Source organism: Bradyrhizobium vignae (assembly GCF_004114425.1).
Classification (GTDB): domain Bacteria; phylum Pseudomonadota; class Alphaproteobacteria; order Rhizobiales; family Xanthobacteraceae; genus Bradyrhizobium; species Bradyrhizobium vignae.
Genome location: NZ_RDQF01000060.1, coordinates 1 through 47,029, shown reverse-complemented (window position 1 = coordinate 47,029; position 47,029 = coordinate 1). Strand labels below are relative to the sequence as shown.

At 63.6% G+C, this 47,029-nt stretch carries 35 protein-coding genes and 4 pseudogenes; 24 read left to right on the top strand and 15 right to left on the bottom strand.

Annotated elements, in window-relative coordinates; genetic code table 11:
- Window positions 1-248 precede the first annotated feature (248 nt).
- Window positions 249-890, bottom strand: coding sequence for a helix-turn-helix domain-containing protein (locus EAV90_RS32965; RefSeq protein ID WP_162500144.1), 642 nt, complete (start codon window positions 888-890; stop codon window positions 249-251).
- Between the two features lie 178 nt (window positions 891-1,068).
- Here EAV90_RS32965 and EAV90_RS32960 point away from each other — a divergent pair, with 178 nt between their 5' ends.
- From EAV90_RS32960 to EAV90_RS32945, 4 genes are read left to right on the top strand one after another with little or no spacing between them, the layout of a single operon-like run.
- The gene (locus EAV90_RS32960) at window positions 1,069-1,827 is read left to right on the top strand and encodes an ABC transporter substrate-binding protein (protein WP_122401204.1); all 759 of its coding nucleotides are present in this window, start codon (window positions 1,069-1,071) and stop codon (window positions 1,825-1,827) included.
- Window positions 1,828-1,858: 31 nt separating this feature from the next.
- Window positions 1,859-2,512: an amino acid ABC transporter permease gene (locus EAV90_RS32955; RefSeq protein WP_122401205.1), complete on the top strand. Its 654-nt coding sequence runs from the start codon at window positions 1,859-1,861 to the stop codon at window positions 2,510-2,512.
- Window positions 2,509-3,240 (top strand): amino acid ABC transporter ATP-binding protein, encoded by a 732-nt coding sequence (locus EAV90_RS32950; protein ID WP_122401206.1) that lies wholly within the window; start codon window positions 2,509-2,511, stop codon window positions 3,238-3,240. The genes EAV90_RS32955 and EAV90_RS32950 overlap by 4 nt, the downstream gene beginning before the upstream one ends.
- A gap of 12 nt (window positions 3,241-3,252) precedes the next feature.
- Complete coding sequence (locus EAV90_RS32945; protein ID WP_122401207.1) at window positions 3,253-4,536, top strand: NAD(P)/FAD-dependent oxidoreductase; 1,284 nt, start codon at window positions 3,253-3,255, stop codon at window positions 4,534-4,536.
- 52 nt (window positions 4,537-4,588) lie between these two features.
- On the opposite strand, the gene EAV90_RS39845 is transcribed toward EAV90_RS32945, so the two are convergent.
- The 4 genes from EAV90_RS39845 to EAV90_RS32930 all read right to left on the bottom strand — a co-directional run bounded on the left by EAV90_RS39845 (window position 4,589) and on the right by EAV90_RS32930 (window position 7,227).
- Window positions 4,589-4,813, bottom strand: a complete 225-nt coding sequence (locus EAV90_RS39845; protein ID WP_162500145.1) for a hypothetical protein — start codon at window positions 4,811-4,813, stop codon at window positions 4,589-4,591.
- Between the two features lie 158 nt (window positions 4,814-4,971).
- Window positions 4,972-6,564 (bottom strand): gamma-glutamyltransferase family protein, encoded by a 1,593-nt coding sequence (locus tag EAV90_RS32935; RefSeq protein ID WP_122401209.1) that lies wholly within the window; start codon window positions 6,562-6,564, stop codon window positions 4,972-4,974.
- Between the two features lie 243 nt (window positions 6,565-6,807).
- On the bottom strand, window positions 6,808-6,984 hold the full coding sequence (locus tag EAV90_RS39840) for a hypothetical protein (RefSeq protein ID WP_164937212.1): 177 nt from the start codon (window positions 6,982-6,984) through the stop codon (window positions 6,808-6,810).
- A 9-nt stretch (window positions 6,985-6,993) separates the two neighbouring features.
- Window positions 6,994-7,227, bottom strand: a complete 234-nt coding sequence (locus EAV90_RS32930) for a DUF6894 family protein (protein WP_122401210.1) — start codon at window positions 7,225-7,227, stop codon at window positions 6,994-6,996.
- 201 nt (window positions 7,228-7,428) lie between these two features.
- Here EAV90_RS32930 and EAV90_RS32925 point away from each other — a divergent pair.
- Both EAV90_RS32925 and EAV90_RS32920 read left to right on the top strand, forming a co-directional pair.
- A pseudogene (locus EAV90_RS32925) lies at window positions 7,429-9,490 on the top strand (PQQ-dependent sugar dehydrogenase).
- The gene (locus EAV90_RS32920) at window positions 9,447-10,388 is read left to right on the top strand and encodes an SMP-30/gluconolactonase/LRE family protein (protein ID WP_162500146.1); all 942 of its coding nucleotides are present in this window, start codon (window positions 9,447-9,449) and stop codon (window positions 10,386-10,388) included. Before EAV90_RS32925 ends, EAV90_RS32920 begins: the two are co-directional and overlap by 44 nt.
- A 266-nt stretch (window positions 10,389-10,654) precedes the next feature.
- Here EAV90_RS32920 and EAV90_RS32910 read toward each other — a convergent pair whose 3' ends face one another.
- A complete protein-coding gene (locus tag EAV90_RS32910; RefSeq protein WP_122401213.1) occupies window positions 10,655-11,488 on the bottom strand; it encodes a Crp/Fnr family transcriptional regulator in 834 nt (277 codons plus the stop codon).
- Window positions 11,489-11,647: 159 nt separating this feature from the next.
- The gene (locus tag EAV90_RS32905; protein ID WP_122401214.1) at window positions 11,648-11,827 is read right to left on the bottom strand and encodes a hypothetical protein; all 180 of its coding nucleotides are present in this window, start codon (window positions 11,825-11,827) and stop codon (window positions 11,648-11,650) included.
- On the opposite strand from EAV90_RS32905, the gene EAV90_RS32900 reads away from it, so the two are divergent.
- From EAV90_RS32900 to EAV90_RS32890, 3 genes are read left to right on the top strand one after another with little or no spacing between them, the layout of a single operon-like run.
- Window positions 11,814-13,211 (top strand): ABC transporter substrate-binding protein, encoded by a 1,398-nt coding sequence (locus EAV90_RS32900; RefSeq protein WP_430644759.1) that lies wholly within the window; start codon window positions 11,814-11,816, stop codon window positions 13,209-13,211. The genes EAV90_RS32905 and EAV90_RS32900 overlap by 14 nt on opposite strands.
- Window positions 13,212-13,215: 4 nt before the next feature.
- Complete coding sequence (locus tag EAV90_RS32895; protein WP_245509673.1) at window positions 13,216-14,016, top strand: ABC transporter permease; 801 nt, start codon at window positions 13,216-13,218, stop codon at window positions 14,014-14,016.
- Window positions 14,013-14,852: an ABC transporter ATP-binding protein gene (locus EAV90_RS32890; RefSeq protein ID WP_122401217.1), complete on the top strand. Its 840-nt coding sequence runs from the start codon at window positions 14,013-14,015 to the stop codon at window positions 14,850-14,852. Before EAV90_RS32895 ends, EAV90_RS32890 begins: the two co-directional genes overlap by 4 nt.
- A 97-nt stretch (window positions 14,853-14,949) precedes the next feature.
- Here the strand turns inward: EAV90_RS32890 and EAV90_RS32885 are convergent, their stop codons facing one another.
- From EAV90_RS32885 to EAV90_RS32875, 4 genes are all read right to left on the bottom strand, one after another.
- On the bottom strand, window positions 14,950-15,930 hold the full coding sequence (locus tag EAV90_RS32885; protein ID WP_122401218.1) for an LLM class flavin-dependent oxidoreductase: 981 nt from the start codon (window positions 15,928-15,930) through the stop codon (window positions 14,950-14,952).
- Window positions 15,927-16,658, bottom strand: a complete 732-nt coding sequence (locus EAV90_RS32880; RefSeq protein WP_122401219.1) for a 4'-phosphopantetheinyl transferase family protein — start codon at window positions 16,656-16,658, stop codon at window positions 15,927-15,929. Before EAV90_RS32880 ends, EAV90_RS32885 begins: the two co-directional genes overlap by 4 nt.
- Window positions 16,659-16,903: 245 nt before the next feature.
- The gene (locus EAV90_RS39835) at window positions 16,904-17,074 is read right to left on the bottom strand and encodes a hypothetical protein (RefSeq protein WP_164937211.1); all 171 of its coding nucleotides are present in this window, start codon (window positions 17,072-17,074) and stop codon (window positions 16,904-16,906) included.
- Window positions 17,075-17,163: 89 nt separating this feature from the next.
- Window positions 17,164-23,658, bottom strand: coding sequence for a non-ribosomal peptide synthetase (locus EAV90_RS32875; RefSeq protein ID WP_129145804.1), 6,495 nt, complete (start codon window positions 23,656-23,658; stop codon window positions 17,164-17,166).
- A 135-nt stretch (window positions 23,659-23,793) separates the two neighbouring features.
- On the opposite strand from EAV90_RS32875, the gene EAV90_RS32870 reads away from it, so the two are divergent.
- The 3 genes from EAV90_RS32870 to EAV90_RS32860 all read left to right on the top strand — a co-directional run bounded on the left by EAV90_RS32870 (window position 23,794) and on the right by EAV90_RS32860 (window position 29,101).
- Window positions 23,794-27,258 carry an ATP-binding protein gene (locus EAV90_RS32870; RefSeq protein WP_129145803.1) on the top strand — a complete coding sequence of 1,155 codons (3,465 nt, stop codon included), beginning with the start codon at window positions 23,794-23,796 and terminating at the stop codon, window positions 27,256-27,258.
- Between the two features lies 1 nt (window position 27,259).
- Entirely contained in the window at window positions 27,260-28,051 is a 792-nt protein-coding gene (locus EAV90_RS32865; RefSeq protein ID WP_122401222.1) for a protein-L-isoaspartate O-methyltransferase family protein, read from the top strand.
- Between the two features lie 99 nt (window positions 28,052-28,150).
- The gene (locus EAV90_RS32860) at window positions 28,151-29,101 is read left to right on the top strand and encodes a DUF6492 family protein (protein WP_162500147.1); all 951 of its coding nucleotides are present in this window, start codon (window positions 28,151-28,153) and stop codon (window positions 29,099-29,101) included.
- Between the two features lie 104 nt (window positions 29,102-29,205).
- Here the strand turns inward: EAV90_RS32860 and EAV90_RS32855 are convergent, their stop codons facing one another.
- On the bottom strand, window positions 29,206-30,273 hold the full coding sequence (locus EAV90_RS32855; RefSeq protein WP_122406409.1) for an endo-1,4-beta-xylanase: 1,068 nt from the start codon (window positions 30,271-30,273) through the stop codon (window positions 29,206-29,208).
- Window positions 30,274-30,573: 300 nt separating this feature from the next.
- Between EAV90_RS32855 and EAV90_RS32850 the strand changes: the two genes are divergently transcribed.
- The 4 genes from EAV90_RS32850 (at window position 30,574) to EAV90_RS32835 (ending at window position 35,909) form a co-directional block, all read left to right on the top strand.
- Window positions 30,574-32,010: a lipopolysaccharide biosynthesis protein gene (locus EAV90_RS32850; protein WP_122401224.1), complete on the top strand. Its 1,437-nt coding sequence runs from the start codon at window positions 30,574-30,576 to the stop codon at window positions 32,008-32,010.
- Window positions 32,011-32,276: 266 nt separating this feature from the next.
- On the top strand, window positions 32,277-33,833 hold the full coding sequence (locus EAV90_RS32845) for a L,D-transpeptidase (protein ID WP_122401225.1): 1,557 nt from the start codon (window positions 32,277-32,279) through the stop codon (window positions 33,831-33,833).
- A 199-nt stretch (window positions 33,834-34,032) separates the two neighbouring features.
- Window positions 34,033-34,617, top strand: coding sequence for a HutD/Ves family protein (locus tag EAV90_RS32840; protein WP_129145802.1), 585 nt, complete (start codon window positions 34,033-34,035; stop codon window positions 34,615-34,617).
- A gap of 101 nt (window positions 34,618-34,718) precedes the next feature.
- On the top strand, window positions 34,719-35,909 hold the full coding sequence (locus tag EAV90_RS32835) for an adenylate/guanylate cyclase domain-containing protein (protein ID WP_122401227.1): 1,191 nt from the start codon (window positions 34,719-34,721) through the stop codon (window positions 35,907-35,909).
- Window positions 35,910-36,080: 171 nt separating this feature from the next.
- Here the strand turns inward: EAV90_RS32835 and EAV90_RS32830 are convergent, their stop codons facing one another.
- The gene (locus EAV90_RS32830; protein WP_122406410.1) at window positions 36,081-36,293 is read right to left on the bottom strand and encodes a hypothetical protein; all 213 of its coding nucleotides are present in this window, start codon (window positions 36,291-36,293) and stop codon (window positions 36,081-36,083) included.
- A gap of 117 nt (window positions 36,294-36,410) precedes the next feature.
- Here EAV90_RS32830 and EAV90_RS41545 point away from each other — a divergent pair.
- The 3 genes and pseudogenes from EAV90_RS41545 to EAV90_RS41885 all read left to right on the top strand — a co-directional run.
- A pseudogene (locus EAV90_RS41545) lies at window positions 36,411-36,608 on the top strand (hypothetical protein); the annotation flags it as partial.
- 132 nt (window positions 36,609-36,740) lie between these two features.
- Window positions 36,741-37,538 carry an adenylate/guanylate cyclase domain-containing protein gene (locus tag EAV90_RS32820; protein ID WP_122406411.1) on the top strand — a complete coding sequence of 266 codons (798 nt, stop codon included), beginning with the start codon at window positions 36,741-36,743 and terminating at the stop codon, window positions 37,536-37,538.
- Between the two features lie 111 nt (window positions 37,539-37,649).
- Window positions 37,650-37,745, top strand: a pseudogene (locus EAV90_RS41885) (dihydroxyacetone kinase subunit DhaK); the annotation flags it as partial.
- Window positions 37,746-37,951: 206 nt separating this feature from the next.
- Here EAV90_RS41885 and EAV90_RS32815 read toward each other — a convergent pair.
- Window positions 37,952-39,058 (bottom strand): annotated as a pseudogene (locus EAV90_RS32815) (OpgC domain-containing protein); the annotation flags it as partial.
- Between the two features lie 544 nt (window positions 39,059-39,602).
- Here EAV90_RS32815 and EAV90_RS32810 point away from each other — a divergent pair.
- On the top strand, window positions 39,603-40,265 hold the full coding sequence (locus EAV90_RS32810; RefSeq protein WP_122401229.1) for a response regulator transcription factor: 663 nt from the start codon (window positions 39,603-39,605) through the stop codon (window positions 40,263-40,265).
- Here the strand turns inward: EAV90_RS32810 and EAV90_RS32805 are convergent.
- Entirely contained in the window at window positions 40,260-42,350 is a 2,091-nt protein-coding gene (locus EAV90_RS32805) for an MASE1 domain-containing protein (RefSeq protein ID WP_245509672.1), read from the bottom strand. The two genes, EAV90_RS32810 and EAV90_RS32805, sit on opposite strands and share 6 nt — an antisense overlap.
- A gap of 1,516 nt (window positions 42,351-43,866) precedes the next feature.
- Here EAV90_RS32805 and EAV90_RS32800 point away from each other — a divergent pair.
- The 4 genes from EAV90_RS32800 to EAV90_RS32785 form a co-directional block, all read left to right on the top strand.
- A complete protein-coding gene (locus EAV90_RS32800; protein ID WP_164937210.1) occupies window positions 43,867-44,505 on the top strand; it encodes a J domain-containing protein in 639 nt (212 codons plus the stop codon).
- An 89-nt stretch (window positions 44,506-44,594) separates the two neighbouring features.
- Window positions 44,595-45,623, top strand: a complete 1,029-nt coding sequence (locus EAV90_RS32795) for an agmatine deiminase family protein (RefSeq protein ID WP_122401234.1) — start codon at window positions 44,595-44,597, stop codon at window positions 45,621-45,623.
- Between the two features lie 16 nt (window positions 45,624-45,639).
- A complete protein-coding gene (locus tag EAV90_RS32790) occupies window positions 45,640-46,209 on the top strand; it encodes a uracil-DNA glycosylase family protein (RefSeq protein WP_129145799.1) in 570 nt (189 codons plus the stop codon).
- 603 nt (window positions 46,210-46,812) lie between these two features.
- Window positions 46,813-47,029: helix-turn-helix domain-containing protein (locus tag EAV90_RS32785; protein WP_164937209.1), on the top strand; the 217-nt coding region annotated here is incomplete at its 3' end.

Here is a 47,029-nt window from a genome sequence, read left to right as displayed (position 1 = left end):
CGACCTTGACTCGATCTGCGCGCGCCATCCTACGTGCTCCACGGTCGGGACGAAGAGCTGGCCTGCAATCGAACAAAGAGCTGAACAAACCGCCTTGACACACCAAATCCCCATGTGAGCAATCCAGTATCCCTCCGCGGAGACAGTCTGGATTGCTTCGTCGCAAGGGCTCCTCGCAATGACGATGTGGAGGTAGCGGAGCGCCAACCTATCACGGGCTGAGGGTGTGCGCGCGAAAGGAGGGAGGCTTACGCCCCCGTCACGCAATTCACCCAGAGCACCACGGCCTTCGCATCCTGCGCCGGGTTGGAGAACCGATGCGGCCGGCGGCTGGCGAAACGAAAGCTGTCACCCGTCTTCAGCGACCACGTCCGGCTGTCCACCGTCAGCATCATCTCGCCCTCGAGCACGAGCCCGGCCTCTTCACCATCATGGGTGTAGAGCTCGTCGCCGGTGGAGCCGCCGGGCTCCAGATGCACCAGGAACAGGTTGAGCTTGTTATCGGCGCTGGCCGGGCTCAGCAATTGTTTCGAGACGCCGGTGCGCCAGAGTTTCAGCTCTGGCCGCTGCAGGCCGCGGGTTACCACCTGATCGGAGGAGCCATCGCTGCTCGGGCTTGCGCCGAACAGCGCGGCGATGCCGACGCCGAGCACGTCGGCGAGCGTTGCCAGCACGCGCAGCGACGGCGACGACAGGCCGCGCTCGATCTGGCTGAGAAAACCGATCGACAGATCCGTGCGCGCCGCGACCGTCTCCAGCGAGAATTGCCTGACCCGCCTGAGATCGCGGATGCGACGGCCGACCGCGACGTCCATCGCGGGTTCGGCCGGCTTGGCGACGGCTTTGGCTCTCGCCTTCCTGGCCGGCTTTGCGGCGACCGGTTTGCGCATTCTTTTGCCACCGCTCACGTCAGACAGCCTCCTTCATGTGCATGAAAACCACTTGCATCGTTCGCGAAACTGTGACCAATTTTCATATTGGTGAAACTAGGCCGAAACGGCTGAGCCCGCAACGTCTGGTCACGACATGCGCGAGCGCCGTCACCGGCCAGACCCAAAGGGGGATGCGATGAAGCGTTTTGTCCAGGCCGCGATCGCGGCGCTCGCCATTGCCACAGCCGTGCCGGCGTCGGCGCAACAAGTGCTGAAGGTCGGTTCGACGCCGACGGGCATTCCCTTCACCTTCCTCGACACCAAGACCAACACCATCCAGGGCATCATGGTCGATCTCATCACCGAGGTCGGCAAGGACGCCGGCTTCAACGTTCAGATCGAGCCGATGCAGTTCTCGGCGCTGATCCCCTCGCTGACCTCGAGCAAGATCGACATCATCGCGGCTGCGATGTTCATAACGCCGCCGCGCAAGGAGGTCGTCGACTTCTCCGACCCGATCTACACCTACGGCGAGGGCCTCGTGGTGCCGAAGACCGACACCAAGGCTTACGCCACGCAGGACGACCTGAAGGGCGAGACGGTCGGCGCCCAGGTCGGCACCGCCTTCGTCGACGCGCTGAAGAAGACTGGTCTGTTCGCCGAGGTGAAGGCCTACGACACCATCCCCGACATCCTGCGCGACGTGAACACCGGCCGCCTCAAGGCGGGCTATGCCGACTATCCGATCCTCGCCTACAATCTGAAGCAGGGCGGCTTCCCCGAGGTGCGTCTCGTCGACGGCTATAAGCCGGTCACGGTCGGCTCGGTCGGCATCGGCGTCCGCAAGGGCGAAACTGCGCTGCTCGGCAAGATCAATGCTTCGCTGGCGAAGCTGAAAGCCAACGGCACCATCGACAAGATTCTGGATAAATGGGGCCTGAAGGCACAAGGTTGATCGTGAGCGTCTGACCGATGAAGGCTTCCCGATGAAAGGCTTCTGGCGCGACGCCGTCGAGTTCTTCCCGATCCTGTTGAACGGCGTCGCGTTGACGATCGTCGTCACGGTCGGCTCGCTGCTGCTCTCGACCGTGCTAGGGCTCGTCTGGGCGATGATGCGGGTCTCCGGCATCAAGGCGCTGTCGATGCTCAGCGCCAGCCTGATCAACGTGATCCGCGGCATCCCGATCATCGTGCTGCTGTTCTACCTCTACTTCGTGATGCCCGATCTCGGCGTCACGCTGACGGCCTTGCAGGCTGCGATCCTCGGGCTCGGCATCGCCTATTCGGCCTATCAGGCTGAGAACTTTCGCGCCGGCATCGAGGCGATCGACAAGGGCCAGATCGAGGCGGCGCAGTCGATCGGCATGGGCTGGTGGCTCACCATGCGTCGCGTGGTGCTGCCGCAGGCGGTACGTATCGTGCTGCCGCCCTACGGCAACGTCATGATCATGATGCTGAAGGATTCCTCGCAGGCCTCGACCATCACGGTCGCAGAGCTTGCGTTGCAAGGCAAGCTGATCGCCTCCTCGACCTTCAAGAACACCAGCGTGTTCACCCTGGTGGCGCTGATGTACCTCACCATGAGCATCCCCCTGATCCTGCTGGTCCGTCACTTCGAGAAGCGGGCCCGCAAGCGATGATCGAACTCAACGACGTCCACAAGAGCTTTGGCAAGGTCGAGGTGCTCAAGGGCATCACGGCGAGCGTCGAGAAGGGCGAGGTGGTCTGCATCATCGGGCCATCAGGCTCGGGCAAGTCGACCATCCTGCGCTGCATCAACGGGCTCGAAAGCTACGATCGTGGCGAGATCAGCGTCGAAGGCCTGAAGGTCGATCGCGATGCTCCGTCGATCGTGAACATCCGCACCCAGGTCTCGATGGTGTTCCAGCGCTTCAACCTATTTCCGCATCGGACGGTGCTGGAGAACGTGATTGAGGGGCCGCTCTTCGTGAAGAAGGAGCCGCGCGCCCAGGTGCTCGAGCGCGGCCGCGCTCTGCTCGCCCAGGTCGGGCTTGCCGAGAAGGCCGATGCCCATCCACCGCAACTCTCCGGCGGCCAGCAGCAGCGCGTCGCGATCGCGCGGGCGCTCGCCATGCAACCCAAGGCGATCCTGTTCGACGAGCCGACCTCGGCGCTCGATCCCGAGCTGGTCGGCGAGGTCCTCGGCGTCATGCGCAAGCTCGCCGACGACGGCATGACCATGGTCGTCGTTACCCACGAGATGGGCTTTGCCCGCGATGTCGCCGATCGCGTGCTGTTCATCGACGGCGGAGTCATCGTCGAGCAGGGCCCGGCCAAGGCGCTGCTCAACCAGCCGCAGCATTCGCGCACGCAGGACTTTTTGCGCCGCGTGCTGCATCCGCTCTGACCGGACTTCGCCATGACGCGCCTGCCTCTGCCGCCCTCGCTCTATGCCGACACCGCCGTCGCGCCGGTCGCCACGCCGCCGCTCGACGTCGACAGAAGCGTCTCCGTCGCGATCGTCGGCGGCGGCTACACCGGCCTGTCCACAGCGCTGCATCTGGCCGAGCAAGGCGTCGAGGCGCTGGTGCTTGAGGCGCAGGAACCCGGTTGGGGCGCGTCCGGCAACAATGGCGGCCACACCAATCCCGGACTGAAGCACGATCCCGATCAGATCGAAGCCGATTTCGGCGCAGATCTCGGCCGCCGCATGATCGAGTTCTCCTACGGCACGACGAACTTCACCCACGACCTGATCCGCCGCTACCAGATTCCCTGCGAGGCGCGGCAGAACGGCACGCTGCGCGCGGCTTACAATGAGGCCAGCGCCGCCGCGATCGAGAAGACCGCGCAACAATGTATCCGCCGCGGCATGCCGGTGACCTATCTGAACCGCGAGCAGCTGCGCGAGATGACCGGCACCGACCGTTACATCGGCGCGATGCTGGATACCCGCGGCGGCGATCTGCATCCCCTGAGCTACGCCCGTGGCCTCGCGCGCGCCGCGATCTCCGCGGGCGCGAAGATCCATGGCGAGACGCCGGCATTGTCACTGCGCCGCGACGGCAGGCGCTGGCGCATCGAGACGCCGCGCGCAGTGGTTCATGCCGATAAGGTCCTGCTCGCCACCAACGGCTTCACCGACGATCTCTGGCCGGCGCTCCGCCGCACCATCGTGCCGGTGTTTTCCTCGATCGCCGCGACCGCGCCGCTCTCCGACGCGGTCGCCCGTTCGATCATGCCGACGCGTCCGGTCCTCTACGAGAGCGGCCACATCACGGTCTATTACCGCATCGATCAGCAGAACCGTCTCTTGATGGGCGGCCGCGGCCCGATGCGCTGGATCAAGTCGCCGTATGACGTGGCCTATCTCATCCGTTATGCCGAGCGGCTATGGCCCCAGCTCAAAGGCGCCGCCTGGACCCATGGCTGGAACAGCCGGCTCGCCATCACCAAGGACCATTATCCCCACGTGCATGAGCCCGCGGAGAACATCCTGATCTCGCTCGGCTGCAACGGCCGCGGCGTCGCGCTCTCGACCGCGATGGGCGCGCAACTCGCGCGCCGCCTGATCGGCGGCGCCAAGGCCGAAATCGACATGCCGATCACGGGCATCAAGCCGATCCCGATGCACGCGTTCTGGCCGGTCGGCGTGACGACCGCGGTGATCGCGGGCCGGGTGCGGGACCGGCTTGGCATATGAAAAAGGCGCCGCCCGGATTCGGGCGGCGCCGTGTTGGGAGTTGCAGATTGCGTCAGCAGCGGCCCTGCTTCCACAGCCCGGGCGGGCATCCCATGCCGCGCCAGCCGACCTTGCGTCCATGCGACCAGCCGGGCGGTGTGCCATAGTGATAATGGCCCATCGCGTGACCATGGCCGTGACCGCGACCATGTCCATGTCCGCCCTTTGCAACCGCGGGGCCGGCAAACGTAACGCCGGCCGCGATGATCAGGGACGCGGCGAGCGCAAGTTTCTTCATCTTGTCCTCCACTGGGGCGAGCGCATTTGTCCATTCAATGAACGAACTGTGCGCAGGTAAGTTCCCTGCGAATGTGGAGGAGTCGTGACGCTCGTGCAGATGCGCGATCCCGTATCGGCTCAACGAGCGCTCGCATGATCTCGCGTCGATTTCTGCGCTCAGCCTTCCGCGACCGCCGCGGCCCATGGCTGAAAAATCTCGACCGCCCCATAATTCGTGTCGCCCTCGCGCATCACCACGCTCGGGCAGGCGAATTTCTGCGGCAACGTTTGCACCCGGCCTTCTTCGTAGTCGAAGCGTGCGGCCAGCGCCTTGCGTGCTTCCTCCGGAAGTCGGGCGTCTCCGATCACGATCGCGCCTTCGCTGGCGTCGATGCGCGGCTGATGGATGGCGGCGTCCAGATCCATCCTGAAATCCATCGCGAAGGAGACGAGTTGCATCACGGCGGGCAAAATGCGACGTCCGCCGGAGGCGCCGGCGGCGAGGCGTTTGCCGTCCTTCGTCTCGGCGATAACGGGCGTGTAGTTGCAAAGGCAGCGCTTGCCGGGTGCAAGCGAGTTGGTGGTACCCGGCGTCGGATCGAACCACATGATGCCGTTGTTCATGGTGATACCGGTGTGGGGTGTCACATATTTCGAGCCGAAGGACGAGAGCAGCGTCTGCGTCACCGCCGCGATGTTGCCGTGACGGTCGACGACGGAGAAATGCGTGGTGCAGGCGGGCGCCAGATATTCTGCGCCAAGCGAGCGCTTGCCGTCGGCATCGCCCATGTCCCTGAGCCGCTCGCGGAAGGCCGCCTGCAGGGCGAGCGCATATTCGACATAGGCGGCGGCATCCGGCGCGCCTGCGGGCGTCAAGCTCTGCTGCAACAGGCGCAGCGCATGCGCCATCGTCGGTCCCGCCGTGAGCTCCGGCGTCGCAAGCACCTTGCCCTCGCGATAGGGGATCGCCAGTGGCTCGCGCAGGTGGGCGTGGAATGCGGCGAGATCCTCCACCGACAGCGAGCCGCCGTCGGCCTTGATATCGGAGGCAATGCTCCTGGCGAGATCGCCCTGGTAGAAATCGCGAGGGCCGGCCTCGGCGAGATGTGACAAAGTCGCCTTCATGGTGTCCTGGGGCAGCCGTGTCTCGGATTTGATGCCCCATGGCGCGCTCGGCGGCAGACCGTCTTTCAGGTATGCGGCCGCGCTTGCGGGATAGCGCCTGAGATCCGCCGCAGAGCCAGCGATCGTCACGGTCGTCCACCAATCGACCAGCAGGCCTTCGCCGGCGAGCGCGGCAGCCGGCGCGACCAGATCCTTCCACGGCATCTTTGCGTAGCGGCGATGCGCCTCTTCCATGCCGGCGACGACGCCGGGTACCGCAATCGAGCCGGGACCATGGATGTTGCGGTCATCCTTCACCCGGGGCCAGGGAAACAGGTCGGAGGCCGCCGCGCCTTCGCCACTGAGCGGATAGTCGGCAGTGCGCAGGCTCTGCGGCGCGCACATGCCGTAGTCGATCACCTCGTAGCGATTTTCCTTCGCGCGGTAGAGCACCATCGCACCGCCGCCGCCGATACCACTATTCCAGGGCTCCAGGACGTTCAGGGCAAAGGTGGTTGCGACGATCGCGTCCACGCAGTCGCCACCCGCGGCCAGCACCTGCGCCCCGACTTCAGCAGCCCGCCGCGATTGCGAGGCGACGATGCCGCCCTTCGATTTGACTGCAGGTTTGCGGACGGTCTGGTTGAGGCTGAACTGGTGAGGCATGATCTCGTCTTGTTCTGTGTCTTGTTGGTCTGTGTCTTGGCTTCATTGCGCGACCGCGCAAACGGCGGAGCGAGCGCAGAATGACACATTGCCGCCAACGAGAACAAAGGGAGGCGCGACATGGCTGGTGTGAAATAGGCGGTATGGCGGGGCGCTGCCGTCTCCCAAACGCATCATGGCCGGGTTGAACCCGGCCATGATGGGAAAGAGACGGAAATCAGCTCGAACGCAGCGAAGGAGCGCCTAGAGCGAGCGGTCCAGCCGGCTGGCCTGATATTTGGCGCGCCATTTCGGGCCAGGCCCGCGCATGTAATGCAGCTCGGGGCGATAGGGGTTGCCCGCGACGCGGATCAGCGTCTGCCATTTGGTGGCGACGAAGCTCAGGGGCTGGCGGAACAGGCTCAAGGAAGCGAGCAACATGGTATCACCTCAATGCGGCTTGCCGAGCATGGCGGTGAAGGGGAGATCGAAAATCTCCTCACCGTCGTCATCGCTGACATGGATCACCCAATCGCGCCAGTCCTCGGCACCGGGCGTCTGGATCATCGAGTTCATGATCTGGGTGGCGCGGTCGCGCGCCTCGGTCAGATTGGCGACGGCGGCCCCGTAGTGGTCGATCAGCGTGCCCTCGGTGTTGGAGCAGTGAAAATAGACCTGGACCATGAGCGCCTCCTGTAGAAAGCGATTGGGACGGCAAATCGATACCACCCCAAGCCTTCGCGAAACATTCGGGTCGAGCCCGGTAAGGGAATTTACGGAGATTGGTCGGCACCAAGGTCGTTACAGGTTTAATCACAGGCGAGTGATGACTGGACGGCGCCGAGGCGGCATGGAACAACGTCCGCGGGAAGGTCGGGGGCGACCGTGAATCAGTTCACATTCGAGATCGGACGGCGAAATCTGCGCTTGCTTGCAGGGGTCTTGACCGCCGCGCTGCTCGGCTTAGCGCCGGCATCGTCCGAGCCGGTCAGGAAAAGTGGCTATGCGATCGGCACCGACTCCTGCGGCAGCGGCGATCTCGCCTTCCCCAGAATCGAGATCGACATGAAGGCGGGATTCTGCGCCGGCCTCGTCGCCAGCGAACAGGACCGCCTCAAATTCCCGCGCTCGATCGTCCAGGGACCTGTTCGTCGTCGCCGACATGGGCGGCTGGGGTCATGCCGACGGGCGGCTGCTGCTGCTCGATCCGCATGCGCCCCACGGGCAACGCTTCAAAGAGCTGCTGACGGGGCTCGAATATCCGTTCGGCCTCGTGATCGGTCCCGACAAAAAGCTCTATGCCTCGACCGCGGAGACGATCTTCCGTTTCGATCCGCTCGCCGACAATCCACGGAGCACGGTCGAGACCATCATCCGTCACATGCCCGGCCGCCGAATCACTTTGCCGGACGGCACGAGGCTGGACGAGAGCGCGCATCCGCTGAAGCAATTCGTGCTCGATCGGAATGGACGGCTGTTCGTCAATGTCGGCGCGCACAGCGACGACTGCATCACGCCGGCGCCGATCACCAGGCCCTGCGCTGCGGCCGAAGGCGGCTCCGCGATGGCTGCGATCTGGCTGTTCACGCCGCCACCAGGCGGCGTCTTCCCGGCATTGAAGCCTGGCGATCCCGACCCGCCGCACACCGTCTATGCGCGCGGTCTGCGCAACTCGATGGCGCTGGCGCTGCATCCGAACTTTCCGGATGCCGGCTACGCCTTCCTGCAGGGCGAGAACGGGCGCGATCTGCCCGACATCTTCAAGCCGAACGAGGAGATCAACGCGATCGAGCAGGGCAGGCACTACGGCTGGCCGTATTGCTACGATCTGTCGACGCCGAGTCCCGAATTCAGGCTCGTGCTGCAATCCGGGGTCTACAAGTCGCTCTGGACGGCCAACGCGCTCTATAAGCCGCCGCTCTCGCTGCTGCCGCCGCATGGTGCACCGCTCGCGATGCTCTACTACCACGGCGGCAAATTTCCGGAGCTTGAGGGCAAGCTGCTGGTGGGCCTGCACGGCTATCGCCCGACCGGCAGCCGCTTGCTCGTCTATGATGTCGACGATCACGGCTTCCCCAAACCTGCCCCGGCACCGGTGCGCTATCACGTCAGTTGCGCGGCTGACCCGACCCGCAGTTTCCAAACCGAGGCCGGCGAGGTCGCCGCCGCGCCGTTCGAGGAGCTGATCGCCGGCTGGCACCGCGTCAACGGCGCGCGGCCGCAAGGTGCGCCCGTCGGCATGACGGTTGCGGAGGACGGCGCGATCTGGCTGGTGGAGGACAAGAACCGGACCGTGATCCGCGTCGATCGCGCCGCGGGTGAAGCGCCGGCGCCGCTGCCCTGCGACAGCCGCAGCCCGGCGATGATCGATCAGCTCGCGGCCTTGGTCGCCAGGGATGCACGGAACAGCGCCCGGCTGACCACGCTGCGCAAGGGCCTCGTCGAGAAGCATTGCGTCGGCTGCCACTCGGATTTCGGTCTGAAGGCGGGCCAATCGGAGGCAGAGCAGGACGGCGCCGTGCTCCGTTTCATGCTGTCGCAGGATGGCTGGATCTATCCCGGCGATCCCGACGCCGGCAAGCTGCGCACGCGCCTGCGCGGCCTTGGCGCGGAGAAGCTGATGCCGCCGGGTGGCGAGAGCCTGCCGAAGACCGAGCCTGGCTACAAGCGTCTGCTGGATGCGGCGGATCTGCTCGTCGCGAAGATGGTTCCGGGCACGCGGATGCGGATCAAAGCCGGTCCGCCGCAGCGCAAGTTCTATGACAAGTCCGACAAGGAATGCGGCGAAATACCGGCCGCCAAGGTCGTTGTCGTGACACAAAGGAGCGCTGTAGACAGACCCGGCTTCAGCCGATTCTTTCGGCCGGCCGATCCCTATCTGAATGGCGAGTGCTCCGACGGCGATGGCTATTACATCCGGCAGGAATTTCTGGTGCCTGTGCAGTAGCATCCTCTTCGTCGTCGCCACGGCCCCCGCCCAGGCCGAGACCAGGCTGTTCGAAAGCGTGCAGGTGACGCCCGCCGGCGAATATACGTTCGGCATCGAAGGGCCCGCCGCCGACCTCGACGGCAACCTCTTCGTGGTCAATCTCGGCAAGCCCGGCACCATCGGCAGGCTGCCGGCGGGCGGCGCGGCGTCGGAGCCATTCACGGTGCTTCCCGAAGGCAGTGTCGGCAATGCCATCCGCTTTGCACGCGACGGCACCATGTTCATTGCCGATTACAAGAAGCACAACATCTTCGCGATCCCGAAGGGCGCGACCGAGCCCACCGTCTGGTTTCATTCCGACGAGATGAATCAGCCCAACGACATCACCATCGCGCGCGACGGCACGATCTATGCGAGCGATCCGAACTGGAAAGGCAGGGAAGGTCATATTTGGCGCATCGCGAAGCGAGCCGACGGGACGGTGCGGGGGCAGGTGATGCCGGCGCCGCGCGCGATGGGCACCACCAACGGCATCGATCTCAGCCCGGACGGCAAGACGCTCTATGTGGGCGAATCCAGCAGCGGCCAGATCTGGTCCTATGCGATCAGCGGCAACGAGCTCACTGGCGCAAGGCTCGTGAAGTCGTTTCAGCCCGACACCGTCGACGGCCTGCGCACCGACGTCGCCGGCCGCCTCTATGTCGCGCGCATTCTCAAAGGCACGATCGCGCTGATGAAGCCCAATGGCGCGGTCGAGCGGGAGATCGCGCTTCGGGCCAAGGAGCCGACCAACCTCGCCTTCGGCGGCGGTGACGGCAAGACTGTCTTCGTCACCCAGCGCCAGGGTGGCTTCATCGAATCCTTCCGCACCGACCAGCCGGGGCGCGAGCACTGCCTCCAGCGCGGGCGCTGCTAGAGCATGATCTGCTTCCGATGCAGAGCCGCGCGCACGGATGCGGCATTCTTGCTTGCATCTCGCGGCCGCGGAGATCAAGACTTTCGTGGCACGTCAAGCGAACCTGCGACCACGGAAGGCGGTTATCTCTCGAATATCCTCGGCGCGAATTTGACTTCCGTGCTGGCCGGATTCGAAGAGGCGCGGTGATGCGCGTTCTTCGTTTCTCCCCGTAAGAACGGGGAGAGGGAGGAGAAATGCGGCCCCGGAGCGTCGATCGGCCCACCTCAATGCTTGAACAAGATCTGCTCCAGCAGATCGATCCGCCTGATCCGGATGGAGCTGCCGTCGATGGCGATGATGCGGCGGTTTTGGAAGCGCTTCATCATCATCGTCACCCATTGCCGGGTCGAGCCGACCATGGCCGCGATCTGGTCATGAGTGATCTTGCGGTTGATGACGATGGTGTCGCCGTCGGCCACACCGTGCAGCTCTGACAGCGTGAGCAGGAACTGCGCCAGCCGCTCGATCACCGAGCGCGTGCCGAGGATCTGCGCCATCGAGGAATAGCACTTGCCCTTGGCGATGAGGCCGTCGATCAGCGCCAGCGCGAAGCTCGGCATGCCCTTGAGCAGCTTCTCGAGCGCGGGACCGGAGAGTGCCGTCATCTCGCACGCCTCGATGGCGATGCCGGACCACATGTGAATGCCGCCACCGGAAATCTCCGGACCGCCGATGAAATGTCCCGGCGTCCAGTAGGCGAGCGTGATCTCGCGGCCCGACGGCGCCGTGTAGTAGACCCGAACCTGCCCGCGGCGAATGATGAAGATGCCTTCGTGGCCGTCGCCCTGGCTGAACACCATCTCGCCCTGCGGCACAGTGACGGTGCGCCCGGCCGCATGCACGCGGGCCTGCTCGAATGTGGACAGGCGATCGAGGAAATGCGCCCCCGCGTTGAGCCCGTCGATCGTCTCGCTCATGAACAGTGCCGAGCTCGCGGTCTTCGCGCGCGTGTCGCGGGTTCGACGCGCGGTCTCGCGGGCGGGCCAGTCGAACGTAACGCCCGGCCGATCAACAAAAGCGCCAGGCTCTGTCGCGGCAGCTTCCTTGAGAATGGTCATCGCAATCCGTCAGCTCTCAGATGTCTCGCGAATAGGTAAGAGCGGCGGTGGTGCGATGTCCATCTCTTTGCGATCGTTCCAAATCACTTAGCAAAGCTTGATATGTGCGGCGATCGACGGCGGAATGATTCCTCTGTCGGGAACGCGGTCCTGAGAAAATCATTCACGCCATCGCGCGCGGGATTCACGATGCGCGCAGTTCACGATGGCGATGCAAGTAATTGCTTCAAGCGGTTCGCCGCGACTTCGATAGTGCAGGCTGGCATTGTCGCCGGCATCGCCGGTCTCCGAGGACAGTTCGATGATCGATTTCAGCTCTTTGAGAATGAGTGCGGCCATCTTGGCTTTGACAATCGCGATGTTCGGACCGTCACAGGCGGAGACCATCCGCGTGGCGATCGGAACGCAGGATACGACCATCAACTGCGCGACCGGCGGGCTGCTTATCCGCGAGCTCAAACTGCTGGAGCAGTTCCTGCCTCGCGACGGCAAGTACAAGGACGTCACCTACGACATCCAGTGGAAGAACTTTACCAGCGGCGCACCGCTCACCAACGAGATGGTCGCGGGCAAGCTCGACTTCGGAGCGATGGCGGATTTTCCGGGTTCGCTCAACGGCGTTGCGTTCCAGAAGGCAGGACGCCGCAGCCTGTTCATCAGCGTCTTGTCCGGTAGCACCAAGGGCAGCGGTAACGGCATCGTGGTGCCCTCGAATTCGCCGGTGCAGTCGCTCAGCGAGCTCAAGGGCAAGACAATCTCCGTTCCCTTTGCCTCGACCTCGCACGGCATGCTGCTCCGTGCCATCGAGGCCAAGGGCTGGAACCCCGAGACCGACGTCAATATCATCACGCAGGCGCCCGAGATTGCGGGACCTGCCTTGCAGGCCGGCAAGATCGAGGCGCATGCGGACTTCGTCCCGTTCGCGGAGCTGTTCCCGTGGCGCGGCTTTGCGCGCAAGATCTTCGACGGTGCACAGGCAAATGCTCCGACATTCCACGGTGGGCTGGTCGATGCCGAGTATGCCGAAAAATATCCGGAAATCGTCGTCGCCTATTTGCGCGCCGCGCTCGAAGCGGATCGCCTGATCGCGGAGGAGCCCGAGAAATACAGCGAGCTGATCGCGAAGGTGACGGGCATCGAGGCCGAGGTCGACTACCTCTTTCACGGCCCGCTCGGCCTTCAGACCCGCGACGTGACTTGGAAGGCGGAATACCGGCAGGCGGTCGCGACCTCGATCAAGACGCTGAAGCTGCTCAAGCGCGCCGACAGCGATCTCGACATCAACCAGTTCGTCACAGACAAGTTCATCCGCATCGCGGCCGCGCAGGCGGGCCGTGACTATGACGCGGAGCTGAAGAACTATGCGCAGCTCCCGCTCAGGGCCAAAGATGCAGTGACGGGAGCCGAAATCACCGACTTCAGTCGTGTCGCGCAGATCTGGGTCCGGGACGAGGCTCATGTGCGTCACTACGCCTCGCCCGAGAACGCGCTCAAGGCGCTGGCCGGCATCGAGAAGGACGGCAAGACCATCCGCGTCGTCTATGCCCAGGACCGCGAGAGCGGCATCAAGCTGTTCGCAAACCAAGCCTGGTTCGTGCGGTCGTGGAGCGGCGAGCTGAGCGCGTTCCTGCTCAAGGATGCGGCCGAGCGCTGGTCGAAGCAACATGGCGGTGCGGTGCTCGACTTCGCGGCCGCGCGCGAGTCGCTCGTTGCGAGCCGGTGAGGCCATGACCGCCGCTATCCAGGCGCGGCCTGCGGCCATCCGCTGGGTGGTCCGCGGCCTTTCGATTCTCGCCTGCATCGCGCTGTGGCAGGTCGCGTCCGCGACGCATCTCAATCTCGGGATCGTCACCTTCCGCAACGTGCCGCCGCCGCTCGAGGTCGTGCAATCCGCACTCGCTTTGTTTCGGTCGCCGAAACTGGTGCCCCATATCACCAGCAGCCTCTGGCGCGTGTTCGCAGGTTACGGAGCGGCGGTGGTGCTCGGTGTGATCTTCGGTTTCGCGATCGGCCGGTCGCGCGCCACGAGCGACCTCTTGCTGCCGCCGCTCGAATTGCTGCGGCCGATTCCGGCGGTGGCGTGGATTCCGCTGTCGATCCTGATCTTCCCGTCGTCCGAACTGTCGATGATCTACATCACCTTCATCGGCGCCTTGTTTCCGATCGTGCTGAACACCGTCCATGGCGTTGCGAATGTCGACCGTCGGCTTCTCGCCGCCGCCCGCAGCCTCGGTGCGGGGGAGCTCGCGATCCTGCGAGAGGTCGTGCTGCCGGACGCCGCGCCCAGCATCGTCACGGGCCTTGCGATCGGTATGGGTACCTCGTGGTTCTGTCTCGTCACCGCGGAGATGATCTCGGGTCAGTTCGGCATCGGCTACTACACCTGGGAAGCCTACACGCTCCAGAACTACGCCGACATCATCGTCGGTATGCTGGTCATCGGCCTGCTCGGCATGGGCTCCAGCTGGCTGCTGACGACCGCCGGCCGGCTTCTGATGCCCTGGCGCAGCCCGAAGGTGGCGCGATGAACATCCGGGTGGCGGATATCGGCACCAAGAGCGTCGGTCGCATCGACATCGCCGGCGTCTCGATTGCGCTCGGCTTCGGCGCCGAGGCAATCGAGGCCGTGAGCGGCCTCGATTTCTCCATTGCGCCGGGCGAGTTCGTCTGCATTCTCGGTCCCTCCGGCTGCGGCAAGTCCACGCTGCTCGGCGCGCTGGCCGGGCATCTGCCGGTCACGGCGGGGCAGCTGACCGTCGACGGGCAGCCGATCCAGGGGCCGAGCCCGGACCGGGGTATGGTGTTCCAGCAGCACACGCTGTTTCCCTGGAAGCGGGTGCGCGACAATGTCGCCTTCGGCCCGAAGATGCGTGGCCTTTCGAAGAAGGAACGCGACCGTGCCGCCGACGCCATCATCAAGCTGGTCGGCCTTTCCGGCTTCGAGACGTTTTACCCTGCGCAATTGTCGGGCGGCATGCAGCAACGCGTCGAGATCGCGCGGGTCCTGATCAACCAGCCGCGGGTGCTGCTGATGGACGAACCCTTCAGCGCGCTCGATGCGCAGACGCGCGGCATGATGCAGGCGGTGCTGCTCGACATCTGGAGCAAAATCCCGACGACCACGGTCTTCGTCACCCACGACATCGACGAGGCCCTCTTCCTCGCCGATCGCATCGTCGTGATGAGCGCAAGACCCGGCCGTGTCATCGAGGACGTCGTCCTGACCTTCGCACGGCCGCGCAGCCACGATCTCGTGACCGAACCCGAGTTCGTGCGGCTGAAGCGGCATGTCATGCAGCTGCTGCGCCGGCCGGAAGGCTCCGAGCCGCTGGCGCGACTGAGCCCGCTCGGCGTGCGGTCCTAAAGCGCGATGAGATTTGGATGAATCGTCATCGCGCTTTAGCTTGTTGTTTGCGCATGATCTTTCCGGAAAACCGCTTCGCACTTTTCCGGATCATGCTTTAGAGCATCCCGCTCGCAGCGAGCGCCTTGCAAACGTGCTGCATCTCGGCTTCGTCCGCTACCATGTCGAGCATAACAGTGGTCAGGCCCTTCGCCGCAAATTCCTTCAGCTTTGCACCGATCTCCTCGTAGCTGCCGACGAGATAGGGGCAGTCGGCCTGGAAGGTGAGGAACGGCAGCAGCCAATAGCCGTTATCGTGAAGCTCACCACTTTGCTCCTCGTAGAGCCGCCGCTTCCACACGGAATCGCTGCTCTCCACGGTGAGCGCGAGCAGTTCGCGATCATCGACACTGTCGCGAAAGCGCGCCCTTGCCGCCTGTCGTGCCTCCTCGCGTCCCGCGCGCGCGAAAATGCCGAAGTTCATCCCAGCCGCGTCGAGGCCGCGATCGAGATCGGGCGGCAGCATCTGCATCTTGATGCAGCCGGTCTCCTTGGCCACGCGCTGCGCCGCGTCCGACTGGCCGGCGATCAAGAATTCCGGCATAAGCTCCGCGGGCAGGCGCGGGCGAAGTTGCAGATTGCGGGCGCGATAGAATTGCCCATCGAAATTCACCGGCCGCGGGCTTGCCAGCAACTGGCGCATCAGCGCGACGAATTCACCGAGCCGAACGTAGCGATCGGCATGCGACTGGTCGTCGCCGAGGCCCTGCAGGTCGCTGACCGCCGTCCCCGTGATCATGTTGAGATAGACCTTGCGGCGGTAGAGCTGTGCGAAGGACGAGACGAATTTCGCCGCCGTGAACGGGTGCATGTAGACCGGATTGACGGCGATCAACGGCGAAGATCGCGTCGTCTCTGCCATGATGTGCTGGGCCATCGCCCAGGGTTCGACGAACACGTCGTTGCCTTCGAACAGCAGGATGCCTTCGAAGCCGTTGCGGCCGGCGAACTGCGCCACCCGCATCAGCTCGCCGACATGGGTCTTGGGATCGCGGTTGCGTGAAATCGCGGCAAAGACGCGCAGCCGCGACGGCGTCATTCGGCCGTTTCCTGGAGCGGCCAGGCATGGCGGCTGATGGGAAGGCCGCCATCAGCACGGGAGCCATCGGCGATCGCGAGGCGGTGCGAGGGCGATGGCGAGCACAGCGAGAAGCGCCAGCCGTCCGGATCGTCGGCAATGCCGGGCTTGAAGCTGATCTCGATGGCCTCGCGCGACACCTGCATCGCGAAGGCATCGAGCGGCAAATTGAGCCCGAAGCCTCTGGCCTTCAGATAGGCCTCCTTGAGCGTCCAATAGTCGAAGAAGCGCTCGATCGCCGCCGGCTCCGGCAGTCCGAGCAGCGTTTCGACCTCCTCCGGTGCAAAGAAGCGATGCGCGGTAGAAAGCGGCGCGACACGCCGCGACACGGTTTCGACGTCGATCCCGACGGCCTCATGCCGCGACACCACGCAGGCGACGCAGCCGTCGGCATGTGACAGGCTGAAATGCAGCGCTGTCGAGGTGACGGGCGCTGCGACGAAGGGGCGCCCATAACGGCCCGCGCCAAACGACCAGTCGGAGGGCGCGACGTTGGAGGCGACCTGCGACAGCGCCAGGCGCAGCATGGCATGCGCGAAGATGTATTGCCGCCGATGCCGCTCGAACATGAAGCGATCGGCCCGGGCCCGTTCGTCGATCGAGAGCAGGCGTCGGCACGCCTCGACTGCGCCCGGCGCGTCAATGGTCTCGATCAGCCCGACAAAGAGTTCGATTCTGTCGTCTGCCATCAATTGGGCCCATGGCGTCAGGCGAGGTCAAGGCCCCGGTCCTGACGGAAGAGTCAGCTGAGCAAGAATCCACGAAGAGGACCTTTCCTAACGGCCCACCCAGGCGAATTCTTGTCGATTTGCAGACCGGTTTACAGGCGCAAGCTTGTCCGAGACCCCAACTCGATAAGCGAGCGGCCCAATTTGAAAACCGGAGGCCGAAAAATGAAGCCTGAAGATTCGTGCGGCGTCCCTGCCGACTAGTCTTACTTTTTCTTCTTCTTGGCCTTCTTCGCCGCGCCCAGCATCGAAAGGCTGGCGTCGACGTCCTTCAGCGCGGACTGGAGCCTCTTCTTCTCTTCAGTCAGCAACTTCTGCAGGGCCTTGCGATCCTTGTCGCTCAGCGAGGTGCCCTTGGTAAATTTGATGAAACCCATAAACACTCCCCCGGTTGAAAATAATCGTCCAAATCAAAACGCGGGAATAATCTTGCGCGGTGACGCCAAATAATCAAGACGCAACTTGATCATTCGCAGCTTTGGCGCGTGAATCCGTACTCGTCCGGATGTAACGCGCTTAAGGCCGCCCTGCGCGCGAGTAACCGGCCGAGCGGCGCATTGGGTTGGGCGACCGCCGCCGTCAGCAGCGCGACGAGATCCTCCATCCACTCGCCGACCATTCGGCCCTCGAGCAACTCGCGCTTGTAATTGCACGAGCCTGTGATGCCGGTCGGGCGCTCCTTGAGCATCAGCGACAGCCAGGTCTGGTCGATCGGCAGCACCGGCTGGCCCTCGCGCGCGACGTTGCCGATCGATGCTGTCGCGAGATCCGGAAGATCGAGCGGCTGGCGCAGCGGATTCTGCAGCGTGAAATAGACCTGGAGCAGCGAGGCCGGATCGATCCCCTCGCGCTCCAGATGATCGGCCAGGATATTGAACGGCAGCTCCTGCCGCGCATGCGCGTCGAGCACGCTCTGGCGAATCCGCGCCAAGGCCTGCGCGAACGACAGATCCGGCGTGATCGTCGTGCGGACGATCACCGTGTTCTCGAACGGGCCGATGATTCGGTCGGTGTCCGGCTGGGCACGATTGGCCATGGCGGTCGCGACCACGATGTCGGTGCGGCCGGTCCGGGCCAGCAGCAGGACCTTGAGACCTGTGAGCAGGCACATGAACAGCGTGCAATTGTGCCGGCCGGCGAACGCCGTGAGCCGGCCGATCAGCTCACGCTCGAGGTTGATCGGATGGTGCCCTGTGGATGGGCCCGGCCTTGATTCGCGGTCAAAAAGGAGACCCGCTCCGCGTAAATTCTCCGTCCAGTCGGCAGCCTGGCGGCGTGCGGCGTCGGTGTCGCACCACCAGCGCTGCCAGCGTGCGACGGCCGAAAAGGCCGGCGGGGGGCTCTTTAGCGGCACCGACGGATATCCGGCCAGCGCCGCATAGCGGCTCGACAATTCCTCGAACAGCACGCCGATGGACCAGCCGTCGACAACGGCGTGATGCAGCGTCAGCAGCAGCACGTGATCGTCGTCGTGGAGCCGCAACAAGCGGGCGCGCAACAGCGGCGCACGCGTGATGTCGATCGGGACGTAGGTCTCCCGCTGGATCAGGAGATTGATCTTCCTGAGCTCCAGGGCCTTGCGCCGCTTGTTGTTATGAGGATGACCGTCGCCGATCGTCTCGACCGTCATGATTCGGCCGAGGGTGCGCAGCGCGGCGATGCGGCTTTCGGGCGCCTCGCCGTTCCAGCCGAACGCCGTCCGCAGCGATTCGTGCCGGCGCACGACGTCATCGATCGCCTGCGCCAGGGCGGCCGGATCGAGCGGGCCCTGGAGACGGAAGGCGAAGGGCAGGTTGAACAGCGGTAGCCCCGGCAGATTCCGCTCGATCCGCAGCATCTGGTCCTGCGCGATGGAAAGAACGGGAGGCCCGCTTGCAGCTAATCGCGGCACGCTTGCGGCAGGCTTGTGCGGCTTCGCCGCCACGGCCTCGTCGACCCGCCGAGCCAGCTCTTCGATCGTCGGCGCCTCGAAGATGGTCTTGATCGGCAGCGACGCGCCGAGCGCGCGGGCAATGCGCGCCATCGCCTGGCCAGCCAGCAGCGAATGGCCACCGAGGTCGAAGAAATTGTCGGTGACACCGAGGTCTTCGACCTTCAGCAAGTCGATCCAGATGTCGGAGAGCACCTTTTCGGTGAACCGCCGCGCCGGCACGGCCAAGCCTGGCCCGGACGTTTCCGGCTGAGCGGGCGCCAGCAGCGCGGAGCGGTCGATTTTGCCATGGGCGTTGAGCGGCACCCGATCCAGGAACAGGAAGGCGGACGGGATGGCGTGGGCCGGCAGCCTGCCTTTCAGGAACTCGCGCAGCTCGCTGGCGCTGCTCCGGCTACCGGGCTCGGCGACGATATGGGCGATCAGCCTGATATCGCCGCTCGCCTCCCGGCGCGGCTCGACGATGCCGGCGCGCACGTTTGGATGCTCGGCCAGCGCGTTCTCGATCTCCTTGAGCTCGATACGGTAGCCGCGGACCTTGACCTGATGGTCGGCGCGGCCGAGGCATTCGATCGTCCCGTCGGCGCGGCGGCGGGCAAGATCACCCGTCCGGTAGAGCCGGCCGCCGGCCTGGCGCGCGAACGGATCCGGCAGAAAGCGCTGCCGGCTTTGCGCGGGGTCATTGACGTAGCCGCGGCCGACTCCGGCGCCGCCGATGCAGAGCTCGCCGGTCACGCCGATCGGTTGCGGCTGAAGGCTTGCGTCGAGCACGTAGAGCTGGGTGTTCGGCAGCGGCGCGCCGATCGGAACGTTGGTCGCCGCGATCGCCGGCGCCTTGGTCAGGCGATGCAGGGAGACGTCGTCGGAGCATTCCGATGCACCATAGGCATTGATCAGCGGCACTCTCGGACAGCGCGCGAACCAGGCGCGGCAGAGATCAACGGGCAACGGCTCTCCGGTCGAGATCAGCAGCCGCAACCTTGCGAAGGCGCGCTGCACCTGCACCTCGTCCATGCGATCGAGAATGATGCGCAGCAGCGAAGGCACGATCTCGAGCACCGTGATGCCCTCGCGCTCGATCTCCCGCGCCAGCAGGATCGCGTCCTGCACGATCGCGTTGCCGCAGACATGGACGCGCGCGCCCACCATGGGCCCGGCGAGGAACTGCCAGACCGAGATGACGAAGCTCTGCGGTGCGGTCTGCGCGATCACGTCCCTGGCGGAGAGGCCGAGCTCGGAGATGAGTGAGGCCAGATGGTTCGACAGGCCGTGCTGCTCGACCATGACGCCCTTCGGCGCACCGGAGGAGCCGGACGTATAGACGAGATAGGCGAGGCTGGAGGCGGCGCGCCGCAGCGTGCGCGCCGGCTTGCTTGTCCCTGGTGCGATCACGTCTTCGAGCTCGGCCACCTGGATGCGCTCGACCAGCGGCTCGAGCAGGGTCTCGACCATGGCGGACTGGGCCCGCCGCGTCAGCAGCACGCGGGCGCAGCTCGATCCGAGGATCGTCGTGAGCCTTGCCGGCGGCTGGTCAGGATCGAGATTGAGGAACGCCGCGCCGACGCGCTGCACTGCGATCATTGCGGCCAGCAGGTCGGGCCCGCGCTCCGCGAGCAAGGCGACGACGCTCTCGGCGCCGACCCCCTCGCGGGCGAGCCAGCGTGCGGCCGCCTGGCTGCGGCGCGCGAGTTCGCGATAGCTCACCGACGCGCGGCCGTCCGACACCGCAACGGCGTTCGGTGTCTTCTTCGCCTGGCGGTCGAAGCATTCGCTCAAATTGCCGCGTGTGGTGAAATTGACCGGCATGCCCCGGCCTTTCGCCAGCAGCCGACGGCGTTCGGCCTCGGTCAGGAGCGGCAGGCGCGAGATCCGCTGCTCCGGATTGGCGACGACGGCTTTGAGCAGGGTCTTGAACTGGGCGGCCATGCCTTCGATCGTCGCGGTGTCGAACAGATCGGTGGCGTATTCGAAGAAGCCGGCGAAACGGCCGTCGGCCTCGACCAGCTCGAGCGTGATGTCGAAACGCGCCACCTTCGGGTCCACCTCCAGCCGCCGGGTCGACAGCCCCCGGAAGCGTGCCGCCTCGATCGAGGCGTTCTGGAGGATGAACATGATCCGGAACAGCGGATTGCCGTCGCTCCTCCGTGCGATCTGCAGCGCGCGCAGCACCTCCTCGATCGGGAGGTCCTGGTTGCGGTAGGCGTCCAGCGTGACCTGCCGCACCCGCCGCAATATCTCGCCGAAGCTCGGATCGCCGCTAAAATCGTTGCGCAGGACCAGAGTGTTGGCGAACAGCCCGATCAGGCGCTCGCTCTCGATCTGGTTGCGGTTGGCGATCAGCGAGCCGGTGGCGACATCCTCATGCGAGGTATGGCGGAACAACAGGCACTGGAAGACGGCGAGCAGCGCCATGAACGGCGTGACGCCCTGGTTCTGGCTCAGCGCGCGCAGCTGGCTCGACAGCGTTTTGGAGAATTCGAGATAGTGGCGCGCGCCGTGACCGCTCCAGACCTGCGGCCGTGGTCGGTCCGTCCGTAGCGGTAGCGTGGTGACGCCGTCGAGCTGCGCCCTCCAATACTCGAGCTGCTCCTTCGCCGCCGGCGTCCGCGCCCAGCTCTGCTGCCAGAGCGCGAAGTCGCGATACTGGAAGGCAGGCGCAGATAGTGCGGCGGGGTGCTTCTTGCGCGCCGCTGCGTAATGGATGGCGAGCTCTTCCCAGAACAGCCGCTGTGACCAGCCGTCGGTGACGAGGTGATGGACATTGACCACCAGCGCATGGCTGTTCTTGTCGAACGACAGCAGTGCGAGTTTCAGCGGTGGCTCGCGGGCAAGGTCGAACGGATGTTGCGCGAGCTTGAAGGCCTCGCGCCGAACAATTGCGGGCCGCTTCTCTGCAGGGCAGGGCTTCAGCTTGATGCGCTCGACCCGCGGCGGTGATGACAGCACAAGCTGTACCGGCTCGCCCTGGCGTTCGACGAAGACCGAGCGCAGCGCCTCATGGCGCGAGCAGACCGCAGCGAGGCTCGCAGAAAGCGCGGCGACGTCGACCGCGCCGTCGAGGAGTGCGACTTCGACGACATTGTAATTGTAGCGGGTCGGGTCGAGCCGCGAGAGCAGATACATCCGCTGCTGCTGGAACGACAGCGGCGCATCCGGATCCTCGTCGTGGCGCCAGGCGGGCAGCGCCGTCGCGCGCCGGCTTGCGGCGGTCTCGATCCGGTTCGCAAGCGCCGTGACCGTGGAGCAATCGAAGATGTCCTCGAACGAGAAGTCGACATGGTAGCGTTCGCGCAGGCGCGAGCGCATCTGAGTCACCGCGAGCGAGTCCGCACCGAGCGCGAAGACGTCCTGGTCGACGCCGACCTGCGGCAGCTCCAGGAGGCCGGCCCAGATCTCCGCGAGCTGCGTCTCCAGCGCGTTGCGCGGCAGTCGCGTCTCGCCGGCATCCGCCGTCTCCGCGATCAAGCCGGCTAGCGCATTGCGCTTGACCTTGCCGCTGGCACCTTTCGGCAGTGCCGGCACGCTGCGGATCAGGCTGGGTATCTTGTAGGCGGCAAGCCGTTTTCGTGCGAACTGGCGCAACTGGTCGGAGGTTGCCTCGGAATTCGGCCGCAACACCACGACGGCGGCGACGTTCTCGCCGAGCTTTTCGTGTGGAACGGCGAACACCCCGGCCTCCAGCACCGCGGGATGGCTGAGCAGGACCTCTTCCACCTCCAGCGGCGAGATCTTCTGACCGCCGCGGTTGATGACGTCCTTGATGCGGCCGACGATGAAGAGATAGCCATCGGCATCGAGATAACCGAGATCGCCGGTCCGGAACCAGCCGTTGCGGAACGCCGCCTGCGTCGCCGCATCGTCATTGTAGTAGCCGCGGCTCATGTTCGGACCGCGCAGCATGATCTCGCCGTGCGCGCCGCTCGCGAGCGTGCGGCCCCTCTCGTCCATGATCGCGATCTCCGGGCCGGCGGCGCGGCCGACCGATCCGACCTTGCGCAGCTCGAACGGGTTGGCCGCGATCTGCGAGGCAGCTTCCGTCATTCCGTAGGTCTCGAGTACGGGAACGCCGAACGTCGCCTCCAGCCCTTGGAGAATCGGAGGCGCGAGGGAGGCCGAGGCCGAGCGGATCACGCGCAGCGACGACGGTCGGGCGCGGTCCGGGTTCGCTTCCGCCGCGGTCAAGAGGGCGCGGTGAATGGTCGGCACCGCCGTGTACCAGGTCGGCTGCAGCTCCCGCATCCAGCCAAAGAAGGAGGATGCGTCGAAACCGTCGGTGCAGATCACGCTGGAGCCCGCGGCCAGCGCCGTGAGGAGACCGGAAATCAGGCCATGGGCATGAAACAAAGGGAGGACGTTGAGCAGGCGATCATGCGACGTGAGCGACAGCACATGGCCGGCATTGTAAGCGGACAGGCAGACATTGCGATGGGTCAGCGGCACCATCTTCGGCCGCGCCGCCGTGCCCGACGTCAACAGGATGAACGCATCGTCGTCGCCGCGCGCGGCACCGCTGGCATTCGCCGGCCCGATCGTCGGCGCGATGAACGCGCAGCCACCGAGATCGTCGATCGGCCCCGCCACGAAATCGATCACGGCGATATCGAGCGCCCTGGCGACGTCGCGGCTCGCAGAGTTCATGTCGGCCCGGGTCACGAGCGCCGTCAATTTCAATTCGCTGAAATAGCGCTGCAGCTCGTCCGCGGTCAGGTCGGGATTGACCGGGACGCAGGCGCAGGTCGAGGCGACCGCGATCAACGCCAGTGCACTGTCGGCGCCGCGCGGCAGTGCAACCGCGATGCGGCCTGCGGGGCCGATGCCGAGCTCACGCAAGCTACGGACCAGTTGCCGGACTGATCCGTCCAGCGCGCCATAGCTGAGGACCGGCCGGCCGGGGGCGAGGAGTGCGGGCGCCGCCGGTGTCTTGCGGGCGTAAAATTCGAGAAGGCCGCTGATATGCGCGAATATCTGCGTTTCGGCCGTCGTACCGGCTGATCCTTCTTCCGCTCCGGATGCAATGTCCGACAACGCCATTCCCTTTTGATCCGATTAGGCTATTCTTCCAACAAGCTAGGGAACGCGTCCAGTCCGAGGTGAAGTTTGGGTCCAAAATCTGTGGTTGAGGGACCCTGAAGCCCTTCGACGGAGTGATGGTCGGGCAGAATCACCATGCTGGAGAATGAGCCGGACACGGGATCGGAAAGCGGGCTGAAGCGCTGGCTCGAGGGTATCGGCCTCGGGCACTACACCGATCTTTTCGCGCAGCACCGTCTCGATCTCGACGTCATGCGGGACCTGACCGAATCCGATCTGGTCGAGCTTGGATTGCCGCTCGGCGATCGCAAGCGGCTCCAGCGGGCGATGGCGGCGCTGTTTCATGCGGAAACGGCGAAGGCGCCAACCGCGGCGGTCCGTCCGCAAACACGCGCGGAGGTCGGTGCCGAACGCCGCCAGCTCACCACCATGTTCTGCGACATGGTGGATTCCACCTCGCTTTCCGCGCAGTTCGATCCGGAAGACGTCCGCGACATGATCGCGGGCTTTCGCGAAACCTGCGTCCGTGTGGTCAAACATTACGAGGGCTTTGCGGCCCGTTTCGTCGGCGACGGTATCCTGGTCTATTTCGGCTATCCGACCGCACATGAGGACGATGCTGAGCGTGCGGTGCGCGCCGGGCTCGAGATCGTGCGGGCGCTGTCGACGGCTCGCGCGGTCGAGCCGCGGGGCGCGCTCAGCCATTCACCCGCTGTCCGCATCGGGATTGCGACCGGCCTCGTCGTGGTCGGCGACCTCGTCGGGCAGGGCACCGAGGAGCGCGACTCCGCGGTCGGCGAAACCGTCAATCTCGCGGCGCGGCTGCAAGCACTGGCGCCGCCCAATGGCGTCGTGATCTCCGCCTCGACGCAGTCGCTGCTGAAGGGGAAATTCGACTACCGCAATCTCGGTATCCATGCGCTCAAGGGCATCTCGGAGAAGGCGCAGGCCTGGCACGTGGTGCGCGCCACGCGGGTGGAGACCCGCTTCGCCGCCGCGATGGGCGCGCGGCTGACGCCGCTCGTCAACCGCGAGGAGGAGATTGCGCTGTTGATGGGCCGCTGGCAGCAGGCCAAGGACGGCGACGGCCAGGTCGTCGTCAAGTTCGGCGAGCCCGGCATCGGCAAGTCGCGCATCATCCAGGAAATCTTCGAGCGGATATCAGGCGACCGGCATGCGCAGGTCTCGTTCCAGTGCTCGCCCTACTACACCTCGACCGCATTCTATCCGTTCGTCGAGCAGCTCAAATTCTCCCTCGGCCTCGACCGCGAGGACGCTTCCGCGCTGTCGCTGGCGAGCCTGGAGAACGCGATCGCCGCCGCGCATGGCGACATCGAGCAGGTCGCGCCGCTGTTTGCCGCGCTGCTGTCTATACCGACCGGAGACCGGTATCCACCGCTCGACCTATCGCCGCAGCAGCAGAAGGATGCGACCGTCGCGGCGCTGGTGAACCATTTCCTCGGTCTCGCGCGCGAGATGCCGCTGGTGATCGCGTTCGAGGATCTGCACTGGATCGACCCGACCTCCCGCGAGGTGATCGACCTCCTGGCCGATCGGGTGCAGAACCGGGCGATCCTGGTCATCATCACCGCGCGCTCGGAATTCCAGCCGAGCTGGAATGCGCATTCGCACATCACCACCCTGGTCCTGAATCGACTCAGCCGGCAGCTCCGCACGACGCTGGTCGAGCGTGTTGCGGGACGCGAACTGCCCAAGGAGGTCGTCGAGGAGATCATCGTCAAGACCGACGGCGTGCCGCTGTTCCTGGAAGAGCTGACCAAGACGGTTCTCGAATCCAACCTCCTGACCGAGCGGCACGGGCGCTATGTGTTGTCGGGACAGTGGCGGCAGCTCGCAATTCCGGCGACCCTGACTGATTCGCTGATGGCGCGGCTCGACCGGATGGGACCGTTCAAGCGGATCGCGCAGATCGGCGCCACGATCGGCCGCGAATTTTCCTATGAAACCCTGCACGCCGTCGCCAATACGCCGGCCGAGCAGATCGAGGCGGCGCTCAATCATCTGGAGGAGGCGGGACTGATCATGCGCCGCGGCCATCCGCCGGACGCGATCTACTCCTTCAAGCACGTGATGATCCAGAACGCCGCGCATGCGAGCCTGCTGCACAGCGAGCGGCGCAAGCTGCATTCCCGCATCGCCCAGGTGCTCGCCGAGATGTATCCGGAGAAGACCGAACGCGAACCGGAGCTGCTCGCCTATCACCTGACCGAATCCGGCCAGAGCGAGGGCGCCGCCAGCTTTTGGCTCAAGGCCGGCAAACAGGCGGCCAAGAGTGGCGCCAATCTGGAGGCGATCGGCCATCTGCGCCGCGGCCTCAGCGTCGTTCAGGCCAACGCGCGCATGCAGGGCGCGGACGAGATGGAGCTCGAGCTGCGGATCGCGCTCGGCAACGCGCTGATTGCCGCCAAAGGCTATGCGGTGCAGGAAGTCGAGGAAAACTACATCCGTGCGCTCGAGCTGGGTCGGCAGCTCGAGGACGACGAAAAGGCCTTTGCTGCGACCCGCGGGCTCTGGGTGTGCCATTTCATCCGTGCCGATCTCACGCGCGCGCACGATCTCAGCGTCGAGCTGATGAAGTTCGCCAAGCGCGCGCGGCTGAACGAGCGAGCGCAGCCGGCACAGCAGACCGGCTATCTGATCGAGGCTCACCGCGCGATCGCGATGACCATGCTCTATCGCGGCCGCTTCGCCGCCTCGCAGCATCATCTGCATCGCTGCATCAACCTCTACAGCCCCGATCTGCATTCCGATCTGATCGAGCGGCACGGCACCGATCCCGGCGTCGTTTCGCTGTCCTATCTCGGCTACCTCCTGTGGTTCCTCGGCCGGCCCGACGCGGCGCGCCAGCACAGCGAGCAGGCGATCGCGAATGCGGAGAAGATCCGTCACCCCTTCACCCTCGCCTTCGCACTCGTATTCGGCGCGTATCTTTGCCAGCATTTGCGCGACGTCGAGGGCACGCGCGACCATGCCAACCGCGCCATGATCATTGCTACCGAGCACAATTTCCTGCACTGGAAGCAGCAGGCGGCGATCCTGCGCGGCTGGGCGCTGACGCAGCTTGGCGAGGCCGACGAAGGTCTCAGCCAGATGCGCTTCGGCCTCGACGAATACGAGGCGATGGATTCCTGGCTCGCCGGATGCTGGTTCCGCTGTCTGCTGGCGGAGGCCTATGCCAAGATCGGGATGCGCGATGCCGCCTTGCGCGCGCTCGATGGTGCGCTCGCGACGGCGAAACGGACCGGCGATCACTCCTACCTTGCCGAGGTCTATCGCCTGCAAGGCGAGATCACGCTGTCGGCTCACGACCCGGCCTCGGTACAGGAGGCCGAGGACCTGTTCGGCCTGTCGTTGGAGATCGCACGCAAGCAGGGTGCGCTGTCCTGGGAGCTTCGCACCGCCGTCAGTCTCGCGCGCCTGTCGCATGAAGCCGGCAAACGCGAGCACGCAAGTCTCCTGCTGGTGCCGATCGTGAACAAGTTCAGCGAGGGCTTTTACACCCCGGACCTGAAGAAGGCGATGCAGCTCGTCAACGAGCTCGGGGCGGGCGCGCCCATTCGCGAGCAGGCCGATCTGTGACATGAGCGATCTTGTCGCCGAGCGTGCCCGCTATGTGGAGTTGATTGCCAGGCGCGAGCGGATTTCCTCAAAGCGCCTGCTCGACGCGCTTGCCGCCGTTCCGCGAGAGGAGTTTCTGCCGAGGGGACCCTGGCGCATCAAGAGCGAGGCGGCGCGCAGCTATCGGCTGACGCCCAACGCAGATCCCGTTCATCTCTACGACAACGTACTGGTCGCGATCGACGCGCGCCGCAGGCTCGACACCGGCCTGCCGAGCCTGTGGGCGCATTTCATCGACATGCTCGACATCAGGGAGAAGGACCGTGTCGTGCAGATCGGCTGCGGACTGGGTTATTTCTCGGCCGTGCTGTCGATGATGGTCGGTCCAAAGGGCAGCGTACATGCGATCGAATGCGACGAGCGTCTCGCGGTGCGAGCGGCGAACTGCTTGCGCGGCTATGGTAACGTCAGGGTCGTCAACGGCGACGGATGCAAGGACGTCGGCAAGCCGGCCGACGTGATCATCGTGCATGCCGGCTTCCCGCACCCGCACCCACTCTGGCTTGAGGCGCTCCGTCCGCGCGGCCGCCTCCTGGTGCCGCTGACCCAGCGCGACCGCGAAGGTGCCGCCCTCAAGATCACGCGGAGGGCTAACGGCTTCGAGGCAGAGGCGATCCAGCAGATCCGGATCTTTCCCGGTCACGGCCGCGGTGTGAGCGCGCTCGACGACCGCGTCGCCGACTGGTGGCAGCGGGCCTCAGCCCTGGCACCGCTGCGCTTTCGCAGTCTCGCGCAGGGGCTGCCGTCGGATTAGTTAATGCTTCATTTCATTTTACCTTGATTCCGTTTGTGAGTTTCCAGCGGCTCCCGCCGTCGCTATGAGTGCGGTCTGATCGCCATTCGAGCGCGTTCCATGCATTCCGTTGCACTGCTGACTGCCAGCTACGCCAAGGATATCGAACGTTTTTCGCTGCTCAGCGAGAGCATCGACACTTGGCTGACGGGATACACGCGGCATTATGTTCTCGTCAACGATGAGGACGTGCCGCTGTTCGCGCGGTTCGCCTCCGACAAGCGGGTCATCGTCCCGGCCTCGCGCTATCTGCCGAAATGGCTGTTCGCGCTGCCGCCGGCGCTCCAGTTCATGAGCAAGCGCCGCGTCTGGCTGTCGCTGCTGTCGTCACCGGTGCACGGCTGGCACATCCAGCAGATCCTGAAGATCGCCGGCGTCCTCAATGCGCCGGAGCAGCGCGTCTGCATCCTGGATTCGGATAATCTGTTCTTCCGCGAATTCGACGTCGGCCAGTATGCCGGCGCCGAGCAGACGCCGCTGTTCGTCACGCGCGAGGCGATCGGCGCCGATCACCCGTTGCATGGCCTCTGGCTTCGCACCGTCGATCAGCTTCTCGGTATCAAGCAGCGCTCGTTCCCGGCGGACGATTATGTCGGCAACGCGCTGGTCTGGGACAAGGACACGGCCCGTGCGATGACCGACGCGATCAAGTCGGCGACGGGCTTGAGCTGGGCTCTGGCGCTGTGCCGGAAGAAAAAGTTCTCCGAATATCTGCTTTACGGCAACTTCGTCGCGACCTCGCCGGAACATCTGGCGAGACATCGGATCACCGAAGACAGCCTCGCAGTCTCGCACTGGGACGATACGCCCCTCGACCGCCCGGCCATCGAAGCGATGATGCGCACGGCCTCGCCCGAGCAGGTCGCGCTATGCATCCAGTCCTATTCGTCGACCTCGATCGACGACATCCGCGACGTGTTCCGTCTCTCCTCGCGCGATCGCCGAAGCCCGAGCCTGTCGCCCGAAGACATGGGAGACGCGGCCGCGTTCGAAGTGCCCAAGACGCGCTAAAGCATGATCCGGAAAAGTGCGAAGCGGTTTTCCGGAAAAATCATGCGTAAACAACAAGCTAAAGCGCGATGACGATTCATCCAAATCTCATCGCGCTTTAGTCTTCAAACGTCTTTGGTGAACTTGCTGATGACGTCCATGAACGGCTTCGGCTTGAACTCGCCGTCGAGCGGCAGCGGGCGGTTCGGCTGCTTGTCCGCGCGGGCGAAGGTGCCGTTGATCCAGCTGTAACGGTCCGAGAGGCCCCAGGTCAGGATCGAGCGCACCGGGCCGCTCGCGGAGACGGCGGTGAGCAGGTCGTCGACGCGCTTGGCCACGACGGCGTCGCGCTCCGCAGGACTTCCCGTCAGCTTCTGGTCGTCGACGTCGAGCTCGGTGATGAGCACATCGAGGCCCCAAGAGCGCAGCTCGGTGACGAATTCGGCGAGCCCGTGCGTGTCGATCTCGAGCTCGGCGTGCAGATGCGATTGCAGCCCAACCGCGTGGAGCGGAACGCCCTGATCGAGCAGGTCCATGATGAGGTTGCGATAAGCCGCCCGCTTGGCGACGAACGAGTCTTTCGCCGACTCGATGTCATATTCATTGATCGCGAGCTTGACGAAGGGGTCGGCCGCGGCCGCCGTACGGAACGCCAGGGGAATCCAGCGGCCGCCGAGATGCTGCGTCCAGAACGTGTCGCGCCTGTCTTTCGGGCTGCGGGGGTTATCCGGGATCGGCTCGTTGACGACGTCCCACGACGTCAGCTTGTCCTTGTAGTAGGAGACGACGGTACCGATGTGGTCGAGATAGGCCCGCTCGACGCCCTTGGTGTCCTTGATCCGCTTGGTCCAGTCCGGAATGTCGTGATACCAGGCCAGCGCGTGGCCGCGCATCGTCAGATCGTTGTCTCGCGCGAAATCCAGGATCGCGTCGGCGCGCTCGAAGGCGAACGTGTGGGCGTCCGGCCGCAGCATCGGCCATTTCAGCTCGAGCACCGGCACCACCTGCGTGCAATAGGTGCTGATGGCGTCACCGAGCCGCGGGTCGGCTTGCAGGTCCCAGAGCGTCGCCGCGGCGCCGAAGCCGGGACGGCGCTGGGCGCGTTTGGACGCCGGCACCGCGGACGCCGATGCGCCCGCCGCGAGGGCTGCGGCGCCGCCGAGGAGAAATTCGCGTCTGTCGAGCCTGGTCACCGCAGTCCTCATCGATCCAAGACGGCATCGTACCAAGCGGCGCCTTGCGACGCCTGGGTTTTGGCTCGTTGGGTTAACCTTGCAGTCGCAAGTCATGTTTCTTTCGATCGCCAAACCTTTCCGCTCGAGGAAGGGCAAATTTAACGCTAACGCGCGAAAGCGGCGTCAAAGCCGCATTCGCCGCCCGATCTGGAGACTTATGTGACACTCTTGCGCCATGCTGCGGCGCAGTTCGTTCGCCAAGGCCCCATCGATTAACAGCCGTCATAATCGCAAGACCGCTGCCGGTCCCGTGCTCGCATGCTGAACCGCCATTTCTCGATTTATCTCGTGGCCTACATCCTGCCGGCGGCCGTGGGCTTTTTCGCGGTCACGGCCTATACGCGGCTCGTGAGCCCGGCTGAGTACGGCGTCTATGTCGTCGGTATCAGCCTTGCGGGCATTCTGGGCGCGATCTTCTTCGCCTGGATCAAGCTGTCGGTGTCGCGCTATCAGGCGATGTCGGCGGAGGTCGATTTTCGCGGCACGGCGATGGTCGCCTTCGTCCTCACGGTCGCGGTGCTCTGTGCCACCACACCGCTGGTCTTGCTGTTTCGCAGCGACATCAGTGTCGAGCTGCTGCTCGCCAGCATGTTCGTCGCGATCATGGCCAATGCGGTCGATGTCGGCCAGGAGTTCGAGCGCGCCAAATTGCGTCCCTACCGCTTCGCGGCGATCGCGATCGTGCGCAGCGTCTCCAGCGTCGGCTTCGGCCTCGTCGGCATCTGGCTCGGCTGGGGCGGATTGGGGCTGCTCGCGGCGTTCGGTCTGGGGTCGCTCGCCGGCATCATCCTGAACCTCGCAGGCGACCGCAGCAGGATCGCGCGCTTCCAGCGCAGCCAGTTCATGCAGCTGGCCCGCTACGGTCTGCCGCTGACGTTGGCAGGATTGTCCGTTGCCGTCTATTCGGCCTGCGACCGGCTCATCGTCGCCTATTTGCTCGGCAAGGACGCTGCCGGCATCTTCGGCGTTGCCGCCGATCTGCCGCGCCAGTTCATGGTGATGATCGCATCCAGCGTCGCCGCGGCGACCGTGCCGCTGGTGTTCCGGTCATTGTCCGAGAATAGCAGCGAGACGACGCGGGAGCGGCTGACCGAAAGTCTCGAACTCCTGCTGGCCGTCGTGGCACCCGTCGCGATATGGCTCGCGCTTGCGGCGGACCAGGTCGCCGGCACGCTCGTCGGCATCGACTTCCGCGCCGGCGTCTCGGCGCTGCTGCCGACCCTGGTGCTTGCGCGGCTTTTCGGCATCGCCAATCAGTTCTACGTGCAGATCAGCTTCCAGCTTGCCGAGCGCCCCTTCATGCTGGCGGCGCAATCCTTTCTCACGCTGGTGGTCAGCGTGATCCTGATGTTCGCGCTGATCGCTCCTTACGGCCTTTACGGCGCGGCGCTGGCGACGCTGGCGACCGAGGCGATCGGCTTCCTCGTTGCCGTCGTCCTGATGCATCGGGCCCACCCGGTCCCGTTCGAGCTCAATCGCCTCGCCGGCATTGCCCTCTCCGCAGCGGTGATGGCGGCCGCGATTCTGGTTGCGCGCTCGCAAACTGGCGGCACCGGCCTCGTGTCGCTGATCATCGTGAGCCTTGCCGGCGGCTTTGCTTATGCGGTTGCGGTCTGGCTGCTGAACGTTGCGAACGTGCGAACGTTGTCGCTGCGATTTCTCCGCACGTTCAACCGCAAGGCGCTGGGCGTTTAGTTGCGCGCCGGTGGGCGTCGCCGTCACGACGCACCCCCCGCCAGCTAACCGGACATTCTGCCGCAGCGATCGGGGCCAGCTTCACGCCAGCTTCGACCGGAGGCCGCCTTCCGCCTGTGGCAGCCGTCGTATATGAGTGATTTGTCGCGGGAACATGCCGAATCTCGCCACAGACGGAACGTAAGGCGGCTGCGACTTCTTAATGCAATGATTCCAATCTGGCACGTGATCGGCACAGGCGGACTGGCATTTCGACCGAGGATGGCATGAAAAACCGACCGACGAGGGCGCAATCCACCGTGGCGATGCGGAGTTGGAGGCCTTCCGGACTCGTGGCGCTGGCCGCGGTCGTCGCATTGACGGCGGCGGCCCCGGCGACAGCCGCCAAGCAGCCGCGCCAGGTGACCGAGGCGGTGGCGCCGCGTGTGGCCGGCGAGCCGATCATGGCGATCGTGTCGATCAAGAGCCAGCAGGTCACTTTCTATGATGCCGACGGCTGGATCCTGCGCGCGCCGGTGTCGACCGGCACCACGGGCCGCGAGACGCCGGCCGGCGTGTTCGCCATCATCGAGAAGGACAAGGACCACCGCTCGACCATGTATGACGATGCCTGGATGCCGAACATGCAGCGCATCACCTGGAACGGAATCGCGCTGCATGGCGGGCCGCTGCCCGGTTATGCCGCTTCGCACGGCTGCGTGCGCATGCCGTTCGGCTTTGCCGAGAACCTGTTCGACAAGACCTATATCGGAATGCGGGTGATCATCTCGCCGTATGACACGGTCCCGACCGACTTCTCTCACCCCTCGCTGTTCGTGCCGAAGCCGGAGGCGATCGCGGCGGCGCCCAGCCGGGCCGACAAGCTCTCCGCCGAGGCCGACGAGGCCACAAGGGTGGCCGACGAGGCCAAGAAGGCTGCTTCCGCTGCCGCGAAGGAAGCTGCCTCGCTCCCTGCCGCGCTGCGCAAGCTGGAACAGCAGAAGGCCCGCGCAGATGCCGAGCTCGCCTTCGCCGACAAGACGCTCGTGAACGCCAAAACCGATCAGGCACGCGCCAAGGCCGAGGAGTTGAAGCAAAAGGCGGTGGCCAAGGCTGCCGACGCGGCGACGCAGCTCGACGCCGCCAGGGCCGCCGCGCAGCCGAAGCGCGATGCAGCGGCCGCCACCAAGGAAGCCGCGAAGGCGGCCGCGGCCAGGAAGGCCGACGCCGTCAAGGCGGCGACCGATGCAAAGCTCGCGGGTGAGCCGGTCTCGGTTTACATCAGCCGTGCGACGCAGAAGCTCTACGTGCGGCGGAACACGCACAAGCCAGCGCCCGACGGCGGCGGCGAGGTGTTCGACACCAGCATCGAGGTTCCCGTCACGATCCGCAATCCCGACCAGCCGCTCGGCACGCACATCTTCACGGCGATGGCGAAGACCGATTCGGGCCTGCGCTGGAGCGTGGTCACGATCGACAACGGCGACGACGCCCGCAATGCGCTCGACCGCATCACCATCCCGCAGGACGTGTGGGATCGCATCGGGCCGACCGCATTGCCGCGCTCCTCGATCATCATCTCCGATGAGCCGCTGAGCAGCGAGACCAATTACCGGACAGAGTTCGTCGCAGTGCTGAGCAACGAGCCGCAGGGCGGCTTCATCACGCGCAAGCCGACCGCGCCTGCCATGATCGCCAGCGATGACGGCTGGGACAACGGCGGCAACGGCTTCGGCTTCTTCTTCCAGCAGCGTGATCCCTACGTCCAGCCGGTCAATCCGCGCCCGCGCAGCCAGTACCAGTATTATCAGCCGGCGCAGCCGATGCAGCGGGGCTTTTGGTAAAGGAAGTGCTGCGTCGGCCGGCTCCGAAAGCGTCTACGTCACCGGCAGGCCCTCGCGGCGGATACCGTCCTGAGCGGGATGTAGCTGGGAGCGCAATCCGGGGCCAGTGCTTCAGGGCGCGAGCTGACCCGGATTGCGCTGCGCTTCATCCGGCTACAAACTCGGGTGCAAACTCCGGCGTTCCCGGACGACTCACGATATGAAAACCATATTGCTCAGACCCGAAAACTACACCCGCTCGCCCTGGAAGAACGGCGGCGGCATCTTCACCGACATCGCGGACGCTCATCGGGCCGATGCACGCGAGAAGAGCTGGGACAGCCTGCACTGGCGCTTTGCGTCGACGCCGATCGTGGCGCCGGGTCCCTTCTCCCATATGCCCGGCATCGATCGCTTGCAGATGGTCGTCGATGGGCGCGGGCTGGTGCTGAAGGCCCTCGGGCAGGAATTCGACGAACGTGAACCTTTTACGACCGTGCGCTTCACCGGCGAGCTCGAGATCGTGACCGAGCTCGAGGCCGGGCCCGTCGAGGTCGTGAACCTCATGGCGCGGCGCGGTGCGGCGGAGATCGATCTCATCGCGCTTAAGGAGCCCGGCGACCGGCGGCTGGCCGCCGGCACGCATCTGGTCTACGCACCTCGGGGCGAATGCCGCATCAGTCTCGACAATGAGAATATTGCGATTCCCCACAACGGCACGCTGAAAGTCGAGCTGCTCGGGCCATCGCAGCTCGCGCTCGTCTCGGGTCTGGCGGTGCTGGGGTCGATCCGGCTCCTCGGTTAGCGCCGGTCGCTGCGCACAATCCGTGCAACTGGCTAGGTTGACGCCGCCCGGCCGGAGCACGATATCTGCTTCCCCAAAGACCGCAGCCCGAGGGGCAGGATATGAACGCACCAGACAACCATGTCCCTGCGCAGGCCGACGGCGTCGTCGACTGGCTGACCACCGGCACGCGCGACGAGCGCTTCATCGACAACATCTTCGCGCAGATGTGTATCCGTCTCCAGCAGGCGGGCATTCCGGTGAAGCGCGCGACGCTTCACATCCTGATCAATCACCCGCAGTGGCTGGGGGCCCGCATGATGTGGTCCGACGGGATGCGCGAGGCGGAGATTGCGCTGGTCGACTATGACGTTCGCGAGCGGTCCGAATATATCGGAAGCGCCGCCAACGAGATCCATGACGGCGCCGCCGAGGTGCGCGAGCGGCTCGAGCAGGATTCTTCGCTCAGCCGCAAGCACGCCCTCTATGACGAGATGCGGGCCAAGGGCCTCACCGACTATGTCGCCTGGCCGCTCTACCATACGCTCGGCAAGCGGCACATCGTCACTTTCGCGACCGATCGGCCCGGCGGGTTCGACGATGCGCATGTCGCCGGCCTGAAGAAGCTGTTGCCGGTGCTGGCGCTGGTCAGCGAGATCCGCGTCAAGAACCGCCTGGCGCGCACGCTGCTGGAGACCTATGTCGGCTCTCATGCCGGCGAGTTGATCCTGGCCGGCGCCACGAGGCGCGGCAGCGGCACGACGGTGCGCGCTGCGATCATGATCTGCGACCTCAGGGATTTCACCAAGATCTCCGACAACTGGCCGCGCGACGACGTGATCGACCTGCTCAACGACTATTTCGACGCGATGTCGGAGCCGATTGCGCGGCACGGCGGCGAGATCCTCAAGTTCATCGGCGACGGACTGCTCGCCATCTTTCCGCTTCATACGCCCAACGCCTGCGCCAATCTGCTCCATGCCGTGGCCGAGGCCCGGCAGGCCATGGCCGCGCTGAACGAACGGAACAGCGCAACCGGCCGCGCGCCGCTGAACTACGGCATCGGCGTCCATGTCGGTGACGTCATGTACGGCAACATCGGATCGGCCAGCCGGCTCGATTTCACCGTGATCGGCCCGGCCGTCAACATGGCCTCCCGCCTCGAGGCGCTGACCAAGAAGCTCGGCAGGAACGTGCTGCTGTCACGCGATTTCGCCGAGCTCGTGGAGAAGGAGTTTCAGCTCGAGCATGTCGGCAGGCACGAGGTGCGCGGCTTCAGCGATCCGATCGAGCTGTTTGCGTATCAGGGCTAAGCGACCTTCCGCCCGCGGCCATTTGCGGTTCGTTCCCGTCGTGCCGGCGCCCGGCGCGTTCATCTGGCCGCTCCGGCTTTGCCTCGTGTCGTTATCCCCGAGGGCGCTCCGCAAACACGGGTGACGGCCATCGTTTGCTGTCAAGATGAAGCCTCGCTCAAGGGAGCAACGTCAAGCGCCGCCAATGGCCCGCGTAATGGTGCCACTCCCGCCGCAGGTGGCGCAGGGGGCACCGTCGATGCGACCCTTGCCATGACAGTCGGGACAGACGTCTTCGCCGGTGCCCATGGTTCCGGGCGGGGCTTCATCGCCAGGATTGAGCGTTGGCTGGATCCCGGTCCTTGAGTCCTGCGCGTTGGTCCTGGTCGTCTGCGTCTTGGTCATCTGCGCCTCCTCGAAAAGAGCGCAACGCACCTTGCCGCAGGAAGTGCCAATCGGAGCTCGCAGCGCTGCAGTCGGCGGAACCGCTCTGCCTGCTCCGCCTATGTCTCGACCGCCCCCGTGCCGGGCTGCCGCCGCTTGCTCTGCAGCCTTTCGTCACCGACGAACTGTCGTGAACAAATCGTCACGACCTCGGACTTCGCCGACGTGACGATGCAGTCCTGCCTGATGGGCGCGCCGCAGCTCGCCGCATGGATGGCGCAGCATCCGGCCGAACGTCCGGCTGCATGGCGCTGTACGATCGGCAGGCAGGGCGGGGGGCAGAGGAATTTAGGCTGCGAGCTTGGGATGCGGCGACGGCATGCGGGTTGGCAGCACTGTTGCCAGCGCCGGGTTGTGCGTCTAGGTTTTGCGCCAAGCTACGCCCAAACGGTCCTTGGCCGCTCGTTCATGCCGAAATTCCTACGCATCGGGGTCCATCAGTCGAACGTCTCCGGGTACACGTCGAAGGCGTGGTGCGTCAGGCGTGTTGGCTCGGCAGTCTTCCTGAAGTGGGGCGCCGTGGAGGTGCATGGCGCCGGCGATGGGCGCAAGGTCTATTGGTCGCGTCTGCCGCAGGAGAAGACGGTTCGTTGCGGCACTGCGCAGCGCGCGCAGGACTATACGAAGGCCGCGATCGCGCGGCGCCGCAATCATCGCTATGAGCCGCTGACCGGACCGATCGCGAACCGGCGCCCGTCCGCCGCACGCAGCGCCGAGCTCAAGCAGGCGCTCGCCACCATCCTGATCGTCGACATCGTCGGCTCCACCGCGAAGGCGGCGAAGCTCGGCGATGCGCGCTGGACCAAGGTCATGGGCCATTACTATGCTGCCGTCCGCAAGGAGTTGAAGACGTGCCGCGGCAAGGAGGTCGTGACCACCGGCGACGGCGTGCTGGCGACGTTCAGGAAACCCGCCGCCGGCATTGCTTGCGCGACCGCGATCCAGAAAGCCGTGCGCACGCTCGGCCTCGAGATCCGGGTCGGCCTGCACGCCGGCGAATACACCATCAGCGGCGGCGAAATGGTCGGCCTCGCCTTCCACATCGGCACCCGCGTCGCGGCGAAGGCGCGGGCAGGGGAGGTGCTGGTGTCGAGTGCGGTGAAGGAGCTGATGACGGCGCAGGCGGCGGCGAGCCTGAAGGATCACGGCTTGCACCGGCTGAAGGGCGTGCCGGAAAGATGGAGGCTGTGGCGGGTGGAGGGGTGAGACGGCGTGCGGCAGCCTGCAGCGCCTTCAGCTTTCGAAAGGGCGCGGTATGGATGATGCCGCAGGCGTTGGGTGGCATTGGCAATACGCTCCGACGCGACCCGGTGGAAGCGCGGCTTGCGCATCGCCCGCTCGCTGATCGGCAGCTACGTCACCTCGCTCGACATGGCCGGGTGCTCGCTCACGTTGAGCCTGCTTGATCGTACCAATTCGTCTGCGAAGCGAGGCCCCTGGTGGGATGGCCGCTCGCTGACGAGGCGCTTCTGGTCGCCGGCCCAGCCGAACTCGCGCAGTCCTCGGCGGAACGCCTCCAGGGTGCGCCAGCTAACGGTGCCCCAAGCGTTCCCCTCGGCGCGCACACTCACAGGCAGTGCAATGGCCAGCTGCGGCCTGGGTTTGCTCTTGATCAAGTTCAGTAGCGTCGCCGCCATGATCATCGTCAGGACACCACCAGCGCTGAGCGTGATCTGCATCGCAAGCCCCGCCGATATGTCGAGCAGCGCCAGGAGGCTAGCGAGCGTAAGCAGGACACCGAGGCAGAAGATTGGCAAAGAGTGCCTGCCACAGAGGATGGCGCCGCGCATTACCGCAGTCGTCAATGCTCGTCGATTGGGCGGCACCAACCATACCGCCACAACCGCTAGGGCCAAGAAATGCAACAGACGCAACGGATCGAGATTCGATTTGTCCATCTGGTAGGCCAACTTCGTCAGCCCCTGCGGGATCAATGCTTCCAGCGGCTTGATTCTCCAGCTCAATACGATGACGAGGCTGAAGACCAGATAGAGAACGGCAGGCACGAGCGCCAAAGGTGACGTTAGCCAGGGGCGCACTCTTCCGCCCGCGATTATCACCCACGCGCCAAGGACCACCAGCAGCTGCCAGGCCAGTGGATTGAAAGCCCAGTGGCCGTTTGGCCACGCCGGCAAGGACCAGCCGAACATATGCACCAGTGTATAAAGCGCCAGCGAGGCGCCGAGCGTCACGTTGGGCAGTCGGAGCAGCAACCACAGCAACGGCGCGAACAAGAGGTGGAGGAGCACGAAGATCGGCAACACATCGGTATTGACTGGGCGGTATTGCAGAATCGCCGCGTGCGCGAGCGTTGCGCCCGGCTGATCCAACAGAATGCGCGTATTGCTCTCGTCGGCAAGGCGTTCCACGCCGGCGATGTGGACTAGGGTCGCGCAGGCGAGCGTGAGCAGCAGAAACGCGACATAGATGTCCCAGCTTCGCCGCAGCGTCCGGCGGATCACGCTGCTCCATCCCTCGCGGCCCCATACCTTACCGTAGGCCAGTGCGCAGGTGACCCCTGAGACGAACATGAACACTTCCGCGGCATCGCTGAAGCCGTAGTTCCGCAGCGTCAGCCAGCTTCCAATGTTATTGGGGACATGATCAAGAAAGATGCACCAGAGCGCGATGCCGCGGCAGGCATCAATGCGCACGTCGCGGCCGTTGGCTTTCAGCTCCGACGCCACGTCCGCGGATGGCTTCAGGGTGGCGGTTCGATCATGCATTGGCTTGCCTCGTCCAGCGTGCGCGCACGCTCAAAGAGGAACGATCGAGACGGATCGAACTTGAAAAAAAAGCGCGGCCCTGCGGGTCGTGACAGCGCCGCAGTTCAAGGTTGCTTCACATCGACCTGGCAACGACAGCAATTGCGACAATGATCACATGGCCGCGCTGGGTAGAACGCTGGTGGGAGGACCGACTGTCGACATCATCTTTCAAGTGGCACAGACTGTAAATCGGCCGGAGGTCGGTACAGAGAGGTGCCTAGGTCCTATGACCAAGGTACTATCCCGAACGCGGTATTGAGACCGCATGATGAGCAATTTGTCGCTCGCGTGGACGGAGGGGCTAAGCGAGTTCCGCGCTCCATGCAGCGCGCGCTCCTTACGACTGTGTGCCGTTGCAATCATACCACACAGCAGCGCTCGGCTCCTACTCTGAGTGCCTGACGGCGAACCGCTGGACCAGAGATAGAAGATGGACGGTTTCGAAGGTGGGTGTATGATTTTTCATTGATCTCCGGGCGGTCAGAGGACGGAGAGCATTTTTATGAAAGTGCTTGTTGTTGACGATCACACATTGATTCGCGAGGCGTTGCACGCTGTCCTCAAGCAATTGAAGCGAGAAGCCGTGATATTCGAAGCTTCGAGCAGCCGAGAGGCCATGCACATCGTCGAGGAGCATCCCGATATCAGCCTCATTTTGCTTGACATCAATCTACCTGACCGCGACGGCTTCTCTGTCCTCTGCGAACTGCGCCATCGCTATGCGACCATTGCTATCATCATTCTCTCATCCTCCGATGATCACGATACGGTCAGGCGCGCTTTCAAGCTTGGCGCGCTGGGTTTCATCCCCAAAACCACGGAACGTGAGGTGATGCTCAACGCTATTGAGTTGGTGTTTTCCGGCGGAGTTTACATTCCCTCGGAGATTCTGGAGGAAACAGCGGACCCGCGGTTTGCAGATAAGCCATTGGCTCGCGGCTCGCTCAAGGGGCTTGGATTGACCGATCGTCAGATCGACGTACTTGCGCTGCTGATGAAGGGGAAAACCAACAAGGTCATTGCCAGGACGCTCAATATGGCAGTGCCGACAGTGAAGAATCACATCACGGTCGTTCTCAAGGCGCTCGGCGTAGCGACGCGCACCGAGGCCGTCATTAAGGTCGGAAAAATGGGCTGGGAGGTGCCGCCGAAATCTGATTCATGAAACTGCCCCGGTGCCTCTCCCACCATCGTGATCCCTAAGGAGCTCATGCATGACAGCACGGAGCCGCATCGGATCGACGGGCTTGTGCAGCAAAATGTACCCTCTGTCCCTGGCGTCCCGCAGAGGTTCAGCTGCGGTATCGCCGCTGACGAGAATGGCGGGAATTGGCGAGCCAAACGCCGCATTGACTTGTTCGATTGCCCGGATCCCGGTCCTACCGCTTGCGAGATGATAGTCCGAGATTATGAGATCGGGACGCTGTTCGCGCTCGGCAAGTCGGACAAGTGCAGCTTCGTCGGAGCCGGCGGCAAGTACCGAGTATCCCCATTTGCTAAGCAATCCGCCCGTTCCCTCCTGCACGATCGGAGTATCGGCAATAACAAGAATTGCCTTGCCGTCGACCGCCAAGGCGCCGGCGTGGGGTAAGACGGCGGGCGCCGCGGACCTGATGCATTGATCGACTTTCGGAACCAGGATCGCAAATCGCGAACCTCGGCCCACAGTCGAAACCAGGTCGATTTGATGGTCGAGAAGCAGACGAAGCCTGTCGACGATGGCCAGACCGAGGCCCAGTCCGCCGGACCGGTTCTGTTCTGAGGTGGGAACTTGAAAAAACTCGCGAAAGATATTCTGCTTTTGATCCTCGGGAATGCCAGGACCGGTATCGCATACTTCGATACGCAACATTTCACCGCGCCGACGACATCCGACGAGGATCCCGCCCTGCAACGTATAGCGCACCGCATTTGACACAAGATTCAGCATGATGCGTTCGAGCAGCATCGCGTCGCTTCGCACCCAGGCGTCACTTGGCCTGACGCGTAGCCGCAGCCCCTTTTTTTGCGTGGCCTGGTCAAACGCAGTCTCGATTTTCTGCAACAAGCGCCCGATCGGGAATTCGGTGATTTTGGGGGTAAGCATCCCGGCATCCAGCCTGGAAATGTCCAGGAGCGAATTGAACATTTCATCCATTTCCTTGCGGGTTGCGTCGATCCGTTCGATCGTGTTTGTCCTTTCCTCCGGTTTGAGTGGCGTCCGCAGCTGGGCGACGAACAACCCCAACGCATGTAAGGGCTGCCGCAAATCATGGCTTGCCATGGCGAGAAAGCGCGATTTGGCTGCGTTGGCGAGCTCCAGTTCCTGCGTACGCTCGGCGACCTTCTGCTCGAGTTCGACATGCGCGCGGCGCAGGTTTCCTTCCGCTTTCTCGCGGACCTTAACATCCGCGCTCAGCAGCAGGCTTGGAACGGTAATACTGATCAAGAACATCAACACGAGCAGGAATGACGCGTTGGGATCCGAAATCGCGAAGGGGCCGCCGCCCGCGTGCGTTGCCCAAATCGTGATGCCCGCAAGCACGAGAGCGACCGTTGCGGTATCGCGTGGACCGCGACGAAGCGCCGCCCATAGCATGGGCAGGATGGCCAGAAAGCCGAGTGGATCTCGGCCGGGCGTCTGCTCGATCAGGGGGCTGAAAGCAATGAGGCCGACAGCCGCTGCTGTCGCGAGGACCCCTGCCGTCTCGACAAAATCGTGCCAGTTGGAGGCTTGATGGTGGTTTGATGCCCACAGCACGGTTACGGGGGCAATGACTAGTGCGCCGGTCACGTCGCCCAGCCACCAGGTGATCCACGCGTCCGCAAAATTCTTTGGCTCGATGTATCCGAAGAGTGCCAGGCTGGTCAGTCCAATGGTGGCGCTGATCGGTGTCGCGATCACGACGCAGATCAGGGTAAACTTTGCGACAGAATTTGGTGTCGAAAACGTTTCACACCCGCCCGACCACCGATTGATGAGATACGCGCCGGCAATCGCCTCGAGAGAGTTACCGGTTGCAATCGCAATTGCGGTGGCAAGGGAGCCTGCCGTCGTCGCATTGGCGATCATCGCCGCGGCAAAAATTGCGGGCCAGGTTCGATATCCCCGCAACAACACTGCCGCCAGCGCGACACCTGTCGGCGGCCAAATTGGTGTTGCGCTGGGATGAATAGAGGCGAGGGCGAGGCCAGCCTTTGCCGAGGCGAAATAGATCAGTCCAATCACGACCAGACCACCGACGTAGCTGACGCCGCGGTATGAATCCATGTCGGGTGATCGTCGATCGGACATCGTCGGCGCCGGGACTAGGCAATTGGGTCGTTCACCATGACTGAATTTTGAAATCTTGGTCGAAGATCAAAGATCGCTAGCCCGATATGGCAGACGCCTTCAGATCGAATTGATCACCGCAGTCTGCTTTGCGGACTAACGAGACGAACCGTGCGTTCGAGGAGCATCTGGCCGACTTGCGTCAATCCCTCCTCTCAGCTCGCGGGAGACGACAGGCCGCCGTTGCGCACCGGAGGAATTCGCGGCGTCTCGTATTCACCCGACTTGTCGAGGGAGGCATCGTACGACGAAGATAGGCTCTCCGAAAGGCTGGATTTGAACTCGGACAAAGCCGCTGTGTGCGACAAAGGCCTATCTCTCGTTGGAGTCTCCTGGCTAAACCACCTGCACGATAGGTTGCCGTGGCGGACGAGACAGAGCACGGTTGTCGGACATGCTGATGGTGTCAAGGCGCTGGCTTACTCTCCCGATAGTCGCTACGCGGCAGCCAAATCTTGAATGGGAAGGCGTGAAGGCGGGCGAGTAAAACAAGTTCAGGTCGTACCTCCGTGAGAACGTGACGACCCGTCTCGCGTAGGGCGACAATCGCGAATTGAGCCCTTCTCTTGTCGTGCAGCTCTCAAGTCTCTGAATAAGGTCACACGGATGGCTAACGAACCAAGAAAGGTCGGCCGCCACTTCGTCCATGATGGTCTTCATCGCTGCGTCATAAGCCATGATGCGCACGCCACGGCTGAGCATCACGTCGAACGACCCGCTATCAAGATTCAACAAGGCAGCGGACGGCACCTCCGACCCTTGACGCGTCCTGGTTCGTTCACTAGGATAAAATTCGATAAATAATTGTTATTGTTGGATAAATTTGAAAAATGGCGAGCGACAATATAGCTGGCGTATCGGGTAGCATCCTAAAAAAGCTCTACCTGTTTCCTGGCATGGTTATCCAGTGGACCATGTACGTCTCGGTCGGATCGAAATCATACAGCCAGACGCAACAACAAACACGGTTAGCTCGCAGCCCCTTCATGACATTCGCTTACTCTTCGATGTTTTGGTTAGCTTTGGCTGCGTTTTTGCTGGGTGCTTTAGAACGGTAAAGAAGAGTCGCGTTTGCGCAGCATCATCCTCTGAGGGGGCGGCGGATACATGGATCAAAGCCGAATATTCAGATTGCTAAAGAAGAAATTCGCAAAGCAGCCCACTCAAAAAGACGAAATTACGCGCCAGCTCGAAAGAGAGAGGTCTCCGAGTTCAGCTCATGCGAATCGGAGTGCCCGCACAACTCTCTTTTTTTGCAGTAGGTTTAGCTTACCCCGACAGCAAGTACATGCTGATCGAATTCATTCCTTTAGTGCTGCTCATTCGATGGTTTGCGTTACAGAGCTTACGTGTCGCTCGGAATTCCGATGGTCGGGAAGAGAATTTCCTGGATGCCGCTGCCCGTGTCCCACGAAGAATTCGAAATGGCGTTACCGCCGACAGGATTCGCGTTATGTCAAAGACGAGATATCGCGGTGTCCGCTGGCCCTTCTCGGTTCTGATCCTCGAACAACGGTGGAAGGCGACCAACGGCCAATTCTTTCTCGTGATAGCACCTGATTTTCATTGGTGGTCGGGCGGATCTATTTGGTTCCCGTGGCACTGGAATTCTGGACGGAATGCTGAACTTCAATTCTCGCGGAGCACCACCGGGCGGCCAGATAGGGCGTTTTGTATCAAGCTTAGCTTTCCGGGAAGTCGAGAATGGAATCTGAGATTCAAAGATGAGAACGACCGAGAGCGAGCTTATCAAGCCCTTGCCTCGATCCGTGGCGGCAATAGGCCGCCGGAGAAGAGCTCCCGGAAATCAGCGGAGCCGGATGAGCCAAACAGAAAAGTCGACTACGAGAAGGCGAGAGTTGATACAAGGTCTCCAGAAAGGGCAATCGAGCAGAAGCGATGGCATGATGTTCTCCGAGTTTCTCCTGAGGCTTCTTCAGAGGAGATCACAGCCGCCTATCGCGACGCCATAAAGAAGTGCCATCCGGACAAGGTGGCAAATCTCAGCGAGCTCATAAAGAAGGCCGCAGAAGATGAGGCGGTCAGAATAAACAAGGCATACGAGGAGGCACGAAGCTCACGCGGATTCTAAAGCGATTTCGGTTTTAGGTTGGTCAGCCGAAAGCTCGGCCGGTTTCCCGACATTGCAGCGAGAGCCAGATAGAGCGGGATATTGCAGTAATGTCGTACAACGAAATCAGACTTCCCGCCGAATGGGAGCCTCACGCCTGTTGTCTGATGGCTTGGGCCATACACCGGGAATGGGGGATGTACGCCGATGCTGTCAGGCGCGAACTCCACGAGGTTGTTGTCACCATCGCCGAATATGAAACGGTTTACCTGCTGACACCGTCCGACCAAATTCCGGAGGCCAAGCGCCAGTCATTTGGACCGAACGTGGAGATCCTATCGGCTCCCGTGGACGACATCTGGATGCGCGACATTGCGCCGACGTTTGCGGTGCGGGGTGATGCAGTCGTCGCTGTTGACTGGAATTTCAATTGCTGGGGCTCAACGCGCTCCGCACGCCCTGGAGATGCTCTCGCCGGCCCCTTGGCCGCAAGACTGGGGCTGGCGACCATACGTGCACAGTTTGTCGCAGAAGGAGGAGCGTTCGTGACCGACGGCGAGGGTACCGTTATCGTGACCAAGAGCTGCCTGCTGAACGAAAACCGAAACCCACGAATTGGTCGCAGTGCGCACGAGCAAATGGAGGAAATAGAGCGTGGGTTCTCCGCCGTCGGCGGGCGCAAGATCATATGGCTTGAGGGCGACGCCGATGAACCATTTACCAGTGGCCATGCCGACGGATACCTGCTCTTCACGTCGCCCGGAGCAATTCTGGTCGAAGCGCCCGATCCAGAGATGCCCACGCCCAGAAATCGGTCAAGAGATATCGACGTGCTTCAGAGCGAATCCGACAGTCGAGGTAGCGCGATGACTGTAAACTCGATCCTTCCGCCTCGCAGGCGGCACTGGCGGTTTCGTGGCCGCTCGTTTGCTCCGTCATACCTGAACGCTTACCTGGCGAACGGCGCAGCCATTACTGGGAAGTTCGGAGACCCAGAACGGGACGAGGCGGCGCACTCCGTGTTGCAGAGATCATTTCCAGGCCGAGACATCCGGATGCTGAGCATTGACCACATTGCTCTCGGTGGTGGTGGGATTCATTGTCTGACGCAGCCGATGCCAAGCACGTCACGGAAATAAATGCGGGAAGCAAAGAATGACGCCCACGCCGATCAAACATAAATTTCGGAATCACGAAATAAACCCTGCAACGAGGTGCCTTATCATTGGAACGTTCAATCCGGATACACCCAAGAATACCGCTGACTTCTTTTACGGGACGGGAAGAAACGATCTGTGGAGCCTGTTGCCAGCAGCCTTTGGAGTAGAGGGACATCTAAAGGGTAAAAATCGCAATCCGGAACGGCTGAGGTTCACGCGGGAAAGGGGTATCGACTTCGTCGATATCATTTCAGAGGTGATGGTAGACACTGATCGCGCCCATCATCGAAAAGACAGTTACATCGGCGGACGCGTCTCGGTCTGGCGGGATGTTACGGGACTGATGGACGAGCTACCAAACCTCGAGCGAGCGTGCTTCACGAGGAAGACCTTCAACGACGTTCCCGGAATTGAGGATCATGTCAGGAAAATTGCTTCGTATTGTGATGGAAACAACGCCCGAAACAGGAGAATCGTTTTCCGGTGTCTTGTTTCACCCTCGCGCCTGGCGCCTGGAAAGGACAAGCAGAAGGAATGGAGCGCCTTTTTAATGAGAGCGCGATAATCTGAGTGTGACACGACGCAACGATATGGGCGACTGGCGCGGTGAAATCCTTGGAGGCCGCACGGTTAACCTTGGATAGGTCGTTCAGCCCCGCCCACCGAGGCAGTCCGTTGAGTTCACTTACGTGAAAATGCCCGCTGCCTTTCACGATGCCTGAGGCGCGCTTCACCTGGCCCGGCGTCATGGGCGTCCTGTTACGGGCCGCGAGCACCCTTACTTCTCTACACCCCTCGCTGCAGGTTACGCGCGGGCAGTTTTCGGACATGCTTAGGATGCTTGAGGCGAAGCGCCTCAAGGAGCTTCATTTCACCGTTGAGGACGGACAATTGGACTTCATTGGTGGGCCCGGCAGGACTCGAACCTGCAACCAGACCGTTATGAGCGGCGGAAGATCGATCGTCTTCCTTGATTTTCCGGTGCTTTCGTTCGATTCCGTTTGGGTTCGTCGCGCTTCGGTCGGAGCGTTTCTGGTGCGAAACTGGTGCGGTTCACAATCCCCGCCGAGTTTACGAAACCTGCACTTTTCTGGAATCCGTTACGATGTCGTAGCCCCTTCTCTCTGCGGGCAGAATGCCTTAGGAAGTGGCGGAGATGAGGGTGGACATGGCAAAGCAGACCGCGAAAAAGGAGGCTGGACTCAAGGGCGTATCGGCAGCCGAACGGGCACTCGCGGTATTGACCGCGTTCCGTCGCGGCGACGGTGCTTTGTCGCTGGCGGAGTTGGCCGAGCGGACCGGTCTCGTCAAGAGCACGATCCTGCGGCTTGCTTTGTCGCTGCAACAATACCGCCTGCTCGCGCGCTTGCCGGATGGATCTTATC

What these genes read in the sequence shown, in the direction of transcription:
- EAV90_RS32965 (WP_162500144.1), bottom strand. Translation starts at nt 890, where the DNA reads ATGCGCAAACCGGTCGCCGCAAAGCCGGCCAGGAAGGCGAGAGCCAAA.
- EAV90_RS32960 (WP_122401204.1), top strand. Translation starts at nt 1,069, where the DNA reads ATGAAGCGTTTTGTCCAGGCCGCGATCGCGGCGCTCGCCATTGCCACA.
- EAV90_RS32955 (WP_122401205.1), top strand. Translation starts at nt 1,859, where the DNA reads ATGAAAGGCTTCTGGCGCGACGCCGTCGAGTTCTTCCCGATCCTGTTG.
- EAV90_RS32950 (WP_122401206.1), top strand. Translation starts at nt 2,509, where the DNA reads ATGATCGAACTCAACGACGTCCACAAGAGCTTTGGCAAGGTCGAGGTG.
- EAV90_RS32945 (WP_122401207.1), top strand. Translation starts at nt 3,253, where the DNA reads ATGACGCGCCTGCCTCTGCCGCCCTCGCTCTATGCCGACACCGCCGTC.
- EAV90_RS39845 (WP_162500145.1), bottom strand. Translation starts at nt 4,813, where the DNA reads ATGAAGAAACTTGCGCTCGCCGCGTCCCTGATCATCGCGGCCGGCGTT.
- EAV90_RS32935 (WP_122401209.1), bottom strand. Translation starts at nt 6,564, where the DNA reads ATGCCTCACCAGTTCAGCCTCAACCAGACCGTCCGCAAACCTGCAGTC.
- EAV90_RS39840 (WP_164937212.1), bottom strand. Translation starts at nt 6,984, where the DNA reads ATGTTGCTCGCTTCCTTGAGCCTGTTCCGCCAGCCCCTGAGCTTCGTC.
- EAV90_RS32930 (WP_122401210.1), bottom strand. Translation starts at nt 7,227, where the DNA reads ATGGTCCAGGTCTATTTTCACTGCTCCAACACCGAGGGCACGCTGATC.
- EAV90_RS32920 (WP_162500146.1), top strand. Translation starts at nt 9,447, where the DNA reads ATGGCTATTACATCCGGCAGGAATTTCTGGTGCCTGTGCAGTAGCATC.
- EAV90_RS32910 (WP_122401213.1), bottom strand. Translation starts at nt 11,488, where the DNA reads ATGACCATTCTCAAGGAAGCTGCCGCGACAGAGCCTGGCGCTTTTGTT.
- EAV90_RS32900 (WP_430644759.1), top strand. Translation starts at nt 11,814, where the DNA reads ATGAGTGCGGCCATCTTGGCTTTGACAATCGCGATGTTCGGACCGTCA.
- EAV90_RS32905 (WP_122401214.1), bottom strand. Translation starts at nt 11,827, where the DNA reads ATGGCCGCACTCATTCTCAAAGAGCTGAAATCGATCATCGAACTGTCC.
- EAV90_RS32895 (WP_245509673.1), top strand. Translation starts at nt 13,216, where the DNA reads ATGACCGCCGCTATCCAGGCGCGGCCTGCGGCCATCCGCTGGGTGGTC.
- EAV90_RS32890 (WP_122401217.1), top strand. Translation starts at nt 14,013, where the DNA reads ATGAACATCCGGGTGGCGGATATCGGCACCAAGAGCGTCGGTCGCATC.
- EAV90_RS32885 (WP_122401218.1), bottom strand. Translation starts at nt 15,930, where the DNA reads ATGACGCCGTCGCGGCTGCGCGTCTTTGCCGCGATTTCACGCAACCGC.
- EAV90_RS32880 (WP_122401219.1), bottom strand. Translation starts at nt 16,658, where the DNA reads ATGGCAGACGACAGAATCGAACTCTTTGTCGGGCTGATCGAGACCATT.
- EAV90_RS39835 (WP_164937211.1), bottom strand. Translation starts at nt 17,074, where the DNA reads ATGGGTTTCATCAAATTTACCAAGGGCACCTCGCTGAGCGACAAGGAT.
- EAV90_RS32875 (WP_129145804.1), bottom strand. Translation starts at nt 23,658, where the DNA reads ATGGCGTTGTCGGACATTGCATCCGGAGCGGAAGAAGGATCAGCCGGT.
- EAV90_RS32870 (WP_129145803.1), top strand. Translation starts at nt 23,794, where the DNA reads ATGCTGGAGAATGAGCCGGACACGGGATCGGAAAGCGGGCTGAAGCGC.
- EAV90_RS32865 (WP_122401222.1), top strand. Translation starts at nt 27,260, where the DNA reads ATGAGCGATCTTGTCGCCGAGCGTGCCCGCTATGTGGAGTTGATTGCC.
- EAV90_RS32860 (WP_162500147.1), top strand. Translation starts at nt 28,151, where the DNA reads ATGCATTCCGTTGCACTGCTGACTGCCAGCTACGCCAAGGATATCGAA.
- EAV90_RS32850 (WP_122401224.1), top strand. Translation starts at nt 30,574, where the DNA reads ATGCTGAACCGCCATTTCTCGATTTATCTCGTGGCCTACATCCTGCCG.
- EAV90_RS32845 (WP_122401225.1), top strand. Translation starts at nt 32,277, where the DNA reads ATGAAAAACCGACCGACGAGGGCGCAATCCACCGTGGCGATGCGGAGT.
- EAV90_RS32840 (WP_129145802.1), top strand. Translation starts at nt 34,033, where the DNA reads ATGAAAACCATATTGCTCAGACCCGAAAACTACACCCGCTCGCCCTGG.
- EAV90_RS32835 (WP_122401227.1), top strand. Translation starts at nt 34,719, where the DNA reads ATGAACGCACCAGACAACCATGTCCCTGCGCAGGCCGACGGCGTCGTC.
- EAV90_RS32830 (WP_122406410.1), bottom strand. Translation starts at nt 36,293, where the DNA reads ATGACCAAGACGCAGACGACCAGGACCAACGCGCAGGACTCAAGGACC.
- EAV90_RS32820 (WP_122406411.1), top strand. Translation starts at nt 36,741, where the DNA reads ATGCCGAAATTCCTACGCATCGGGGTCCATCAGTCGAACGTCTCCGGG.
- EAV90_RS32810 (WP_122401229.1), top strand. Translation starts at nt 39,603, where the DNA reads ATGAAAGTGCTTGTTGTTGACGATCACACATTGATTCGCGAGGCGTTG.
- EAV90_RS32805 (WP_245509672.1), bottom strand. Translation starts at nt 42,350, where the DNA reads ATGGATTCATACCGCGGCGTCAGCTACGTCGGTGGTCTGGTCGTGATT.
- EAV90_RS32800 (WP_164937210.1), top strand. Translation starts at nt 43,867, where the DNA reads ATGTCAAAGACGAGATATCGCGGTGTCCGCTGGCCCTTCTCGGTTCTG.
- EAV90_RS32795 (WP_122401234.1), top strand. Translation starts at nt 44,595, where the DNA reads ATGTCGTACAACGAAATCAGACTTCCCGCCGAATGGGAGCCTCACGCC.
- EAV90_RS32790 (WP_129145799.1), top strand. Translation starts at nt 45,640, where the DNA reads ATGACGCCCACGCCGATCAAACATAAATTTCGGAATCACGAAATAAAC.